We start from the raw sequence: 57,671 nt of genomic DNA, 5'->3' as shown, positions 1-57,671 counted from the left end.
CAATGAGTTTGTTGGGAGCTGTAGAGGCTGAATATAGGGAATGCGAGATGCTTGGGTGCTGGAATGCTACGGTGCTTCGGTGCTCGGTGCTCGGTGTTGGCATGCTGAGATGATGAAAATGTTGCATATTTTGCAATTTTGATTCTCTGGTACAGTGGTGCCAGGGCGGATTGTTGCACAAAATGCAGGAATTTCCCCGTTTGGCCTCAGGAAGGAGGACAGATGTTGATTTTTGTGCAACAATTCCGGTTTAAGGCTGAATTCAGGAGCGGAATGTTGCATTATGGGCAGGATTTATCCCAACCCCAACCCAACCCAACCCCAACCCCAACCATCGGTCGGGAAATCGTATCCTCATCGCAGTGACGCCGGGAATCCAAGCTTGCACAGAATAAGAATATAATCCATCACTTCCCGCATTTCGTCAATTGGAAACTCCCCGGCCAGAGGCTAGAGTAGAAGTATCAAGTTAAGGGGGGCCGTGAAGTCATGAAGCGAGCAGCTAGTGGTTATACACCGGAGCTGGCCGGGAGTAACGTGAACAACAAGTACAACGCAGACAACGCAGACAACGCAGACAACGCAGACTGGGTACAGGTACGGGAGACCAGTGTGATCATACCAACCTATGAGGCGGGCGCCGCTGATCCGAACCCCATGTTTCTGGAGAAAAGAGTCTATCAGGGAAGCTCAGGGCGTGTATACCCGCATCCCGTGATTGAGAGCATCTCGGATGTGAAGCAGGATAGACAGTACAAGCTGATTACTCTGGAGAACGAATATATGCGGATAGAGATCCTGCCGGAGCTTGGAGGACGGATCTACCGGGCGCTCGACAAGACGAATCATTATGATTTTGTCTATTATAACCGCGTCATCAAGCCTGCGCTGGTCGGCCTTGCAGGTCCCTGGATCTCCGGGGGCATTGAGTTCAACTGGCCGCAGCATCACCGCCCGAATACGTTCGGCCCTGTTGAATATAAGCTTGAGGCTGCTGCGGATGGAAGCGCTACCGTATGGGTGAGCGAGATTGACCGGATGTACGGGACGAAGGTTACGGCTGCGTTCAGACTCTATCCCGGGAGAGCCTATCTGGAGGTCCATGCGCAGTGTTATAACCGGACGCCGCAGGCGCAGACCTTCCTCTGGTGGGCCAACCCGGCGGTTGCGGTGAATGATCAGACGCAGTCTGTTTTTCCCCCTGATGTCACAGCCGTCTTCGATCATGGCAAAAGGGATGTATCGCGGTTCCCCATTGCGACCGGTACCTACTACAAACAGGATTATTCGGAAGGCGTGGACATCTCCCGCTATAAGAATATTCCGGTTCCGACCTCCTATATGGCCTATAAGTCGGATTATAATTTCGTCGGCGGATATGATCACGGCGTACAGGCGGGGCTGCTGCATGTGGCTGATCATCATATCTCACCGGGGAAGAAGCAATGGACCTGGGGGAACGGGGAATTCGGGCAGGCCTGGGACCGCCAGCTGACCGATGAAGACGGACCTTATATTGAACTCATGACAGGCGTGTACACCGATAATCAGCCTGACTTCACCTGGCTGCAGCCGTATGAGGAGAAGAGCTTCACCCAGTATTTCATGCCGTATAAGGGCATCGGTCTGGTGAAAAATGCCTCGGTAGACGCTGCGGTCAATCTGGAGGCGGATGCAGTATCGGCTCAAGCGGTGGTGAAGGTATACGTCACCTCACGGCTGGAGCAGGCCGTGATCAGCTTAAGCGGAGCCGCAGGCGAATATCTGCGGGAGACTGCAGATCTGTCTCCCGCAGAGGCTATAGAGCGTACGGTTATGCTGGACCATGGAGAGCAGGAGCATGACCTCAAGCTGACGGTTCATAGCGGGGAGGGCAGGTTGCTGGTCGCCTATCAGCCGAAGCGGCCGGAGATTGAGCGCATCCCTGGAGCGGCGAAGCCGCTGGCAGTGCCGGAAGAGCTGCGCTCAGCAGAGGAGCTGTACCTGGCAGGCCTGCATCTGGAGCAGTACCGGCATGCCACCTTTGAGCCGGAGGCCTATTATCTGGAAGGGCTTAAGCGGGACAGCGGGGATATCCGGCTGAATGTAGCATATGGAACGCTGCTGCTCCGCCGCGGGCAATACGCGCAGAGTGAGCCGTTGTTCCGCCGCGCCATTGAACGTCTAACCTCACGTAATCCTAACCCGTATGACAGCGAAGCCTATTATCAGCTGGCGGTTGCTCTGCGCGGCCAGAACCGCTTGGATGAGGCCTTTGCCGCTTATTACAAAGCGGTATGGTCGGCAGCCTGGCAGGCTGCGGGGTATTTCTCGCTCGCTCAGATAGCCTGCCAGCAAGGCCGTTATGCCGAAGCGCTGGAGCTGGCGGAGCGTTCGCTGACCCGCAATACGCGTAATTATAAGGCAAGGAATCTCCAGTCTGCTCTGCTGCGCAGGCTTGGCCGGCTGCAGCAGGGGAGGAGATTCGCCAGCGGGACTGTGCAGCTTGATCCTGCTGATTTTGGCGCATACAACGAACTGGCCCTGGCCCTTGCAGCACTGGAGGACCCTGCTGCGGCAGAAGAGGCGCTGACAGAATTGGAACGGCTTATGCGTAGTGACGCACACAACTACCTTAATCTTATGGCGGATTATATGGACTGCGGGCTGTATGCGGAAGCTCTTGCTGTAGGGCGGAGGGCAGTCAAATGCGGAACATCCGAATCTGAAATCGACACCGACACCGACTCCGTCTACCCGATGCTGCATTATGCCCTTGGCGAATGTTATGAGCGTACGGGACAAGATGAGCAGGCACGGGAGGCCCGCCGCCAGGGGCAAGCAGCCTCCCCGCTGCACTGCTTTCCGAACACCCTGTCCGAGCTTGAATGGCTGTTAAGTGCCGTCCGGGCGAATCCCCTGGATGATAAGGCCTATTACTATCTCGGCAATCTCTATTATGACAAGAAGCGGCCGGAGGAAGCGGCGGCAAGCTGGGAACGTTCACGTGATCTGAGAGGGGATTTCGCCATCGTTCACCGCAATTTGGCTCTGGCCTATTACAATAAGCAGAACAATCCTGAGGCGGCGCTCGCTTCACTGGAGCAGGCATTTGCCTGTGCGCCGCAGGATGCGCGGATTCTGTATGAGCTGGATCAGCTGCGCAAGAAGCTCGCATGGTCTGCCGGGAAACGGCTGGGTCATCTTGAAGCACAGCACAGTCTGGTGGAGCAACGGGATGATCTGTATATCGAATATGTTACGCTGCTTAACCAGCTTGAGCGCTATGACGAAGCGGTTAGGGCATTAAGCTCGCGTAACTTCCATCCCTGGGAAGGTGGAGAGGGTAAGGTGACCGGACAATATAAATTCGCTCATACCGAGCTTGGCAAGCAGGCACTGCAAAAGGGCAACTATAAGTCAGCAGCTGAGCACTTGAAGCAAGCGCTGGTCTATCCGCTGAATCTGGGCGAAGGCAGGCTGGAAGGCGCCCAGGAGAATAATATCTATTATTATTTGGGCGCAGCCTATGAAGGTCTTCAGCGGGAACAAGAAGCCGTCGCCAGCTACACCATAGCTTCACAAGGACTGGCCGAGCCGGCAAGTGCGATGTTCTACAATGACCAGCCGCCGGAGATGATCTACTACCAGGGGCTGGCCTGGTTGAAGCTCCGTAACGGGAAGGAGGCCAAGCGCCGCTTCAATATATTGATCGATTATGCCGAGCGTCATCTTTTCGATGATATCAAGCTGGACTATTTCGCCGTATCGCTGCCGGATTTCCTGGTGTTTGAGGATGACCTCAACCGGCGCAATGTCATACATTGCCGCTACATGCGGGGGCTCGGGCTTCTCGGGCTGGGCCGGCATGAAGCAGCGGTAGCGGAGCTTGATTCCGCTCTTGCCCTGGACCCCAATCATCAGGGAGCCGGAGTTCACAGACGGATGGCCGATCATGCCTTTGAACCGGGACATCTCTAAGCAGAAGGAGGACAACAGAGTATGCATACAACAGGACGGCATGATATAAGCCTGGACGAAGGCTGGTGTTTTCAGGCAGATACAGCAGGCATAGGAGAGCGAGAGGAATGGCAGATTACAGGCTTACCTGCTCCAAGGGAGGTTGCGGTTCCGCATACCTGGAATGTGGAGGAGGGTCTGGAGGATTACCGGGGGGCCGGGTGGTATGAGTATAGTCTCAGCATTCCTGAGGAGTGGAGCGGCAGCCGGTTCCGTCTGCATTTTGAAGCCGTCTACCGTGATGCGGTGGTCTGGGTCAACGGCCGGAAGGCCGGTTCGCATGTCAACTCCGGGTATACTGCCTTTGAGCTGGAGGTGACTGCGCATATTCTGCATGGCAAGGAGAACCGGATTACGGTAAAAGCGGATAATTCCCCGGCCGCTCAGGCGCTCCCGCAAAGCCGCAGCTTCGACTGGGCGGACGACGGGGGGATCATCCGGCCCGTACAGCTTATAGTAACCGGGCAAACGGCCGTCAAGCATATCCGCGTCTCCCCGGAGGTCCGGTTCGGACCAGCGGGCCAGCAGGCGTCCGGCCGGTTACTGGCAGACGTACAGCTATGCGGACCCTCTGCTTCAGCAACAATAGGGGCCGCTATTTTCAAGAATGGTACACAAATATGGGAGGATCACCGCCCCCTGCCCCCGCAATCCGGGACCTGGCAGCTTGCAGGGATGGAGTGGCTCCCGGTGGACTTATGGCATTTCGATCATCCGCATCTCTATCAGCTTCAGATCACCATCCGGGAGGCCGGACAGCTTCAAGATGAAGTGAGTGTAAATTTCGGTTTCCGTGAGCTTGTGGTCAAGGGGCAGGAGCTATGGCTGAACCGTGAGCCGGTCCGCCTGATGGGTGTCGAATGGATGCCGGGTTCGAATCCGGCGGTTGGCATGGCCGAGAAGCGGGAGGATCTTGGCGCGATGCTGGAACGGCTCAAGGAGGCGAACGCTGTGATCACCCGTTTTCACTGGCAACAGGGGAATGAGCTGCTGGACTGGTGTGACCGCAACGGCATTCTTGTCCAGGAGGAAATTCCGCATTGGCAGCAGCCGGCGAAGCCGGATCAGCACACCTTCGCGGTAGCCTTGTCCCAGGCGAAGGAGATGATCCGCGATCATTCCCATCATCCGTGTATCTTCGCCTGGGGGATGGGGAATGAGCTGAACGGGCAGTCGGAGACCACTCTCCGGTACATGGAACAGCTGAAGCAGGAGATCCATACGCTGGATTCACAGCGACTGATTAACTATGTGAGCAACACGGTCCACCTGAATCCGCGTAGTGATGCTACGGGAACCGGGGACCTGCTGATGTGGAATGATTATATCGGAACCTGGCATGGCGAGCTGGATGAGGATGAGGTCATCCGGCAGATCCTGGCCGATTACCCGGATAAGCCGGTGGTGGTGGCTGAATATGGCCTCTGCGAGCCGGTGTACGAAGGCGGAGATCCCAGAAGAACAGCGATTCTTCTGCACAAAACAGAGCTCTACCGCAAGTATCCCCAGTTTGCTGCGCTGATCTTTTTCAGTCTGAATGATTACCGCACGCAAATGGGAGAAGACGGGCAGGGGAGATGGAAGCAGCGGGTGCACGGTTCGGTGGATGTACATAACCGGGTGAAGCCTTCGTTTGCAGACTTGCGTGAGGTGGCTTCACCGCTCCTGCTTGCAGATGCCCCTGTGCGGCGGAACGGACGGGAGCTTGAGGTCACCCTGAAATGCCGGAAGGATATTCCCGGCTATGCCGTCCGGGGCTATTATGTAAGGGTGTCTATAGATGGCGCAGAGGAAGCAGCGCAGGTACAGGTGATTCCTGATATGCAGCCCGGAGAGGTCCGTACGCTGAGCCTCAAGCTGCCTGCTGCACCTGGATCGGAGCTGACCCTAACGGTCTATCGTCCGAACGGCTTCAGCGTGCTGGAGCTGGAAATGGGCCAGTAGTTGACCCGGTAATTCAACTAATCCTAAGGAGTGAAAAGAATGGATGCAGTGCTGAGCAGATTGCCCCGCAAGCTTACCCTCACCATGTGGGATTTCTCCTGGTACACAATGACCTTGCCGGGCGAGCCTTATCATGATCTGGCGGCAAGATGCAAGGAGGCAGCCGACAGAGGATACAACACCATCCGGATCTGTGCCATGCCGTTCCTGTTATTCACAGCGGAAGGCAAACGCCCCGGACCGCTGCACTTCGGCAGTCTGGGGGAAGTGGGACAGCGTACCCGCTGGTATAACTGCCGCGGCGGTGCCGAGCTGGACGGGCATGCGCATCTGCTGGAGCTGTTCAGACAGGCCAAGGCGCACGGACTCTACATTATGCTGTCTTCCTGGGAATATCAGCAGAGCCCCAGCTTCCTGGCCTACCCCGCGCTGCGTGATGAGCTGGCTGCAATTGCTCCCGCAGAGCGGTTCATGACCCTGGCCCGGTCGATGGACCAGCTCATCCGGTATATCAAGGGGGAAGGCTTCGCTGATCGAATTGTTTATGCCGAGCTGCATAATGAAGTGGAATTCGGGCAGCTTACCGCCGTGGGTACCGTGCAGGGAATCGGCCTAGCGGATACGCCAAGGCTGGTGGCGGCCATGCAGCCTTATATCGAGGAAGCGGTGGGCTATCTCCGGGGGCAGCATCCCGATGTTCTGATCACGGCCAGCTATACGCTGAACGAAGCTTATCCGAAGGCATATGTAGCCCGTAATCTGCAGGTGGCCCACTATCATCTCTATATCAAGGGCGTACTGAATGAGCTTATGGACGCGGCGGGGTTGAATGATGAGGGGATGTCTTTTCCGAATGCTTTTGTCCGGTCTATGCTGAGGGAAGATGCCCCGCCCTTCGGGGAATGGACTCTGCCCGCAGGGCAGGAGTGGCGGATGGAGGGTAATCCGGTCGGGATGAAGCTGCTCTATCTGCATGATTGGGCTGATCCTGATCTATGGGATCTCTACCTGTATGACCGCTATGGAGCCCACAAGCTGGCGATGCTGCAAAAAGCGGACATGCGCCTGGAAGAAGCGCAGGAATGGGCAGTACATTCGGGCCTGCCGATGGTGATCGGCGAAGGCTATGTCGGCTATACCCCGCTGCTTGCGGGCTTCGAGGAGGGCCCGGTCGGGAAATTCATTGCCGAGTATGCGCTGCGTAAGGGGATGGCGCTGGGCTTCTGGGGCATGACGCTGTGCTCCAACTGTGCGCCGCATCACCCGTTCTGGCAGGATGTAGACTGGCAGCAGCGGTGGAACCGGTACATTCTTGACGCGGAGTAGCATAGCTGTGAAGCGGCGTAGTCAGCGCGGCAGACCGGCAGCTTGTCATGCCGCTGGAAGCAGAATAGGCCCCGTGGTATATTGGGTGTATTTAGTGGTGAGCAGGAGGGATGCAGCATGGGAGAGCCATCCGGCGGGAAAGCCGAAGATGCTCCGTACTCTATTGGCCTGAAGCGAATCTATGAACCTGCGGACCCCGGGGACGGATACCGGATTCTGGTGGACCGGCTGTGGGCGCGCGGAGTGACGAAGGAGCAGGCAGCCATTGACGAGTGGATGAAGGAGATCGCGCCCAGCCCGGCGCTGCGCAAGTGGTTCGGACATCTGCCGGAGCGGTTCACGGCATTCAAGGAACGGTATACCCTGGAGCTGGAGGAGAATCCGGAATGCGCGGGGCATGCGGAAGTGATCCGGGAGCGGGCACTTAATCAGAGGGTCACACTGGTCTATGCCGCGAAGGACCCGGTCCATAACCATGCGAAGGTACTCTATGAATGGCTGATTTCACGTTGAAGAAAGCGGGCTTCCTCCGAACCGGTAAGGGTTCGGCAGGCGGCCCCTTTGCTTTTAGATGAACAATCTACGCGTTGCTTAGCTGCAGTGCCGGTCCGAAGAACTCATAATGAATCTGGGTCTCAGTCATTCCCAGCTTCCGCAGTTCGCCAATCATGGCTTCCATAAAAGGAACAGGCCCGCACACGTAAGCATCTCCGGTAACATCTACATAGCTCTTCAGAATTTCGCCTGTAATCACGCCATCCGGTCCGCCGGAGTAGAAGGTTCTGGTCTTGACGTTGCTCAGCGCGGCCGCATGCTTCTCAATATCTGTACCGAAGGCAGCAAGCGATTCGTTCCGTGCAGAGTGCAGGAAGACGACCGGCCGGTCCGGTGTTACATTAGCTACTGTCTCGAGCATGCTCATCATAGGGGTGATGCCGACACCGCCTGAGATGAAGGCTACAGGGGTAGTTAAGGAAGTATCCAGCAGGAACTCACCGGCAGGGGCGCTCGCCTCAACGGTATCGCCCTCATTCACCCCGTTATGAAGATAGACGGACACCACGCCATTCGGGTCATTCGTCTCCTCGCGTTTCACCGAAATGCGGAATTCATCCGGCTTCGGTGCTTGGGACAGGCTGTACTGGCGGATCATGGTGTATTGCTCTCCAGGGATCAGCACACGGACAGAAATATACTGGCCCGGCTTATAGTCTGGTACATTCGAGCCGTCTGCCGGCTTCAGATAGAACGATGTAATGCTGCCGCTCTCCTGAACCTTACGCACCACGGTAAATGGCTTGAAGAAGTTCCAGCCGTGCTCCTGCTCCCGCGCTTCCTTGTACATGCTGTCTTCCACGCCGATGAATGCACCCGCAATCACTCCGTACGCAGCTTCCCAGGCACTCAGGATCTCATCCGTAGCAGCATCGCCCAGCACCTCCTTGATGGCCTTCAGCAGGAATTCTCCGACGATCGGGTAATGCTCCGGCTTGATGCCGAGGCTGACATGCTTGTGGGCGATCTGGACCACCGCGGGGAGTATATTCTCAAGGTTGTCTATGTGGACTGCCGCTGCGTAGACCGCATTGGCCAGTGCCGCCTGCTGGCGGCCTTGCGCCTGGTTGGCGTGGTTGAACACATTCAGCAGTTCCGGGTGGGCCTCGAACAGGTTACGGTAGAATACCGTTGTAATGGTGGTGCCGTGTTCCGCCAATACTGGCGCTGTGGATTTGACAATGTCACGAGTCTCTTGTGTTAAAATATGAATCATCCCCTCTCCATATAGTACAAAATTAATATATACGGTTTTGAAGATAAAAGATATATTTAAAATACCACTTTAACAAATTAGACAAAGAATATGATAAACTTTGTAATAAATATCACTTACGTGAAGCTAAGTTAATATAGAACGGAGCATGACTATGCGGCTGACCTTATATACCGATTATTCCCTGCGAATCCTCATGTATCTGGGAGCCAAGCAGAGGGAGGAGTTGACTACAATCCAGGATATCTCCAGTGCCTACGGCATCTCCAAGAATCATCTGATGAAGGTCTCGCATGAACTCGGCAAGGCGGGCTATCTCGAAACGGTGAGAGGTCGCGGGGGAGGGATCAGGCTTGCGCTTGCGCCGGAGAGGATCAATATCGGGGAGGTTGTGCGCCGGATGGAGGATGATTTCTATCTCGTTGAGTGCTTCAATCCCTCAGGCGGAAGCTGTCCGATCTCACCGGTGTGCAGACTCAAAGGCGTGCTGGGCAAGGCCCTGCACGCCTATCTGAAGGTGCTTGAAGAGTATACACTTGAGGATCTGCTGGTGAATAGAGATGATCTGCGTGCTATTCTGCAGGAGAGCGGCAGCAGTCATGCTACTCCCCGAACAGCAGCCGTTCCTCATCCCGGCTATGAATCGCATTCACAACCAGCAGGGCATGGAACTGGTGCAGCACCTCAGGGGTGAGGCCGTCTTCGGCAAGCATGCTTTTGACATCCTGCACGATGATCCGCAGCAGCTCATGATCCCGCTTCAGCCGGATAACGGGTTCTTCCAGGTTCGGATTCTTCACAATCATCTCCTGATAGAATCCGTCTTCCTCCGCATCGGCATGGCTGAGTATCCGCGTCTCCCAGTACTCAATCAAGTGGTCAGCCGCCTGGCGGGCCACCTCCACTTCCTTAAGCGCCAGCAGTTCTTCCACTTCTTCTGTCTTGGCTACAGCGCCGGAGAGCCCGCCCTGATGTATGGCATGATGGGCATGCAGCTGGCGCAGTGAGGGTCCTGACATTCTTCTTCATCCTCCCGTACTATAACTATCACAGACGTATCTACTGGTCAGTATAGCATACAGAGCTGCCCTGGAATTCCCGCTAAGAGCTTCCCCTGGGCATAAAGAGGGAACTCCCTAATGGGGACCCCTGTCCGGCAGTACACATGCAGAATCAGAGCTTTTCTCCTCAGGGGGAAGGCTTTTTTGCTGCGGGGTGAGATCAAGGGAATTCCCGAGGTTCAATAGGTGTTTCCCTAATGGGAAGCGCAGCCGGGGAGATCCATAATGAGATTAATTGAATAGATTCGTACAAAGGAGTGTTCTGGACAGATGAAGAAGAAATTCGGCCTTAACTTTTTTAAGCCGGTGGAGAGCTATTCCGGGAACTGGTCCATTCTTGAAGAGAAAAATAGAGATTGGGAGAACATGTACCGCCAGCGCTGGTCTCACGATAAAGTAGTCCGCACCACCCACGGCGTGAACTGTACAGGCTCCTGCAGCTGGAAGGTGTTCGTGAAGAACGGGATCATCACCTGGGAGAACCAGCAGATCGATTACCCATCCTGCGGACCGGATATGCCGGAGTTCGAGCCGCGCGGCTGTCCGCGCGGAGCCACCTTCTCCTGGTACGAATACAGCCCGCTGCGCGTGAAGTATCCGTATATCAGAGGGAAGCTGTGGCGGCTGTGGCAGACGGCGCTCCAGGAGCATGACAATTATGTCGATGCCTGGGCCAGCATTGTGGAAGATCCCGAGAAGGCCAGCCAGTATAAGAAGGCACGCGGCAAGGGCGGCCATGTCCGGGTAGCCTGGGATGATGCCCTGCGGCTGATCGCAGCGCAGCTGATCTATACGATCCGCAAATACGGCCCTGACCGGATCGCCGGGTTCACCCCGATTCCGGCCATGTCGATGGTCAGCTACGCTTCAGGAGCGCGGTTCATCTCGCTGCTGGGCGGCCAGATGCTGAGCTTCTATGACTGGTATGCCGATCTTCCTCCGGCTTCGCCGCAGATCTGGGGCGAGCAGACGGATGTCCCGGAATCCTCGGACTGGTACAACGCCGGTTACCTGATGATGTGGGGCTCGAACGTGCCGCTGACCCGGACGCCGGACGCCCACTTCATGACAGAAGTGCGCTACAAAGGCACCAAGGTCGTATCGGTCGCCCCGGATCTCGCCGAGAACGTGAAGTTCGCCGACAATTGGCTGGCTCCGAATCCCGGCTCGGATGCAGCGCTTGCCCAGGCGATGACGCATGTTATCCTGCAGGAATTCTACCAGGAACGCCAGGAGCCGATGTTCCTGAATTATGCCAAGCAATATACCGACATGCCGTTCCTGATTCTGCTCGATCCGCATGAGGACAGCCTGAAGGGCGGACGCTTCCTGCGGGCCAGTGATCTGGGCGATGCTTCTCCGCACTCGGACTGGAAGCCGGTGATCTTCGATGAAGCCACAGGCGAGATGATCGTGCCGAACGGGACGATGGGGCAGCGCTGGGAGGAAGGCAAGAAGTGGAACCTGATTCTGGAGCGGGAGGACGGCAGCAAGGTGGAGCCGGCCCTGACCATGGAAGGCCATGGGGAAGAGTGGACGGAGATCGTATTCCCGTACTTCGATAATGCCGGTAACGGCACCTTCAGCAGAATCATCCCGGCCCGGAAGATGAAGCTTGCGGACGGCACGGAACGTTATGTCGCTACCGTATACGACCTGATGATGAGCCAGTACGGCATTAAGCGCAGAGACAGTCTGCTGAACGCCAAGGGGTATGAGGATGAAATGTCTCATTACACTCCGGCCTGGCAAGAGAAGATTACTACAGTAAAAGCAAGCGTCGTTGTGCAGATTGCCCGCGAGTTCGCCCAGAACTCCATTGAGACCGGCGGACGCTCCATGATTATCATGGGCGCAGGTATCAACCACTGGTTCAACAGTGATACCATCTATCGTTCCATCCTGAATCTGGTGGTGCTGACCGCATCTCAGGGAGTCAACGGCGGCGGCTGGGCGCATTATGTCGGCCAGGAGAAATGCCGTCCGATTGAAGGCTGGTCCACCGTTGCCTTCGCGAAGGATTGGCAGGGTCCAGCGCGGCAGCAGAATGCAACCTCGTTCTTCTATTTTGCCACCGAGCAGTGGCGGTATGAGGAGAGTGGCACCGATTCCCTGAAATCGCCGACCGGCGGGGATGTTGCTTACCAGCACCCGGCAGATTACAACGTGCTGGCTGCGCGGCTAGGCTGGCTGCCGTCCTTCCCGCAATTCAACAAGAACAGCCTGCTGTTCGCCGAAGAAGCGGCGCAGCAAGGCAAGAAGACGAATGCGGAGATTATCGGCCATGCCGTAGAAGAGATTACATCGCGGAAGACGCGCTTTGCTGTAGAAGATCCCGGCGCACCGGAGAACTTCCCGCGCTCCCTGTTCATCTGGCGCTCGAACCTGATCTCAAGCTCCGCCAAGGGACAGGAATACTTCATGAAGCATCTGCTCGGAGCCTCGGATGGTCTGCTGGCCGAGCCGAACGAGGAGCAGAAGCCGGAGGAGATCGTCTGGCGGGAGGATGTGGAAGGCAAGCTGGATCTGATGGTCGCCCTGGATTTCCGGATGACGACGACGCCGCTGTATGCCGATATTGTCCTGCCGGCCGCAACCTGGTATGAGAAAACAGATCTGTCGTCCACCGACATGCATCCGTTCGTCCATCCGTTCAATCCGGCCGTGAATCCGCTATGGGAATCCCGTTCCGACTGGGATATCTACCGCCAGCTCTCGGAGGTATTCTCCGAAATGGCGAAATCGCAGCTGCCCGGCGTCTATAAAGATGTGGTAATGTCTCCGCTGGGCCATGACTCCATCAGCGAAATCTCACAGCCGATGGGTCTGGTCAAGGATTGGGCCAAGGGCGAGGTGCCGGCCATTCCGGGTAAAACCATGCCAAACTTCACCATTGTCGAGCGGGATTACACGCAAATTCATCATAAATACAGCTCGCTCGGACCGAATCTGGCTACCGGCAAAGCAGGCGCACACGGCGTCAGCTTCTCGGTTGCCGAAGAATACGAAGAGCTGAAGAAGATCAGCGGTGTGCATTACGACGAAACGATCCGGCACGGACTGCCGAAGCTGCAGACGGCCCGCCAGGCGGCGGATGCCATTCTGCATCTGTCTTCCGCCACCAACGGCCGCGTCTCCCAGAAGGCTTATGAGTCGGCCGAGAAGGATCACGGGGTCGAGCTGCGGGATATTTCGGCAGACCGGGCCGCCGAGAAAATTACGTTCCAGAGCATTACCGCACAGCCGCGAGAGGTGATTCCGACACCGGTATTCAGCGGCTCGAATAAGCAAGGCCGCCGGTATTCGCCGTTCACTACGAACATCGAACGTCTCGTGCCGTTCCGTACCCTGACCGGGAGACAACATTTCTATATTGACCATGAGATCTTCCAGCAGTTCGGCGAAGCGCTGCCGGTCTACAAGCCGACCCTGCCTCCAATGGTCTTCGGGCCGCGCGACAAGGCCGTGAAGGGCGGAACCGATGCGCTGGTTCTGAGATACCTGACGCCGCACGGCAAATGGAATATCCACTCGACCTACCAGGATAACCAGCACATGCTGACCTTGTTCCGGGGCGGTCCGACGGTGTGGATCAATAACGAGGATGCGGCGGCTCATGACATTGCGGACAACGACTGGCTTGAGGTCTATAACCGTAACGGGGTCGTCACTGCGCGCGCCGTGGTCAGCCACCGGATGCCGAGAGGCACCATGTTCATGTACCACGCCCAGGATAAGCATATTCAGGTGCCGGGCTCCGAGATTACGGATACGCGCGGCGGAAGCCATAATGCGCCAACCCGGATTCACCTGAAGCCTACCCAGATGGTCGGCGGATATGCACAGCTCAGCTACGGCTTCAACTACTACGGTCCGATCGGCAACCAGCGTGATGTCTACGTAGCCGTCCGCAAAATGAAGGAGGTCAACTGGCTTGAAAATTAAAGCGCAAGTGGCAATGGTAATGAATCTGGATAAATGCATCGGCTGCCACACCTGCAGCGTGACCTGTAAGACCACCTGGACGAACCGCAAGGGTGCGGAATATATGTGGTTCAACAACGTGGAGACGAAGCCGGGTATCGGCTATCCGAAGCGCTGGGAAGACCAGGAGCTGTACAAGGGAGGCTGGCAGCTGCGCAAGGGCCGGCTTGAGCTGAAATCCGGCAACAAGCTGTCCAAGATCGCGCTCGGCAAAATCTTCTACAACCCTGATATGCCGGAAATGAAGGATTATTATGAGCCTTGGACCTATAACTATGAGCATCTGACGAGTGCCGGGGAGCAGAAGCATTCCCCGGTCGCCCGGGCCCACTCTGCTGTCACCGGCGAGAAGATGGATCTGGAATGGGGACCGAACTGGGAGGATGATCTGGCGGGCGCGCATGTGACCGGCCCGCTGGACCCGAACATTCAGAAGATTGAGGAAGAGATCAAGTTCAACTTCGAGAAATCCTTCATGATCTATCTGCCCCGTCTGTGCGAGCACTGCCTGAACCCGAGCTGTGTGGCTTCCTGTCCGTCGGGAGCGATGTACAAACGCGATGAGGACGGCATCGTTCTCGTGGACCAGGAAGCCTGCCGCGGCTGGAGATATTGCATGACCGGCTGTCCGTACAAGAAGGTGTACTTCAACTGGCAGACCAACAAGGCGGAGAAATGCACCTTCTGCTTCCCGCGTGTGGAGGCAGGCCTGCCAACGGTATGCTCCGAGACCTGTACGGGCCGTATCCGCTACCTTGGCGTTCTGTTGTATGATGCCGACAAGGTGCTGGATGCCGCATCCACCCCGGATGAGAAGGATCTGTACCAGGCCCAGTGTGATCTGTTCCTGAATCCGCATGATCCGGAAGTCAGAGCGCAGGCGAGAAAAGACGGCATCTCCGAGGACTGGCTGGAGGCTGCGCAGAACTCGCCGGTCTACAAGCTGGCGATTGAGCATAAGCTGGCCTTCCCGCTGCACCCGGAGTACCGGACGCTGCCGATGGTATGGTACGTACCGCCGCTTAGCCCGATCATGAACTACTTTGAGGGCAAGGATTCACTGAAGAACCCGGATATGATTTTCCCTGCGATCGAGGAGATGCGTACACCTATTCAATATCTGGCGAATATGCTGACGGCTGGCGACACGGAGACCGTGAAGGAAGCTCTGCAGCGGATGGCGATGATGCGCTCTTACATGCGCGCCCAGTCTACCGGCCAGGAGTTCGATCTTAGCCGTCTGGAACGTGTCGGCATGACGGCGCAGCAGACGGAGGAAATGTACCGCCTGCTGGCCATTGCCAAATATGAGGACCGCTTCGTGATCCCGACCTCCCACAAGGAGCAGCACATGAACCCTTACCGTGCCCAAGGCTCTGCCGGTTACGGCAGCGGAATGGGCGATATGGGCTCGGGCTCCGGCTGTGACGGCTGCGGACCGGCGAGCCCTTCCGGCGACACCTTGAAGACCGGCAAGGAGATGTATGAAGAGAATTTCTACGGGGGGATCTGGCGTGATTGATCTGAGCAAACTGCATCATTACAAGCAATCCTTCGGTTATTTCGCCCTGCAGCTCATGTACCCGGAGAAGCTGGATTTCCATCCGGCTTTTTTGGAAGAGGCGTTTGACCCCGGCCACCCGGCATATTCCCATGTCCAGACCTACTGGAAGCTCATGCAGAGCTTCAGCCTGGAAGAGATTCAGGAGAATTATGCGGCTACGTTTGATTTTCAGAAGGACTGCGCGCTCTATATGACCTACTTCAAATTCGAGGATGCCAAGGAACGCGGGCAAATGCTCGCCAAGCTGAAGCTGCTGTACGAAATGTTCGGCCTTGAAATGCCGGAGAATGAGCTGCCGGATTACCTGCCGCTGATGTGTGAGTTCATCTATGCCGCGCAGTGGCTGGACGTCCCCGGCGCGCCGGAGAACTTCCGGATGCTGATGGCGATTCTGGAGGATGGCTCGTATTATCTGGTGAAGGCGCTGGAGCAGCGGGAGAGTCCTTATTATCACCTGGTTAAAGGATTGCGAGAAACCTTCAAAGCTTGTGCGGAACAGGAGGCCCTAAGTCAATGAATATGATGGGTCAGTTTTTATGGGTTATTTTCCCGTATATGTGTATGGTCGTATTTATCGGCGGGCATATTGCCCGCTACCGCAAGGATCAATTCAATTGGACCGCCAAATCCAGTGAATTCATTGAGAAAAAACAGCTGAAATTCGGCAGCATTCTGTTCCACCTCGGCATCATGCCGGTCATTCTGGGTCACATCGGCGGTCTCGCCGTGCCCAAGTCCTGGCTGGAGGCTGTCGGCGTCAGCGATCATATGTACCACATTGGCGCCGTATACATCGGAGGGATCTTCGGTGCGGCCACCCTGGCTGGAATGCTGATCCTGACCTCACGGCGCTTCACCCTGAAGAACGTCCGCCGGCTCAGCAGCGCCTCCGATCTGATCGTCAACTCGCTCCTGCTGTTCATTGTGTTCATGGGGATGTACTCCACTATTGTCACGAATGCTGTACAGCCTGAGTTCGATTACCGGGATACAATCTCCGTGTGGTTCCGCGGCTTGTTCATGTTCCGCCCGGACCCGTCGCTGATGAGCGGAGTGCCGTTCTCCTTCAAGCTTCACATCCTGTCAGGGTTCGCGATCTTTGCCTTCTGGCCGTTCACCCGGCTGGTTCACGTATGGAGTGTTCCGTTGAATTATGTAGGCAGAAGTTATATCCTATACAGAAGAAATAAATCAAATTAACGGAAGAGCAGCGTGGACTTCTTTCCCTGTTCAATCCGAGGAGAGAAAGCGATGATGAATAAGGTGGATTACCAGACCCGGCTTGACCAGATCCGTAAGTGCCTGGGATATGACTTCATGTCGCTGGCGTTCGCCGAACCGGCGGAGTATGACTATGCGATCCGCTGGAAATACGCCTCAGGCAATATAAGTGACCGCTACAAACGGATTGTGCTGCAATCCGGCAGAGGGATTGCCGGCATCGTGTTCAAGACCGGCAAGCCGTTCCTGATCCCTTCGGTGAAGCTTATGGTGAAGCCCGACAGCCTGTTCAATTATCCCATCACCAAGATGGAGAATCTGAACAGCATCGGGGCGGTGCCGATGTGGAATGATGCCCGCGTGGCAGGCGTGCTTCTCGGCGGCTTCAGAGGGGACCGGCAGGTGACCGCTGAGATGCTGGGTGACCTGGAAGCGACGGCGCGGGGCGGCATTGGAGACTTGGACGGGAAGGAATTGTTGCTCAGTTGATGAACCCCGCTACGGATTTGCGCAGTGAGCTAATGACGAAGCTGTTCGAGAACAGCTCGGAGGCGATGTTCTTTTTTGACCGGCAAGGGAAAGCTCTGGCGATGAATCCGGCTGCCGAGACGATCGTCGACAAGGATATTCTGAGGCAGCTGTATCAGGGGAATCCTGAAGCGCTCTGCGGAACCTGCCGGGGATATACCAGCGAGACGGAGCTGCGGACCTGCCTGAATTGTTATTTTCACACCCCGGACTCGGAGGAGTTCACCTCTTATCAGGTCTATCTGGAGACCAGAGACAAGGGGATTGTCCCGTATGCGGCAACCTTTCACACTATAGATGAAGAGAACGGAATCCGGGTGTTCATGCTCAGGGATCTATCGAGACAGTTCAAGACGCAGGAGAAGTTCTACCAGAACAAAATGATGAAGCATATTATTGAAGCCCAGGAGAATGAACGCAAGCGGATCTCCCGTGAACTGCACGACAGCGTTGCGCAAGAGCTGATGAGTGCCGTGATTGATCTGCGTGTGCTGAAATATATGACAGCCGATGACGGCCTGCTGAAGAAAGTGAAGCAAACCGAAGTGTCGATGACCCGCCTGCTGAGTGATATCCGCAACCTGTCGGTGGAGCTTAGGCCGGCTGCCCTGGATGATTTCGGTCTGGAGGCGGCTTTCCGCTCCCACTTCAAGCGGGTGGAGCAAACGTATGGCCTCGTGATTGAGTATGAATCCCGGCTGCCCGAGAAGCGGTACGGGAGTGAGATTGAGACGGTCATGTACCGGGTATGCCAGGAAGCGGTGCTGAATGCCCTGAAGTACGCCCAGGTAGACAGCGTCAAGGTCTCGCTTACCGAGAACGGCGGCATGCTGCAGCTTCTGGTTCAGGATGACGGCATCGGCTTCCAGCTGGGAGATGAGCCTGCCGGAACCGGGCTTGGCCTGTTCGGGATGCAGGAGCGGGCGGAGCTGGTGGGTGGAATTTTCAGCGTAGATTCAGAGACCGGCAAGGGGACCCGGATTATGCTGCAGGTTCCTGTATGATGGGCCGAAGGAAAGGAATGAGCTTCTGATGAAGATCGTCATTGCGGACGACCATGCGATCGTGCGCAGCGGATTCTCCATGATTCTTAATTTTCAGGATGATATTGAAGTGATCGGAGCAGCGGCGGACGGCAGGGAAGCCTACACCATGGTCGCCAAGCTCCGGCCGGATATCCTGATCATGGATTTAAGCATGCCTCCGGGAGAAAGCGGGCTGACCGCAACCGGCAAGATCAAAGAGGATTATCCCGACACCCGGATCCTGATTCTGACGATGCATGACGATGATGAATATCTCTTCCATGTCTTGAAGAACGGGGCCTCCGGGTATGTGCTCAAGAGTGCGCCGGACGAGGAGCTGCTGCTGGCGATCCGGACGATTTACGAAGGCGGTACTTATATTCATCCCAAGATGGCTACCTCGCTGGTCCGTGAGTTCATTAAGCAGGACAAGACCGGCGGGACGGAAGATCTGTTCGAGCTGCTGTCCAAGCGGGAGCTGGAGATTCTGCCGCTCATTGCCAAGGGATACGGGAATAAGGAGATTGCAGAGAAGCTCTTTATTTCCGTTAAGACCGTGGAAGCCCACAAGGCCAAAATTATGGAGAAGCTTAACCTTAAAAGCCGGCCCGAGCTGGTCGAATACGCTTTGAGGAAAAAAATGCTGGATTTCTGACCGGCCACTGGAGGGTTAGCTGTATGCCGGAACATACAGACCTTAAGTTTACGCTGCCCGCGATGCGCATCCTTGAGAATGAACACCGCTATCTATCTTTTCTGATGGAGGAATGGCATGCCATTGTCCTCTGGTTTGAGCAGGAGCAGATTACTCTGGAAGAGGCCAAGGCCCAGCTTGAGAAGCTGCGTAAGGCAGTGCTTGCGTTCAGCGTTCCGCTGAAGCGGCACACGGAGAAGGAAGAGACGTATTTCTTTCCGCTGCTGGGCCAGTATATCGGCTTCGACCAGGGTCCGCTGGCCGGCATCCAGGAGGAGCACCGTGAGATTGACGGGTACATCGGGCATTTCCTGCATCACTCGGAGGGAGATATCAGCCAGATGACACTCGCGGGAATCCGCTCAGCCGTACACGATGCGGGAGAGGCCTTTGAAGTGCTGACGGTCCATTTTGTCAAAGAAGAGACCGTGATCTTCCCGATGGGCGAGAACCAGCTGAGTCCGAAGGACAAGGAGCGGCTAGGCGGACAGTTGAATACGCTGATTACGTGACAAAAAAACAGGCCGCTCCATTCTAACTGGGGCGGCTTTTTTGATACTTTTGATAATAGAAGAATTTATACTTTTTCAACAGGGGTTCGGTCAGTGCTTCCCCATCTGTGCTTTCAACCTTAGGATTTGTTGTTCTGTGAGACCTGAAGCTTTAAGAATAACTGAGGTCTCTACTCCAAGCGCAAGAAGTTCAAGTACTATGGCCTCTGCTCTTTTTTGTTCACCCTTAGCAATTCCCTCCGCAATTCCTTCCGCACGTCCTTCCGCACGTCCTTCTGCTTTAGCACCATTCATCCGTGAAGCCTCATCACGCAAATACTTCATCCGGGCATCATACTCCATACGTGTAGCGGCATCCTGGCTCAGAAATTCAAGTGTATCCATTGCTTTTTTTAACATGGGTTCATTCATGGTCAGCACCTCCCAGTTTGGTTGTTCAACACCCTTCAGGAATAATAACCAGTTAATCAGACCACCGGTCAATGGAACGGCCTGCTCTTCGAGCTTCGTTAATTCCATCACATGAATCTCCAGATCATTGTTCAGCGAAATCCCGGTATGATCTTCCCGAAGGCGAAACACATTATGATGGCGGTTATTTGGTAGGCAGGAGTAGTTCAATATATTAATCGTAACACACTTTTTCAATTGGCTGTAATCGTCGCCCTTTTGAATTTGATGATAGTACATCTCACTCCAGTAAAAAAGTGTTCGCTTCTCCATGTTATATGGATTAAACAGTTGCATTTCGATGTTGATTCGCTTGCCCTCTGCCGTTTTCGCCTTGATGTCCAGTATGGACTGCTTTTCAGCCGGAGCATCTTTATCTGTGTAAGGATTCATTAATATGATCTCAGTCAACGGGGGTTCACCGGACTCCATAAAGGTACTGTTAAGAAAGGCTAAAAGCACATCTTTGTTGTTTTCGCTGCCGAATATTTTCTTGAAAATAAAGTCGTTCCTTGCATCGAGCAATTCCACTATTATCACTCCAATCTAATAGGCTTATTATATCATGGCAGAATTACGCGTTGAAGACAAAATCAGCCTTTTTGTTTAGTTTTAGGGTCCCCGCAAAGTACCTGAGTCATCACCTACGCTAAAGCCCCACTTTGTGGGGTTATTTTAGGGTTTACCCTGTCAGGGAAAGGGGACTCCCCTATATCTGAGCCGGGGAACGGCGGATACAATGAGTACAGGAAGTATCAATAACAGGAAATCATCACAAGAAAAAAACGGCGAAAAGGTGAAACGAATGATTAAAAAAATGCAATTGCCGCTGCAAACCTTAAACTTGATTACCGGATTCATGGTGTGGGTGATTATCTCTTCGCTGATGCCCTTTATCTCGGAGGATATCAGCATTCCTTCCGGACGGCTGGCGATGGTCACGGCGATTCCGGTAGTGCTTGGCTCGATTCTGAGAATTCCGCTGGGCTATTATGCGAATATTCTGGGGGCGCGGATTATTTTTATGTCCAGCTTCGTGCTGCTGCTGTTCCCGGTCTACTTCATCAGTGAAGCGTCCACAGTCACACATCTTATTATCGGAGGCCTGTTTTTGGGGGTAGGAGGAGCTGTATTTTCAGTAGGCGTAACCTCATTGCCGAAGTACTATCCGAAGGAGAAGCATGGTCTGGTTAACGGTATCTATGGAATCGGGAATCTCGGTACAGCGGTTACGACCTTCTCGGCGCCTATCCTGGCAGTACAGTTCGGCTGGCAGTCTGCGGTCAAAATGTATCTGATTCTGCTGCTGGTATTCATCGTTCTTAACTTCTTCTTCGGAGACCGTCAGGAGCCCAAGCTCCGCACTCCGATTATTGAACAGATCAAGAGCGTGTCCAGGAACGAGAAGCTTTGGCTGTTCTCCCTGTTCTATTTCATTACCTTTGGCTCCTTCGTAGCCTTTACCATTTATCTGCCGAATTTTCTGGTATCCAGTTTTGGTCTGGAAAAGGTAGATGCCGGGATGCGCACCGCCGGCTTCATCGCGGTAGCGACCTTCTTCCGTCCGATCGGCGGCTGGCTGGCCGACAAGTTCCAGCCTTTATTCTTACTTATCTTCACCTTCAGTGTATATACGGTGGCTGCCATTATTCTGGCCTTCATGCCGGACATGGGCCTGTATACGGCAGGCTGCCTGGCGATTGCGGTAAGTGCCGGAATCGGCAACGGTGTTATTTTCAAGCTGGTACCTCTGTACTTCAATAAGCAGGCGGGGATTGCCAACGGGATTGTGTCGATGATGGGCGGTCTGGGCGGATTCTTCCCTCCGATTATGCTATCTGTGATTCATGCGGCAACCGGACAATATTCCATCGGCTTCATGCTGCTGTCCCAGGTAGCGCTGGCCAGTCTGGTGCTTGTGGTGTGGCTGTACTTCCAGGACCGGCTTGCTCTTACCTCTGAGGTGTTCAATTCGACCGGCCAGGGGATTCTGGTTACGGATGTGTCCGGCCACATCAAGACGGTCAATCCGGCGTTCACGAAGCTTACCGGCTACACCGAAGAAGAGGTGCTGGGCAAACAGCCGAGCCTGCTGAAATCCGGCCGCCAGCCGAAGGACTTTTACCGCGTGATGTGGGGTGAGGTCAAGTCAAAGGGCATGTGGCAGGGCGAGATCTGGAACAAGCGCAAGAACGGGGAAGAATACCTGCAGTGGCTGAATATTAGCGCCGTGAAGGATGAGACCGGTGAAGATGTCCGGTATGTAGGCACCTTCAGCGATATTACGCAGAAATAAACGGATGTACGGATGCTCAGTCCGGTACCCGCTGAGGAGCAGATGAGGGTGGAGATGAACAGAATCCCGGTTACTGTAGCGGAAGCTGTGCTGCGGGTAACCGGAAGAGTATGCCGCACAGGTACAGAGAACGTTCCGCTTCATGCAAGCTATGGACGTATTCTGGCCGGGCCGCTCACCGCAACCCATGATGTACCGCATTTCACCCGGTCCCCGTATGACGGCTATGCCATCGCTTCCAGAGATTCGGCCGGTGCTTCCGGCAGTAACCGGGTAAGCTTCACCGTGGTGGATCATATCGGCGCAGGGGAAGTGTCGCAGGCTGTAATCGGCCCTGGTGAAGCGGTACGGCTGATGACGGGGGCAGCGCTCCCGGCCGGGGCAGATGCGGTAGTTATGTTTGAACAAGCAGTCTCCGCAGGGCGGACATTTACGATCCGCAAGGCGTTTGCACCGCAGGAGAATCTCTCTTTGCAAGGGGAGGATATGCAGGCGGGGGAGACGGTCATTCCATCCGGCAGCTTCATTCATCCCGGGGTTGTGGCGCTGCTCGCTACCTTCGGTTACGGGGAGGTTAAGGCAGGGAAGCGGCCGGTGGTGGGGATTCTGTCTACAGGCACCGAGCTGCTGGCAGTGACAGACCCGCTCGTACCTGGTAAAATCCGTAACAGCAACGGGCCGATGATTGCCGCCCAGCTCGCGCGGATGGGCATTCCTTACCGGATCTATGATACAGCAGCGGACCGGCTGGAGGAATGCCTGCAGACCGTCCGTCAGGCGCTCGCTGAGACCGACTGTCTGATCACAACGGGCGGAGTGTCAGTGGGCGATTATGACTACCTGCCGGAGATCTACAAGCGCCTTGGAGCTGAGGTGTTGTTCAACAAGGTAGCGATGCGTCCCGGCAGTGTGACTACAGTGGCAGTAGCCGGGGATCAATTCCTGTTCGGACTGTCCGGCAATCCGTCGGCTTGCTTCACCGGCTTCGAGCTGTTCGTAAGACCTGCGCTGCTTAAGATGATGGGGGCGGAACAATTATATCTGCCGCGTACCACAGCCGCTCTGGCGGAGGATTTCACCAAGGCGAGCCCGTTCACCCGGTTCATCCGGGCGGTATATGACGGCACTACAGTCCGGCCGGCCGGCTTCAACAAATCGAACGCCGTCTCCTCCATCGCACGCGGCAATTCCCTAATAGTACTGCCGGGCGGAACAAGAGGCTTCGCCGCAGGAGATCAGGTGGATGTCCTGCTGCTCGGGGTGGAAGAGGGCATGAATGATTGGGTACTGTAAGGTTAAGTGTACGGGAAGGGAGATAGACGCACATGAATTATCATCCACTACAAGATCAGCTGCAGCGGCCTATCCACGATTTGCGGATTTCGGTCACGGACCGGTGTAATTTCCGCTGCTCCTACTGCATGCCAAAGGAGATATTCGGTGACGACTATGCTTTTCTTCCATCCGGTGAGCTGCTCACCTTCGAAGAGATTGGCCGGCTGGCGGGGCTGTTCGTCTCGCTTGGCGTTAGCAAGATCCGCCTGACCGGAGGTGAGCCGCTAATGCGCCGCCATCTGCCGGAGCTGGTTGCCTGCCTCTCTGCCATTCCCGGTGTCGGGGATATGGGACTGACGACGAACGGGGCTCTGCTGGGCGGACAGGCTGCGCCGCTGTATGCTGCGGGCCTGCGCAGGCTGAATGTCAGCCTGGATGCGCTGGACCCGGAGCTGTTCGGCAGAATGAACGGGCGCGGCTTCAGGCCGGGAATGATTCTGGACGCTATAGATCAGGCGGCGGCCGCCGGGTTCGAGGTCAAGGTGAATATGGTTGTCCAGCGGGGCGTGAACGAATCAGAGATTCTTCCGATGGCCGCCTACTTCAAGAAGCGGAAGATCACGCTGCGCTTCATCGAGTTCATGGATGTCGGCAACGATAACGGCTGGAGCTATGATAAGGTCGTCACCAAGCAAGAAATCCTGCAGCAGCTGCACAGCGTCTATACGCTGGAAGCTCTTGAGCAGAATTACAGCGGCGAGGTCGCGCAGCGCTACGGCTATCTTGGCAGTCCGGCCCAGATCGGCTTCATCACTTCCGTGTCCGAATCGTTCTGTTCCACCTGCTCGCGTGCCCGGCTGTCTTCTGACGGCAAGCTGTATACCTGCCTGTTTGCCTCCAAGGGCTTTGACCTTAGGGCCATGCTGCGCGGAGGGGCTGGCGATGAAGAGCTGCTGGCAGCGATTAAGCAGGTATGGGAGCAGCGCAGCGACCGTTATTCCGATGAGCGGACGGAAGAGACCCGCAGAAGCAAGGCCAAGATTGGCATGTCCTATATTGGAGGATAATGTCTATCCCATTGTGCCGCCGGGCTCAAGCAATCAGGATATGATCGTAGAATAGGCTGCAGACCTGAAGGAAGCTCCTCACGCGCGGGTTGGCGAAGGAGCTTCCTGGTTTTTGTCCAAATAAGTATTGTGGTTCTCTTAGAAATAGAGCATCAGCACAGACACATACAGCATGACGGAGAAGCCGATCTCGATGATTCCCGTACGTTTGGCCGTAATTCCTGTCCTCGGCAGAATGGCTGCCCGCAGCAGCAGAACCAGCAGCGGGACCAGCAGTGAAGGGGACAGGTACAGCCCGGCTGCTGTGAACAGCAGATGATACAGCACGGAGCCGTAATAGAAGCGGATATTATTCCGCTCACGGATGACGGTTTTGACATAGAAGGCAGTTCCTGTGAAGTACAGCACCGCCAGCACGAACAGCTCATTCACGGCCCTCCAATTCTCCCCCTGCCCTACATAGAAGACCGGATAAATCACCAGACAGAACGCCACAATAGCGGAGATGTCATTAAGCAAGGCACGTTCATTCTTGGTCCTGGCATAATAGAGGTTAACAGCGAATAACGGCAAGAGCAGCAGCACGAATCCCAGCAGTACAGGCTGGACAATTACCAGATAGAGGGCGAACGGAAGCAGCAGCAGCCCATATAAACTTAGCGGCTGGACATAACGTGCGAACTTCCGGGTCTTCACCCCCTGCAAGAGCGGGAAGCTGAACAGATAGATCAGCAGCCAGCAGATAAACAGCGGAATATGTATGAACTGCCCCTTGGAAGCGGCGACGCCCAACAGAAACGGGAGAACGAGCATCGCCCAGGCGCCGTGCTGGTTGGGGATGTATTTTTTCATGCAGCCATAGACCTCCTTCGCGGATATATCATGGCATGTAAGCTGCCAGACTCTTTAACTATACTTGTATCCGGCGGAGAATGATGGTGATTTGAAGCACAGTGGCGCTGGCAGACGATTGGTCGGGGAATGGGAAGCGGGCAGAATGGAATAGTGTATAATCGGAATAGATCTTCAAGCGAAGGAGCAGACACAGTGACTATGGAATCCCAGCATGCGGTGGTACAGCGCCCAGTTCCTGTACTGCAAATCGTCGGATACAAGAACAGCGGCAAGACAACTCTCGCCTGCCGGTTAATCCACGCCCTGTCTGCGCAGGGACTGCGGGTTGGCTCTGCCAAGCATGATGCCCATCAGTTTCAGCTGGATGATCCGGGAACGGATAGCAGCAGGCATCTCCTGCACGGTGCAGTGGAGACGGTATTGACCTCGCCGGAGGCGACCAGGATCATGCGCAGATCTGCGGCTTCACTGCGGGAAATCGCCGAGTCGATGCGCGGCAGAGTAGATCTGGTAATTGCTGAAGGGTTCAAATCTGCAGATTATCCCAAGATCGCCCTAATTCGCCGCACAGAGGACCAGATAACGCTGCAAAAGGAAGCGACGAACATACGCCTGTGGTTAAGCTGGGAAGAGGCTGCGGAATTGCAAAGTGCAGCGTTTGATTCCCGGATTAGCCAGGATACTCCTCCGGTATTGTCTATGCGGGAGCAGGCGCTTGCGGATCAGGCGGTCATCGCGCTGGCGCTGGCGCTGCTTCAGTCCTAAATTCTACTAAAGGAGGTGCCCTTGGTGCTGACAGGAATTATACTGGCGGGCGGACAGAACTCCCGGATGCAGGGCCGCAATAAAGCCCTCCTGACTTACCACGGGGAACCGTTCATTGTCCGGCAGGTGAGGGAGCTGCAGACCCTGTGCTCCAGCGTGATTGTAGTCACGAACGATCCTTCCCCGTATCTGGAACATCTTCCATTGGATATTCAATATATACCGGATGTCTATGCCGGGCATGGGCCGCTGAGCGGATTTCATGCCGCTTTTGCCAGCGCGGAGACGGACTATGCCTGGGTGGTAAGCTGTGACAGCCCTGATATATCAGCTCCGGCCGCCTCATGGATGCTTGCCCGGCTTGAAGCAGGCGGTTATGATGCGGTTCTGCCGGTGATTGGCGGCAAGCATCAGATGCTGCATGGCGTATACCGGGCGCACCGGATCTTGCCGGACATTACAGCAAGACTTGCGAACCGTGAGTACCGGCTGGCTGGTTTATTAGAATCAATGCACTGGCTAGGGGTGGGAAGGGATGAGCTGGCCGGTGCGGGGTTAGAGGAAGATTTCGCGGCAGATATAGATACACCCGAGCAATATGAGCAGCTGCTGCATCTATCGAAGGGAAGTGAGCGAATGGGCCATTCGTTATTTGAAATTACAGAGTCCGCGATTATACCCGCTGAGGTATCCGATAAAGTTCTGCGCAGAGAGGCCGGGGCGATTACCTTATTCATCGGGACGGTGCGTGAGTTCACACAGGGGAAGAAAACCTTGTATCTTGAATATGAAGCATACCCGTCCATGGCTGTAACGCAGCTGAAGCGTATCGGGCAGGAAGTGCTGGAGCGCTGGCCGGATACGAAGGTTGCAGTCACCCACCGGATTGGCAGGCTGGAGATTACCGATATTGCCGTGGTCATCGCAGTCTCCTCGCCCCACCGTAAGGCTGCCTATGAAGCGAATGAATACGTGATTGAGCGGATCAAGCAAATCGTCCCGATCTGGAAAAAAGAAACCGGCGAGGACGGCAAAGCGTGGATTGGCGACCAGCTGAATCAGAACGCCTACCCCGCGGGCCGTCCGCTGCTGCCGGATATTCCGGCGGAGGACGAGAGGTAGCTAAAAGGAGGAACGTTCAATGAATGCAGAACAGGTCATGCAGGAGCTTGAAGCGCTTGGCAAGGAACGGACCAAGAAGATATATACCGCAAACGGCGCACGGGAACCGCTCTTTGGTGTGGCTACCGGTGCCATGAAGCCCATTTTCAAACGAACCGGAATTAATCAGGCGCTGGCTGAGGAGCTGTATGCCACAGGTAATTATGATGCGATGTATTTTGCCGGGATCATTGCCGAACCGAACGGGATGACAGAGGCGGACTATAACCGCTGGATGGACGGGGCTTATTTCTATATGCTGTCCGATTTCGTGGTGGCTGTCACCTTGGCTGAAGCAGATATTGCCCAGCAGGTGGCCGATGAGTGGATCAGGAGCGGAGAGGACCTTAGAATGTCGGCAGGCTGGAGCTGTTACTGCTGGCTGCTGGGAAGCCGCCCGGATCAGGAGTTCCAGCGCGACAAGCTGGCCGGGATGCTGGAGCTTGTGGGTAAGACCATTTATGACTCCCCGGAGCGTACCCGGTACTCTATGAACAATTTTATGTATACCGTAGCTGTGTCCTATTCACCGCTGCATGATCTGGCACGTGAGACGGCGGAGCGGGTGGGTCCGGTCGAGGTGGACAAGGACAAGCCGAAGAGCAAGCTTATCAGCGCTTACGATAATATTATGAAGGCTGTGGACAAGGGACGGACCGGCTTCAAACGCAAACATGTGAGATGTTAGTCCGCAAGGATAGGTGAACATCCGGTAACGCTTCGTCTTTTCTGGTTAATAAATGCTATGCATTTGGACAACCTATTCCCTATCCTGGAAGAAAAGAGGCGGTTAAGATGTCAACTACACACCATAGTCACGAGGAAGCCGTTGAGACGGTCCGCAAGCTGATCAAGGGTATTGATATGGCTATGCTTACCACGATTTCGGAGGAAGGGCTGGTCTCCCGGCCCATGAAGACACAGGAGGTTGAATTCGACGGAGACTTGTGGTTCCTGACCAAGAAGGATACGAGCAAGTTCGGGGAGATTCTGTATGATCCGCGGGTGAACGTGGTCTATGCAGATAAGTCCTATGTCTCCATCCGTGGAACGGCTGAGATTGTAACCGACGTGAACAAGAAGAAAGAGCTCTGGAGTGCAGGGTACGATACGTTCCTGAAGACAAGCTATGATGACCCGGATGTGATTCTGATTAAAGTCCATGCCGAAGCGGCGGAGTACTGGAAGAGCGGCAACCTGGCCGAGAAGGCGGTATACATGTTCAAGCGGATGACCGGCCAGGACACGGACAAGCTGAATCTGAATCAGACGGTCGAGCTGGAATAGAGTAGACAGACAGACGGTTTTGGAAGCTTACAGGTTCATAGGTTCTACAACGGAGAGATCAACAGAGTTCATCTGGGGATCTCTTTTTTTGCTGTGGAGCCGGTAAAAGATAATTGTCACATTACATACTGCTCATGTGTTATATCTATATGTTTCGCAGAAAGGAGACTATCGTGGACGCTATTGGAGACAAGATTAAGAGGATACAGGACGGGGAAGGAGGCCTTTACTCCGATGTGATCAGGCTATACCAGCAGCGGATTTACCTCTATTGCTATCGCTTGCTGAATAACAAGGAAGAGGCGGAAGATGCGGTACAGGACATCCTGATCAAGGCCTACCAGAATATCGGACAGTACAAGCCGCAGGCAGATTTCACATCATGGCTCTACAAAATTGCTTACCATCACTGCCTGAACCTGCTGCGGCGGCAGAAATTCCAGCAGCAGGTGCGGAAGCTGCTCCGGCAGGAGGTTACGGCGAAGAGCGCCGAGCAGACGGCCCATAACCGGCTGTTCAGCGAGCCTGTCGCGGCCGCCCTGGCGAAGCTCGGTGTGGACGACCGGAATTTGTTGATCCTGCGGATTTATGAAGATAAATCGTTTGCGGAAATCAGTGAAATTCTGGGTGTCAGTACGGCTACCGTACGCAAGAGATATGAACGGACGAGGGGAAAACTTAAAAAAGCGATTGAGCGAAAGGAGAAACAATTATGGGCAAGCGTGAATTAACGCCGGAGGAGCAGTTTCTGAAGGAGGGAGACCGATCAGTACATTGGAACACCGTTGATGTTCATGAACCAGTCATGAAGGCGCTCGGGCTTGAGGGGGCCTTGTCTGCTGAAGAAGACGAGAACCTGCTGCAGACCCTTCCGCTAAGCGAAGAGGCACCAAAAGTAATGCGCAGAATGGAAACAAGAACCGGGCGGAGACAGAAGCGGATGCCGGTAAAGCGCTGGGCGGCGGCGGTCCTGGCACTGCTCTTGCTGGGCGGCGGCTACACCCAGTTCTCCGGCAAACTCCAGCAAGGAGATGAAGCCCGGAGTTCGGATGAGGTCCGGCAAGGGGCCGGAGCCCGGTATAAGGTGCTGCCGTATCAGCCGCTTCCGGCGACGGCTTCCGGCAGAACGCTGATTGAGAAGGCGAAAGAACCCTTGAAGCCTTATATTCCAGAAGCACAGCCGGGTATAGAGGATGAAGCCAACCAGAAGCTAAGTATTCTCTATAACCAGAAATATTCAAAAGGGGCAGAGCTCATGAAAGAGCTGCTGCTTCCTGGAGAGTATGCCACCTATGTAATTACGCGTGATGACGAGGAGGGAGAGGGGAGTATGAACATGTACCGTCCGCCCCTCACGTTCAAGGACTATACCGCCTATAAGACCAGTGTAGAGAAGTACAACGCTCTGGTCCTGGAGCAGCCGGCGTATCTGCCGGAAGGGTATGCCCTGGACGAGGCAATCATCAAGCCTTTTTTCTTAAAAGTTCCGGATGTGCAGGAGCTGGAAGGCGGAAACGAGAGAGACCTGGGAGACAGCTTCCGGTTAACCTGGAGAGTGGAGAAGGCGGAGAACATTGCCTACCCGTATTCCTCACTGGTATACAAGAAGGGGGAGGTCCAGGTAAGAATCAGTGTCTCGCGTGTGGATGACAACCAAAACCCGGCAGATCCGCTGTCGTGGAGTGAACATACAAAGATGGAAAATATTGAAATCGAAGGCAGACAGGCCGTTTTTTCGGATGACTCCGGCAACAAGGAACTTGACTTGGGGTATAAGTATAAGCTGGTTTGGTCTGACCCCGGTGCAAAGGTTATCTATTCTGTGATCTCCGGCCAGGAGAATGCGGAGCTAACGAAGGATGAGCTTATCGGCATTGCTGCCAGTATGATGAAGTAAGTAACGCAGAGTTGACACTCAGGGCTGTTTCGCTATCTTAGCATAGCGGAGCAGTCCTTGAATGTTTATGGCCTGTCTGCAGGACGGCATATTCGTAAGATTTTATAAGAATTCGTGCATCGCTCTCCTATGAACTTCCAACCTGTCTTGTTACTATAGCAATGTAGCAAGAGAATACAGATGTATACAGGAGGGTTAAAGATGTTAAAATGGAAGCGTTCTCTTTCGGTCCTGGCGATGACAGCGATATTAGGTACACTGGCTGCCTGCGGCGGCGGAGGGAATAAAGTAAACAATGCAGGAGGGGCTACAGAAGCACCTGCCGGCACCAATGCTGCTGCGACGGCTGCTGCAACGGAAGCGCCAAGCACCAATGAGCCGGTCAAGCTGCGGATTATGTGGTGGGGCTCCCAGCCGCGTCACGAAGCTACCCTCGCCGCCCTGGAATTGTACACGAAGAATAATCCGAACGTAACCTTTGAGCCGGAGTATTCCGGTATGGACGGTTATCTGGACAAATTATCCACGCAGGCTGCGGCCAACAATGCACCCGATGTGGTTCAGCTTGACCCGGGCTGGATGCCGGACTGGATGGCCCGCCAGCAATTGGCCGACCTGGCTCCTGAGGTGGATGTCAGCAAATTCGATACGAAGCTGCTGTCCGGCGGACAGCTTGACGGCAAGCAGTACGCTGTTCCGCTCGGTTCCGTAGCCTTCGGTATGGTATATGATAAAGCGGCTATGGATAAGCTGGGGATTGCGAATCCGGCCAACGGCTGGACCTGGGATGAGTTCTTCGCCTTAGCGAAGGAATCCAAGTCCAAGCTGCCGAAGGGTCAATATTTCACCCTCGACTATGCAGGTAACTATTTCATGTACTCGGCGTATCAGTATGCCAGAGGCAAAGGGCAGGTCATCACGGATGACGGTCACTTTAACGTGGATGAAGCCACCTATCTGGATTGGACCCGCAAGTTCGAAGAGCTCCGCAAGGAAGGGCTTGTTCCTCCGGCGGATGTGAATGCCTCCGATAAGGAGAATGATCCGCAAATGGATCTGCTCGCAGCAGGCAAGGTGCTGTTCCGTTACAGCTTCTCCAACAATCTGGGAACCTGGGACAGCATTAAGCCAGGAGCCTACGCACTTGTAACCATGCCGCGTGCCGAAGAGGCCGGAGGCTGGCTGAAGCCGTCGATGTATATGGCGGTCTCCAAGAACTCCAAGCATGCTGAAGAAGCCAAGAAATTCATCAACTGGTTCGTGAATGATGCTGAGGCTGCCCAAATCACCAAGACCTTCCGTGGCCTCCCGGCCAACAAGGATAATGCCGCTCTGCTGGAAGCGAATATGAGCGATCTGGATAAGGTAGGCTTGGCTCTGCTCCGTGCTACGGAGCCGGATGGCCAGACCTGGTCGGCCGGAGCCGGCGGCTGGACGAACTTCGTGGATAAAGACTGGGTACTGGTCCGTGACCAGCTCAGCTTCGGTAAATCCACACCGGAAGAGGCGTTCAAGCAGCTGAAGGAAGCCTCGCTATCCTACGAGAAATAAGGTATGAACTGAAAGCCCGGGACAGCAATGTTCCGGGCTTTATCTTTTTATAACGCGGCTATACTCGTGTTTTCGAATTAATCGTTATATTTTGAAAGAATTCGAGCATTGCCCTCCTTTAGCCGGAGTGTGGGCCAATACTATACTTAAGCTATACAAATTGACCACAAGAGGTGACCACAGATGAACCGCTCCACAACCACTTTAGCCCAAGCCTCGCCAGCGCCGAAAAAAAGCTCCTATTTCAAAAGCCGGTGGAACGCTCCGCTTGCAGGCTATTTGTTTATTTCGCCCTGGCTGATCGGGTTCCTGGTACTGACGGCGTATCCGTTGTTCTTATCCCTGTACTATTCGTTTACCGACTACACCCTGATGCAGCCGATGAAATGGATCGGGTCCCGCAATTACGAACGGATTTTCACCGCAGACCCCAAATTCATTCAATCCGCCAAAGTCACAGTCATGTATGTGCTGGCCTCCGTGCCCCTTAAGCTGATTGCGGCCCTGCTCGTGGCCATGGTACTCAGCAGAGCGGTCAGAGGGATCAGCGTCTACCGCACAGCGATCTATTTCCCTTCTCTAATCGGAGGCAGTATCGGGGTATCGCTGCTCTGGCGCAACATCTTCGGGGTAGACGGGATTTTCAACAAGCTGATTGCTGTCTTCGGCATCGAGGGCAAAAGCTGGATTACCAATCCCGACACCGCACTTAGCACACTGATTCTGCTGACCGTCTGGCAATTCGGCTCCACCATGGTTATTTTCCTGGCAGGGTTGAAGCAGATTCCCAATGACTTGTATGAAGCTTCCTCGGTAGACGGGGCGAACAGGTTCATTCAATTCTTCCGCATTACACTGCCTATGCTGTCGCCGATTCTATACTTCAACCTGATCATGGCCGTGATCAACGCCTTCCAGATGTTCACCTCGGCCTTCGTGATTACGAATGGCGGTCCGATGAACGCTACATATGTATATGCCATGTATTTGTATGAACGGGCCTTCAGCCGGTACGAGCTGGGCTACGCTTCTGCACTGGCCTGGATTATGCTGGTCGCGATCGTCGCTGCAACGCTGCTGATCTCCTACACCTCGAAGTACTGGGTATTCTATGAGACTGACACTGGAGGGAAAAAACGCAAATGACAACTCTGAATTGGAAGCCTGCATTCCGGCATGTGTTCATGATTCTCTTCAGCTTCATCATGGTCTATCCGATTGTCTGGTGGATCGGAGCTTCGCTGAAGGACAGCACCGAGCTGAGTTCACCGGGAATCTTCCCGTCCGTTCCGCAGTGGGAGAACTTCACCAAAGGCTGGAACTCGGTGCCCGGACATACGTTCACTGATTTCTACCTCAACACCTTCTGGCTGGAAATTATGGTGCTGATAGCAACGCTGCTATCCTGCACGCTGGTTGCCTTCGGGTTCGCCAGACTGGATTTTCCGCTGAAGAAATTCTGGTTCTCGATTCTGATGCTGACACTGATGATGCCGGGCCAGGTGCTGATCATTCCCCAGTACGCCTTGTTCCATCAGCTGGGCTGGGTGAACACGTATTTGCCGTTTGTCGTTCCCCATCTGCTGGCGGGCGGGGCCGGCGGAAGCTTCTTCGTCTTCCTGCTGATCCAGTTCATCCGCGGTGTGCCCAAGGAGCTGGACGAATCGGCCAAAATCGACGGCTGCTCCTGGTTCGGAATTTTCTGGAGAGTGGTCATGCCGCTGGCCTTCCCGGCGGTCGTTACGGTGACGATCTTCTGCTTCCTGTGGAACTGGGATGACTTCCTGGGACACCTCCTGTACATCAACACGGTAGACAAATACACGGTGGGCCTTGCGCTGCGTATGATTAATGACTCCCAGTCTGCAGCCGAGTGGGGCCAGCTTCTGGCCATGTCGCTTGTCTCTATTGTTCCGGCAACGCTTGTGTTCACCTTCCTGCAAAAGTATTTCGTGGACGGGATTGCGACAACAGGCATAAAGGGATAAGATGCAAGTGGAAACGACTTTGCCGTCCTTTTAAAGGGCGGTACCGTTTCAGCGAGAAATAGAAGGATAAGTTATCGTGTGCAACATATAAATTCTTATATTTTTAAAAAACATCCGTCCGATAACGGTAAAGCGCCTGAGCCTTATTCGACGCTTTACCGTTTATTTCTTGTGAGCCGGAGGCGAAGGAAGGGGATCACTTGACCAATCCTTTTAAAAAGTACAGGATCGACCGTCTGTTTTTTCACAGCTTTGCCATTATAATTATTCTGGTGATAGCGGTTACGGCTTGGACCAGCTACAGCAATTCCTCCAAAGCCCTTGTGCAGACCACCTCCCACTATCAGCAGCGGCTGCTGGATGAGTTGAACAATGAGATTACCACCCGGCTGGATATGATCGAGCAGATCTCACTGTCCACCTCACGGGACAACGAGCTGACGACCTTTCTCTTGAACAGGCAGGATGATTTCGAACGGTATCGCAAGCGTATAAGCGTTGAGAGTGCGCTCGGCAATTTAACCTATGCCATTCCGTTAATTCAGGGGATTGACCTCTATATGGATCAGCCGATGCCGAGCAGCGGGCAGAGCTATATTCAATTCCGCAATATTCTCGATCTGGATAAGCAGTCCTGGGCCAGGAATCTGGTGAAAAGCGATTTCGCCTGGTCGGGGGAACATTCCATTCCCAGTGTGCAGGGAGACATTCCGGTGCTTAGCTTCGCCCGGAAAATCATGAACGAGAACGACTATCTCGGTGTGCTTGTCGTTCATATCAAAGCCAGGGAAATCCGTGCGCTGCTGACCGGCAACTCCTCCGGGTCGAACCGGATCATGGCGGACAGCGCCGGCAAGCAGATTCTGAGCATCGGGGAGACGCTGGAGCAGAGCGAGTGGTCGAAATGGATCGACCTCAAGAGCAACAAATCCGGCTATGTCCACATTCCCGGCGATAAGGATACCGGTAATACGCTGCTGGTCTACTCCAGAATGGATAATTCCATCTGGACGCTGATCGAGTTCACCTCCTGGAAGCAGATTACGGCAAGCAGTCTGGAACTGGCGGAATGGATCGGGCTGATCGGGATCGGAGCGATTCTGCTGGTCCTGCTATTGACGCATTATCTGAGCAGGCAATTCTCCAAGCCGATTAAGCAGCTTGTAAGCGCTATGAGAATATATTCAGTCGGCGGGCACAAGGAGGAGCTGCCAAGCGACTACGAGAATGAATTCGGTTATTTATTCTCCGGCTACCGCAAGCAGACCGAGCGTATCGAGGAGCTGTACCTGTCGCTGGAGCGGCGGTATGAGCAGCAGCGCAAAGCGGAGATTGAGGCCTTGCAGGCCAATATCAATCCCCATTTTCTCTACAATATGCTGGACCAGCTTAACTGGATGGCCATTGAGGCTGGACAGGATGAGCTGAGCCGGATTCTGGAGCTGATGGGCCAGATGTTCAGGATCGGCTTATCCAACGGGGCGAGCTTCATCATGGTATCGGAGGAATTGCAGCACATCCAGTGTTATCTCGAAATCCAGCAGCTCCGCTGGGGCGACGGTCTGGAGTACACCATCGAGGTGGAACCGGGGCTTCAGGAGGCTTATCTTCCCAAGCTCACCCTGCAGCCGTTCGTGGAGAATTCCATTGTACACGGCTTCAATAAGCAGCGCAGCGGCCATGTGTCGATCTCCTTAACTAAGGTAGAGGAGACGCTGCAGATTATAATTGATGATAACGGGGCAGGCCTGAAGCAGCCGGAGGCGCGGCCGCACAGGCGGCATACCGGCGGCTATGGCATACGGAATGTGAGAGAGCGGATTGCCGGATATTTCGGAAAAGACTACGGGGTTACGCTGCAGGAACGTGAAGAGGGAGGGACCCGGGTAGAGATTGTTCTGCCGCTGCTCACAGAGGCTCCGGCACAGATACTGACTGCTTCTCTCGCTGCGAAGGAAGGCTGATAAGGCTGCTGCGGGCCAGAGAAGCTTAAGGAGGCAGACATGATGTGGAAGATCGCTATTATTGACGATGAGCGCCAGGTACTTCAAGGGATGAAACGGGCGATTCCATGGGAGGAGCTGGGGGCGGAATGGGCCGGTGAGGCGCTGAACGGGGAAGACGGTCTGGCGATGATCCGGGCAACCAGCCCGGACATTGTAATCACGGATATCTATATGCCGGTAATGAGCGGCCTGGAGATGATGGAGCAATTAAGGAACGAGGGCTTCAAGGGCAAAATCATTATTCTGAGCGGTTATTCAGACTTCGAGCATGCCAGACAAGCCCTTCGGCTTCAGGTCAGTGACTATGTCTCCAAGCCGATTAGTCTTCCTACACTTAGAACGATCCTTCACAAGGTTATTGCAGAGCTGCTCAGAGAGCAGGAGAAGGTGATCAGACAAGGCGAGCTGGAGCTGAAAATGATGCTGTATGAGCCTTTTGTCGAGAAGGAATGGGTCCGGTCCGCCGCGGTCGGCACCCTGGAGCCTTCATACCGGAACAATTCCCATCTCCCGCCCTCGTATCATTACTGGCTGGAAGGCAGGCATGCAAGCATCGGGATCGAGCTGATCCGTGATGACCGGGCCAGCTCCTTCTCGGTCTCGGACTGGAATCTGCTGCGCTTCGCAGTCAGTAACATTGCCTGTGAGGTTACGCGCAAGCATTACGCTAATATGGAATACACCGAGCTGAACAGCTACCGGGCCTTGCTGATTATTCATCCTGAGGCAGAATGCACGCAGCAGCTGGAGGAGCTGGGGACCCGGCTGGTCGACAGCATCCACTCGTATCTCAGGCTGGTAGTCCGCATAGGGATTGGAGGACTTAAGGATACCTGGACGAAGATTCCAGAATCGACGGAGGAGGCGTTCCGCGCTATGGATCACGGAGCCTTACGGATCAGTCCGGCCTATGAGGTGTACTGCTACCGGGAGAGCCACAGCAGCGGGCAGGACCGCGGGGTGCTCTTCCCGGTGAAGTTCTCCTACAAGCTGGCCGCCGCGATGAAGGCTTCACAGGAGGCGGAGGCGCAGCAGCTTGTATACGGATACATTACCGAGCTGCAAGCGCAGCAAGGGGTCTCCGCCAGCTACGTGCAGATGCTCGGCAGCGAGCTATGGGGCATTATCACCTACTCCCTGTATGAGTCCGGATTCGTGCTTGATGATCTGTTCACCAATGACCAGATTGCCCAGGAGATCGGCAACCTGGCTATACCTGACCAGCTGGCAGGCTGGTTGTCCGCCAAAATCACAGCCATCTGTGCCAGCCGCCAATGGAAAGGCAGCAGCAAGCACCGGCAGGTCGTTGATTTCATGACGAACTACATTCATGAGCATTATGCCGAGGAGCTTACGCTGGCTGATCTGTCGGATAAAGTGTTCATCTCCCGGAATCATTTGTCGATTATTTTCAAGAATATTACCGGGGAGACCTTCAACAACTATCTGACCCGGGTACGGATTGAGAAGGCCAGGGAGCTGCTCATGGAACGCAATATGCTGGTCTATGAAGTGGCGGAGCGGGTTGGCTACAAGAACATTCCTTATTTCAGCACGCTATTCAAGAAGATCACCGGGATGAATCCCACGGAGCTGATCAAATGATGACACATATAATCCGCCAGAGACAAGTATGATGATAGAAGCCGCGATGACGGAGCAGGGACTTGCGGCTGAGCTGCATCAACATCAATGAGTCATCAAGGAGGACAGGGGTATGCCCGTTAACTTCAGCATTATCGGCGGAGGGGGTTTCCGCGCACAGTATTATTTACGAATTGCCCGGGCCTTGCCGGACCTGTTCCGGATCGGCGGCCTTGTAGTCAGGGACCGGGCCCAGGGACAGGAGATAGAAGCGGCGTGGGGTGTTCAGACATACCGCTCCCTTGACGAGCTGCTGCGCAGTGAGGACCCGGATTTCGCAGTAGTCTCCGTCAGCGGCGGGGCGGCAATGAACTATTTGTACCGGCTGGCCGAGATTGGCCTTCCGGCGCTGACAGAGACGCCGCCTGCCTCCAGTCTGGAAGAGCTGGAGCAGCTGCACAAGGAGCTAACCGTGCACGGGGCTTGGATACAGGTCGCAGAGCAATACCCGTACCATCCGGTTCAAGAAGCACGGCTGTCATTGATCCGCTCCGGCAGGCTGGGCAGAATCACCGAGACGACGGTCTCGGTATCCCATCTGTATCATGGGGCAGCCCTGATGCGCAGGATGCTTGGCATTGGGTTCGAGGAGGCGGTCATCCGGGGGATGCGGTTCGACTCCAGCTGGGTCGGCGGCCCAACCCGCAGCGGCCCTCCGGCTGAAGACAAGCTGATTCCGCTGCACAGGGAACTGGCCTGGCTGGATTTCGGAGACTGCTTAGGCATTTACGATTTCACCAAGGACCAGCACCGCTCCTGGACGCGCTCGAATCATCTTAGCGTGCGCGGAGAACGCGGGGAGATCTTCGACAACCGGGTGCTGCTCCAGCAGGAGAATCTGGTGCCTCTGCAAATGGAGCTGAAGCGCATCAACCGTGGAGAACAGGAGAATGCCGAAGGCTATTACCTCCACGGAATTATTTGCGGAGAGCAATGGCTGTATAACAACCCCTTCGCCCCGGCTCGGCTGTACGATGACGAGCTCGCCATTGCGTCCTGTCTGGACAAGATGGCCCTCTATGCGGCTGGCGGCCCCGGCTTCTACGGACTGGAGGAAGCTTCGCAGGATGTATACCTCGGCAAGATGATCGAGAAGGCCATAGAGTCCGGCGAAGCCGTAAGAACAGAGCGGATGTGCTGGTCGGAGGGGAAGTAGTAGGGTGGTGGCAGGAGTGTAGCTGCTGGTTATGCTGCTATGCTCGCATTACGTCCACATGTATGCCAACTTACACTACCACCGGTGAAGGATGTTATTGACGGTTGCAGTGTGGCGATACTATAATTTGTAAAACGGATGAAGCACATCCCGCACCTTGATTGATTGGGTGCGGGATTTTTTGTGCGCGAATATGCCTGATTTTATAGAGGAGGAAGAGAGAAATGGGATTTGCTGAAGAGCATCAGAGATGGCTGGAGTATCATAAGAAGCGCAGGACAGGGGAACGTCTGGATCGGCTGGACCGGGGCCACCGGCATGGGGAGCAAATGTTTGTGGAGCGGGTATGGTGGCCGATTTTCGGGAAGTTGGATGATCTTCATCCGGAGTACGAGGTTGCCGATTGGCGGGGCAGGCCGTATTTTGTGGATTTTGTGTGGAAGCCGGGACAGGTTAAGTTCGCTATTGAGATCAAAGGATATGGGCCGCATGTTCAGAATACGGACCGGACCCGCTACCGCCAGGAGCTGAACCGGGAGACGTATCTGCAGATTGCCGGATACCGCGTCGTCGCCATCCCTTACGATGATCTGGAGTCTGCACCGGAGCAGACCATCTCCTTGCTGAAAGCTTTGCTAACCCCATGTTTGTTGAAAACCAGTTCGGAGGGAAGCGGCCAGTTTATCGAGGATAGAGCGCGACATGCTGCGGATGGCGAGCCGGATGAATGGCATGATACGGCCGGTGGATGTGGTGAAGGGGCTTGGTATTGATCCGCGAACGGTGAAGAAAAACTTGAATAGTTTGTGTGACAAAGGCAAGCTTAAGCCTGTCTTGTTACAAGGAAGTAATAGAATCTGCCGGTATGAGCTTGTTCCATCTATTATGGATAATGAGATATGGTAGATAGTAACGTCTGATCCCGCCAAAAGTGGGCGCGGGAAGGAAATGGGAGGGATAAATCCCTCTGATCCCGCCAAAAGTGGGCGTGGGGAGGAAATGGGAGGGATAAATCCCTCTGATCCCGCCAAAAGTGGGCGTGGGGAGGAAATCAGAGGGATAAATCCCTCTGATCCCGCCAAAAGTGGGCGTGGGGAGGAAATGGGAGGGATAAATCCCTCTGATCCCGCCAAAAGTGGGCGTGGGGAGGAAATAAGAGGGATAAATCCCTCTGATCGCGCCAAAAGTGGGCGTGGGGAGGAAATCAGAGGGATAAATCCCTCTGATCGCGCCAAAAGTGGGCGTGGGGAGGAAATCAGAGGGATAAATCCCTCTGATTTCGCCGAAAGTGGGCGTGGGGAGGAAATAAGAGGGATAAATCCCTCTGATCCCCCGCAAGCGGCCAAAAAAAGGCGCACGCCCAACCTCTCAAGCCCCGCCCCCCGGCAGCCTTCCCCTCAAGCCCCGCCTCCCGGCAGCTTGATCGTGAACGCCGAGCCTTGGCCCGGCTCGCTGCGCACCTCAATGGTGCCTTTGCTCAGGCTGATGATGCGCGCAGCGAGCGGCAGGCCGAGGCCGTTGCCCCCGGCGGCGCGGGCGGGGTCGCCCTGGTAGAACTTCTCGAAGATGTGCTTGCGCACCTTCGGGGTCATTCCGATGCCGGTGTCCGCGATGACCACCGAGATCCAGGCCCCGTCCGGGTGGAGCGCGACCGAGATCGTTCCGCCCTCCGGCGTGAACTTGATCGCATTGCCGAGCACATTAAGCCACACCTGCATCATCAGCTCCTCGTTGCCATAATACCGCTGCTCATCCAGCTCAATATCCAGATTCAGCTGCTTGGCGGACCAGAGGGATTCCAGTAGCAGCAGAGCTTGGCGGAGCTGCTCGTCCAGCGGATATTCGGCCAGCTCGGAGAGCATCTCCTGGTTCTCCAGCTTGGATATCTTGAGGATGTTACCGGACAGGTTGGAGAGCTGCCGTGAGCTTTCAATGATCATTCCGGTGTATTCGTTATGCTCCTCCTTGCTCAGATTCTCTTCCTGCAGCAGCATGGCGTACCCTTCGATTGCTGCAATGGGCGTCTTGAATTCGTGAGACACATTCACGACGAAGTCATTGCGGAGGGTCTCGATGCTGCGAAGCTCCTGAACCATAAGGTTGAAATGATGTGCCACCTCACTGATCTCATTGATCCGGTGGGACTCATTCAGATAGATATTGAAGTTGCCGTCTGCAATCTCTTTGGCTGCCTTGCTGAAGTCTGTAATCGGGGCCAGGATCTTCTTGCCTACCAGGATAGTGATCGTGGTCCCGACGACCAGGCTGAACAGCATCATCGTGAGAACAGGCGGAAACGGATTGCCGTGCTCCCTGGTATGATTGCCCAGCCGGTAATACAAGAAGGCTGTGATTCCCAGGATGAAGACAAAGAATAGAATGATCACGAACACCATTGAGACGAAATACCACCATAGCCCCCTGTCTCTTCTCCGAATCATCCCTGCTTCACCGCCTTATAGCCAAGCCCTCTGACCGTGACGATTTCAAAATCCGGATTGTCCCTGAAACGCTCACGCAGCCGGTTAATGTGAACCACCACCGTATGCTCATCCGACTCGGAGTCCATCCCCCAGATTTCATCCATGAGCTGCTGCTTGGTGAAAATTTTATTCGGATAAGAGATCATTTTATAGAGGAGATAGAATTCCTTCTGCGGCAGCACGATGCGCTCTGGCCCCTGAATCACGGTTAACGTATCATAGTCCAGCACCGTTTCTGCCCATTCGATTTTGCGTTCACTGATGATTTTGGCCCGGCGCAGCAGCGCCCCGACACGCAGGAGCATCTCATTCACATTGACCGGCTTGACCATATAATCATCAATGCCAACGAGGAAGCCCTGCTGCTTATCGGCAAAATTCTCCCGCGCCGTCACCATCAGGACCGGAAGCTGACTGTTGTTGTCCCGGATCATCCGTGTCAGCTCGAAGCCGTCCATCACGGGCATCATAATATCGCAGATCATCAGATCGATATATTCCTTATCCAGCATCGCCAGCGCATCCTCGCCATTCACAGCCGGAACCGTGCGGTAGCCGTGTCTGGTCAGTACAGTACAGAAGAGCTGCCGCAGCTTGGCGTCATCCTCCACTACAAGAATAGTAAACATAGGTTCTCCTCCTGGAACGGTTCCATGTTATAGAACGTATAGCCTGTATAGATGTTCTGTGGTTTTTTTAAGTATACCTCATCAAGATCAACTTAATCTCAACCGGGAGTTTAGGTTTAGTTTATATTGGACGATTATACTGGGGAACAGCAGGACAGGAAGTGCGTCGCACCTACAGAGAATAAGAGTATAGGAATGGAAAGGGAGACTGGACAATGCTTCAATTAAAAAACATTACCAAGAGCTATAAGACCGGCGAATTCACTCAAGTTGCACTGGATAAAGTAAATCTCAATTTCAGAGAAAGTGAGTTCGTTGCGATTCTGGGCCAGAGCGGCTCAGGCAAGACCACGCTGCTTAATATCGTCGGCGGACTGGATCAGTATGACAGCGGAGAGCTGATCATTAACGGCCAATCGACGGAGCGCTTCAAGGACAGCGAGTGGGATGCGTACCGCAATAACAGTGTCGGCTTTATTTTTCAGAGCTATAATCTGATCTCGCACTTAAGCATCACGGACAACGTGGAGATGGGGATGACACTCAGCGGGGTATCTTCAGCCGAGAAGCACCGCAAGGCGCTGGAGGTACTGGAGAAGGTCGGACTTAAGGATCATGTGCACAAAAAGCCGAACCAGCTCTCAGGCGGACAGATGCAGCGTGTGGCGATTGCCCGTGCGCTCGCGAACAATCCGGATATTATCCTGGCCGATGAGCCTACCGGAGCTCTGGATTCAGAGACCAGTGAGCAGATCATGGAGCTGATCAAGTCGATTGCCGAGGATAAGCTCGTCATCATGGTTACCCATAACCCTGAGCTGGCAGAGAACTATGCAGACCGCGTGATCCGCTTCTCGGATGGTCATGCGATCTCGGACAGCAATCCGCTGCCTACACAGAAGACCTCAAGTGCGTATAAGCTGAAGCAGACAAGCATGAGCTTTTTCACAGCCCTCAAATTATCCGGCAAAAACATTGCCACCAAGAAATGGCGCACGGGGTTGACCGCTTTTGCCTCCAGTATCGGAATTATCGGTATTGCCCTGATCCTGTCCCTGTCCAATGGCTTCGACAAACAGATCAGCTCCTATGAAACCGGGGCCTTATCCAACTTCCCGATCTCCATCAACCAGACGGCAATGAATTTGCAGAATGCAGGTCCTCCAGGGCAGGAAACAACGGAGCTCCCCTCCTATCCGGCTGAGAAAAAGCTGTATCCATACGACCCTACGGTGAATTCAGCCATCCACACGAACGTGCTGACCAAGGAGTATATCGAGTACCTTGACGGAATCGATCCCAAGCTGATTGACGGCGTCTCTTACACCCGTACCGTGAATATGAACTGGCTGGTGAAGAATGGGGACAAGGCGTCGGTTCTGGATAAAAGCAAGATCACAGTAGCACCGTATCCAAGCAAACAGGGCAGTGCCTCGGGCAGCTATCTGGAGCAATACTATGATCTGCTGGAGGGGAAATTCCCGACAGAGAAGACGGATCTTGTGCTGATCGTGGATCAGTACAACCGTCTGACCGATGGAGCAGTGAATGCGCTTGGACTGGATTATGAAGCAAAGAGCATCAATCTGAGTGATCTGGTCGGAACTCCGCTCAAGCTGGTCATGAACAATGATTATTATAAGCAAAATGGTGAACAGTTTGTAGTCAATGCAACCGGAGGAAATCTGAATGACCTCTACAACAGTCCCAAGGCAGTAACACTTAATATTGTCGGTGTGCTGCGCGCACAGGAGGGGTCGACAATCTCGACGCTGTCGCCCGGCCTGGTCTACTCCGATGAGCTGGCGGCTTCCTTCATTGCAGATGCACAGAAGTCGGAAATTGTACTCGCACAAGAGAAATCCGATATCAATGTATTGACAGGGCAAGCCCTGTCGGAGGGGATCGCAGGCGGGGGCTCCAGTACCGGAATGGGCGAGATGCCGCTCGTGAACGCCGGTATGGCAGCGGCAGCCAACATGTCGTCCATGACGAAGGAGAATGCCCTTGCAGCGCTGGGGGCCACGGATATTCCAAGCGCAGTCTCGCTGTATCCGATTGATTTCAGCGCCAAGGAATCTGTAACGGCTTATCTCGATAAGTGGAATGAAGGCAAAGCGGCGGAGGATCAGGTGCAGTACACCGATCTTGCGGCGATTGTGACGAATATTTCCGGCGGAATTATGGACGGGATTACGATGGTGCTGGTTGCTTTTGCGGCGATTTCCCTGGTGGTCTCCCTGATCATGATTGCGATCATTACTTATATCTCCGTAATGGAACGTACGAAGGAGATCGGCGTACTGCGTGCACTGGGTGCCCGTAAGAAGGATATCACGCGGGTGTTCAATGCCGAGACCTTCATTATCGGGGCATGCTCGGGGATTCTGGGCATCGGCATCACTTATCTGCTGACCATCCCGGTCAATGCAGTCCTCTACAACCTGACGGAGCTGAAAAATGTGGCCCAGCTGAATCCGCTCCACGCGCTCGTTCTTGGTGTCATTAGCGTCCTGCTGACTATGCTGGGAGGAGCTATTCCGGCCAAGATGGCGGCGAAGAAGGACCCGGTGACTGCCCTGCGCAGTGAATAACCAGCCGTAGTCCAGATCAGCCAGATTGAAATAATGAAATGACGAAATAACAAAATAACAAAGAACCAAGGGAATCCGTTCCTTTGGTTCTTTCTGCATTTAATTTCCGCATGATAAATTGCCATAGATCACAGACATACAGGGATATTGTGGGATAAAATAACAGGAAATAGAGATTTAATCATGTATCCAGGAGGGATTAAATGAAGACCAGAGGCAAGTTGCAGGTCATTGCAGGTTTTCTTATGCTGGCGGCTATCATTACCTTGCACGATGTGCTGGAGAATCAGACGCTGAGAATCGTATTATCGATCACTGTAGCGGTAGCCGCTGCTTATTTTCTTTCCAAAATCAGTCTACCGAAGCAGGTATCCGGCAGAACGATGACGGTAGCGTTAGTATCACTGCTGATATTCACTTGCGCATACCATATCCTTTTGTCCGTAGTTCTGGAGCAGAGTATATTCGCTAATGGCTTTTGGATGTTCTTATGCGTAATTTATTTGTTAATCTGGATGCGTGCCCGGCTAAGCCCCTCAAGATAGCGGCAGCCGCTTGCATTGGAAGCAGCCGGAACAGCAGTCTGGGATTACTCCGCAGAAGGCAGCTGGGCGCGTAGCGTTTTCTTTTTGTTAATCTCCTTGGACAGCTCTAGCTGCTGCTGGGAGATTTTTTTGAGTTCGGCCTGCAGCTTGGTAATGCGGCTCATTTTACTGCTGAGGGAGCTTGGGGATGAGCTTAGCTTGCAGTCTTTTTCCAGCTGGTTGATCTTGAGCTTGGTCTTGCGGGTCTTCTTCTGCAGCTCTGTAATACCGGCTTCCATCTCTGCGATCTCCTGGTTTAAACGTTCCAGCACCGGTCTTGTGAAATTAATAGCCATTCGGGCACCTCTTACTCTTCTTAATAATATGCAGTCAGGATATCATTGTACTATAAGCGCTACGTATATGCGAGGGTGTAGAAGAAGACCCGTGGAGTGCGCTCCGCGGGTCTTCTTCTGTCTGCAGCCTCTGAAATAGCGCAGCATCAGGTGCTCTCCTTAGACTTCCTCAGCGACAACAATCTTCTGCTTCACACCCGGTTCTTTGGCCTGCCCCACCTGCTTAATGAAGAAGGAGAGGATCAGCCCGATTATTCCGATGCCCACAATAACCAGATAGGAATCATTGATGCCCTGGATGGAAGCCTCCATGACCATATGCTGCTGAGTCTCGCCGGCAGCTCCGCCGCTGGCTGCGAGTTCCTGGAAGTGAGTGGCGGTACGGCTGGTCATCACGGTGACCAGCAGAGAAGTGCCTACTGCGCCGGCAACCTGCCTTACGGTATTGGAGATCGCTGTACCATGTGAATTCAGCCTGGAGGGCAGCTGATTCAGCCCGAGGGTCTGAATAGGCATCAGCAGCAAGGCCATTCCGATCCGGCGGCCGGTGGACATCAGCATCAGATAACTGTAGCTTGTCGAGTCTGTAAGATTCACGAAGCTGAGTGTAGTCAGAATCGTGATCGTCAGACCGATAATGGCGAGCCATTTCGCTCCGAAGCGGTCGAACAGCTTGCCGGTAACCGGCATCAGCGCCCCCATAATCACCGCGCCGGGCAGCAGCAGCAGGCCGGATTCCATAGCGGTGAAACCGCGGGCATTCTGCAGATAGAGCGGCAGCAGCATCATATCCGCATACATTACAATCGTAACCGCCACACTGATGACGGTGGTCAAGGAGAACATATTGTATTGGAAGGCCCGCAGATCCAGCAGCGGGCTCACGGAGGTGAGCTGCTTCCATATGAATAATCCTAGCGACACGGCGCCGGCGGCCAGCGACAATAGCACCTCTGCGCTGGACCAGCCCGCACTGGCTGCCCGGCTGAAGCCGTAGAGCAGGGTGCCGAATCCGATGGTGGACAGGATTACGCTGGTGATATCGATTTTGGGAAAAGAACGCTCGGCCACATTTCTCAGATAAATAAAACCGCATACGATGACCATAACGGTGAGCGGAAGCATGCCGTAGAACATCATCTCCCAAGAATAACGCTCCATAATATATCCGGCCAGCGTAGGGCCGATAGCCGGGGCGAAGATAATGGCCAGCCCGACCATCCCCATGGCGGCGCCTCTTTTCTCACGCGGGAAGAGCGTCAAAATAACCTGGGTGAGCAGCGGCATGATAATGCCGGCACCGGCAGCCTGAATCATCCGTCCGGTAAGCAGCACCGGGAAGCTTCCCGCGAGCGCCGATACAAGGGTACCCGCAAAGAAAATAAACATCGAGGCCTTGAACAGCTCCCGTGTAGTGAAGCGCTGCATCAGATAGGCCGTAATGGGAATCAGCACACCGTTAACCAGCATATAGCCGGTAGTGAGCCACTGGGCCGTGGCCGCCGTAATATTGAAGTCATGCATCAGCTCGGGTGTAGCCACGCTCATGATGGTCTGATTTAGTGTAGCCAGAAAGGCACCCAGAATCATTACGAAAAGAATAGGTCCCTTGGAAATGGATGGGGCTTCTTTGCTTGCTGTCTTGTTACTCACTATTCTTCATCCTTTCAAACCGCCAACTCATGGACTAAATTTACAATGTGTTGTATAGTTTACAATGTATAAAGTAGATTATAAATGAAAATATCATGTAATCAAGCAACGATTTTCGGGGAAATGTAAATTAGTTTACACTTTGAGGATATGTGTAGTGTATATAGTTGAAAAACGACACTTTTGACTGAAAATGTAGCCTGCTCTTGGGCAGCACAGATTGGAGAGAACAGAAATGACGAATCCCGCCGAGCGGACAGATCCGCGTGTCCTTCGTACACGCCAATTTCTTAAAGAGGCTCTAATAGAACTGATGGAAGAGATGAGTATTGAGAAAATTACCGTCAACCGCCTTGCGCAGCGGGCCCAAATTAACCGTGTGACCTTCTATCTGCATTACCGGGATATCCCGGATATGCTGGAGAAAATGGCGGATGATATGGCTGAGGAGGTTCTGGAAGTGGTGAGAGAGGATACGGATTTTATGGAAGCCGCACAACAAGAGAAGTGGCCGATGCTGGAGCACCTGCTTGTGCATATTGCCGAGAACGCCAAATTCTACAAAATCGTACTTACGTCGCGGAAGAGCACGATCTTCACTGACCGGCTGTTTAAACTGATGGCAGACATTATTTCTGCACGGGTGGAGAGCAGGGTTACCGCGCATGACGCTTCTGAAGTGACGGTACAGAAGGACATTGCAGTGTGGTATGGCTCGGCGGCCCTCATTGGTACCATCATCGCCTGGCTCCGGGAGGATATGCCGTATACGCCGCAGTATCTGGCCAAGCAGATCACTTCGCTACGGGCGAATTGATTGCCGGAGGCAGATCAGGATGGCTCCACAGGTCCAAGAGCAGCCAATTCCTCCCGCATATAAATAGTAGAGACTACTATGTATTCTGAAGCTATTTTTGATGAGGTGGGGTGGTGCGAGATGAAGAGACGGGCAAGACCGGCGTGGAAGCGGGTGCTTCGCGCCAAGCGGCAGGCTGTACCCGGAGTGAAGCGCAGAATCAAGGTGCAGACAGTTGAATTTGCGGTGTTTGGTGACAGTCACGTGGGATATGGGAACAGCTTGAGTATCTTTAAGAGTCTTTTGCCTAAGGCAGTGGGCAGCGGGAACAAACGGTTTATCATCTTCGGGGGAGATAACACCCAGGCGGGGGCGGATCACGGGAATAACGCCGGGACGTACTATAAGGAATTCAAGGACACCGTTACCAGTACGCTGGGAAGCATCCCTTACAAGGCGTCGATCGGGAATTGGGAGGCGAGCACACGGTCGTTGTTCACCCAGTATTTAGGGGCGGTGGCCGGACAGATGAATTTCCCGGGAACGCAGGGGAAGGTGAGATATGTATGGCTGGATTGCGCACTGGGGCAATTCACGCCGGCCAGCCTCAATCTGCTGCGTAATCTGGATGACAGGTATTTCTATATTATTGATTTCCATTGGCCGCTGCGGGTGCAGGGCATTACGGTGGATTCCAGCCATGTGCTCAGCGCGGCCGAGACCTCCAAGTTCTTCACGGCCATTCCGGCAAAAGCCAGAGAGAAGGTGCTGGCAATCTTCACTCATCACGGGCACAAATTCTACCGGAAGCTGAACAACATCTATCCGGGGTACACCAAGACCAAATTCTTCGTCACCGGCTGCTCCGGGGACTACAAATGCAAGCCCGGCGGGAATATGGGCTACTATAACGCCACATTAACCAGCAGCGGGCCAGGCTATAAAGTTGAGGCTTATATCGCGCACTGAGGGGCTAAGGGAATGAGACATAGCAGCGGGAGAGTGTCGTGAAGACATTCTCTTTATTTTTGGGCGGGCGTCCTGGCGGTAAACTTGACAGCCCTTTCATGGGTTGGGTATGGTTTAACAATACCGAATAATAAAAGTCATCAATACAAATAGAATTACGACAGGAGGAACAATACAATGAATATTCTAATTACAGGGGCGGGACGCGGACTGGGCCTTGAACTGGCGGCAGCTGCGCTGGAGCGTGGACATGCTGTTATTGCCGGGGTGCGGGATCTGACGCGCGGGCAGGCAGCATTAGCTGATCTGGCGGCAGTATACGGGGATAAGCTGACTCTTGTGACGCTTGATGTGACAGACGAGGCCGGAATAGCAGCGCTTGCTGCCAGCCTGACAGAGCAGGCCCGGACACTCGGCGTCATCATCAATAATGCCGCAGTGCTGAATGCCACGGACACCGCACTTGAAGCGCTGGATATGGAAGAGATGCAGCGTGCCATGGATATCAATCTGTACGGGCCGATGCGGGTGGTTAAGCACCTCCTGCCGATGCTGACCGGTCCGGATGCTTCAATCATCAATATTTCATCAGAGGCAGGCAGTATCACCAATGCTTACCCGGGCAGCTATCCGTATACGATCTCCAAGACCGCGCTCAATATGTTCACGCAGAAGCTCCATGTCACGCTGAAGGACCGCGGCATCCATGTGCTCAGCGTCCATCCCGGCTGGATGCCTACCGATATGGGCGGAGCTAAGGCACCGCTTCACCCGCGCATCAGTGCCGAAGGCATTCTGGACCTGATCGGGCAGGGAGCCGAGCCGTCCGGCCATTTCAGATTCGTGGATTACACGGGTGAGGATATGGATATCTAGCTGGGCATCTCCAGCACTTCACCTGTTAAGAGGCAAGTGGTGTGGTGATTTTCTCGTCCGGAGAGCGGCGGGGCCAGAGCAGCAATCCCAGTGAGCAGACTACCAGAACTACGCAGAGCAGGTAGGAATGGCGGTATCCTAACCACTGGGCTGCGGCTCCTCCCGCCAGGCTTCCGGCCAGTCTGCCGATGGTTGTAGCATTGGTATACAGCGTGGAGGCATAGCCGGGAAGGTCCGGCAGCAGATCCTGAATATAGCTGATGCCAATTGCAGAGATCACAGCGACAAAAAAAGCCAGCAGCACCTGTCCGGCGATGAGCTGCCACAGCTCACCTACTCCGATCACCAGCGCATAATAGATTCCTCCCATTACCATGCCCCAGCCCAGCAGAACTTTGCTGTCGTATTTGGCTGACAGCAGCCCCAGCACCAGCATGAACGGAATTTCCATTAACGCACAGATACTGGCCACCGAAGCTACATTCTGTGTAGTACCTCCCAGCGTATTGACAATGAACAAGGAGATATTCAGACTATTGGCCCAGTGTCCGGTATAGAGCAGGGTCAGGATGAGAAAAGGAACCAGTACCCTGGCGCTGCGTTGCAGCCCGGACGGCTGCCGGAGGCGCTGCTGAAGCTGCTGCTTAGCGGCTGAAGGCCGTACGAAGCTGAACACCAGAAGGGCATTGAGCAGGAAGATCAGAGTGGTCGATGAGAAGATCCCCTGAAATCCGAAGCGGCTCAGGACTGCGGCTCCTACCAGCGGACCGCTGATGAAGCCAAGGGAGAACATCGAGCGCAGAGCCGAGTTAGCCAAGGCATGATCAGGAGAGCTGCTGGCGCTCACAGCTTCTCTGGCACTGGCGAATAATTGCGGCATCGCCGGGGCGCCTAATGCAGTGAATATGGTCATATAAGCCAGCAGCGGGTAGAAGTCATGGATGAATATGTATCCGGCAAAAGCAACGGCGTTGAACATCATACAGATCACCATCAGCCTGCGGCGGTTCAGCCCGGCGTCGGAGCGTTTGGCAATGAACATGCTTAAGGCTACTCCGCTAAGCAGCGTCACCGCTGTAAATATTCCGAAGGTTCCGGCACTGACACCGAGTTCTTCTGTGAAGTAGACCGCCAGGAATGGAGCGCTGATAGAGATGGCCATTCCCTGGAACAGCATGCAGAGCAGGAATATAGGGTAGGTTGGAATGAGGAGCAGAGCATAGGTTCTTTTGAGCATAGAGTGTGAGGACTTCCTTTCAGCATCGCTTGTAGTCTTATCTTTGATTTAATTATAGTATAACGTCAATAGCATATGATGTGTCTGATTAGTATCTTTACCATACGGAATCCCTAATAATGAACTGATTTTTGGGCCAATTGTTCAGGTGTTATTGTCCGGGAGAATCTTCTAAGATGGAGGAGGATAGGACAGCCGGGCTGTGCGGACGTTCGGTTTGGCTGGAGATGAAACCGTTATCATGAAGAATGAAGGAGAGATTATATATGGACGCTGCTATGTATCCTTTTAGACAAATGGAATTGCCATTAGATGAACGTGTTCAGGATCTGCTCTCCCGGCTGACGCTGGCGGAGAAGGTCAGTCTGATGCCGCAATATCAGGCTGCCATTGAACGGCTGGGTGTAGGCGGTTACAAGCATGGAACGGAGGGAGCTCACGGGATTTCCTGGCTCGGCAAAGCCACCTCATACCCGCAGCCAAGCGGCCTTGCCTGCACCTGGAACCCAGCGCTGCTGCAAAGAATCGGCTCGGCGATCGGCGATGAGGCCAGAGCCTTTTACCGCAAGAATCCCACCATTAACGGCTTGACCCTGTGGGCACCGACTGTGGATATGGAGCGGGACCCGCGCTGGGGGAGAACAGAGGAAGCCTACGGGGAAGACCCTGAGCTGACAGGCCGATTGAGTACAGCGCTTGTTCAAGGAATTCAAGGCGATCACCCGGTGTATCTGAAAGCGGTCGCAACCCTGAAGCATTTCCTCGGGAACAACAATGAGATCGACCGGGGCGTGGCTTCGTCCAGCATTGACCCGCGCAATATGCGCGAATATTATCTGGAAGCGTTCAAGCCTGCCTTCAAGGAAGGCGGCGCACAATCCATGATGACCGCCTACAATTCGGTGAACGGCGTGCCGGTGATCCTCCATCCGGCGGTGATGGAGATTGTGAAGGGCGAATGGGAGATGGACGGCTTCATTGTGAGCGATGCCGGAGACCTGTTCGGGATTGTGAAGGATCATAAGTATTATGATTCCTTCGCCCAGTCTATGGCAGAGTCGATCAAGAACGGCATAGACAGTGTAACTGAAGAGACAGAGGAGACCATTAAGGTCATTCACGAGGCGCTCCGTGAAGGGCTGCTGACGGAGGAGGATCTGGACCGCGCGCTGGCGAACACCTTCCGCGTCCGCTTCCGGCTCGGAGAGTTCGACCCGGAGGAAGGCAATCCGTATACGAAGATAGACGACTCGGCAATTCTCAGCAAAGCGCATGGCGAGCTGTCGCTCGAAGCCGCGAAGGAATCCATCGTGCTGCTGAAGAACGATAACGCAGCCCTTCCGCTGAATGCAGCCGCGCTCTCCAAGGTGGCTGTGATCGGCACGCTGGGGGACGAAGCATTCAGAGACTGGTATTCCGGTACGCTGCCGTATGCGGTGACCCCTTTGCAGGGAATCACCAAGAAGCTGTCAGGCAAGCAGGTCACCTTCGAGAGCGGGGATGACCGGATCATTCTGACCTCCGCTGCCAGCGGACAAGCGGTGGGGTTTACAGGTGAGGACGGACGGCTCGCAGTGCTGCATGATCAGCCGGAGCGGGGAGAGATGTTCCGCCATACGGCGTGGGGCTGGACCGCTCATACCCTTGAATCCGCCAGCAGGGGACAATATGTTACCCTGACAGATGCCGGCACACTGACCGCTTCCGCGGATGAAATCTATGGCTGGTATGTGAAGGAATCGCTGAACATGGTTCAGGAAGGCGAAGGAACTGTCAGCCTGCGCACCTGGAATGATCAGCCGCTTGTTATCAGTGCTGAGGACGGAACCATTCGCGTTGCTGAAGAAGAAACGTCTGCCGAAGCAGCCCAATTCCATAAGAAAGTTGTCGTGAACGGAGTAGAAGCAGCAGTGGAAGCGGCCCGGGCCGCTGAGGTTGCCATTGTATTCGTCGGTAACCATCCGCTCTTGAACGGCAAGGAGGAGATTGACCGGCCGGATATTGTACTGCCCGCAGAGCAGGAGAATCTGGTCAAGGCTGTCTATGCCGCCAACCCGAACACCGTCGTGGTGATCGTCGGCAGCTATCCGATTTCCTCCACCTGGATCGACGAGCATATTCCGGCCGTGCTGTACACCTCGCACAGCGGACAGGAGCTGGGCCATGCCGTCGCAGATGTCCTATTCGGCGATTACAGCCCGTCAGGCAAGCTGAATATGACCTGGTACCGCAGCGTCAGCCAGCTGCCTGAATTCATGGACTACGATATTATCCGGGGCAAGAGAACCTACATGTACTTCGACGGTGAACCGCTCTATCCGTTCGGTCACGGTCTGAGCTATGCGCAGGTGAACTATAACAGGCTGTCTCTGGCGTCGGAGGAAGTATCACAGGAGGGTACGATCAGTCTGAACGTAGAGCTTGAGAACAGCGGGAGTGTAGACGGTGACGAGGTAGTCCAACTCTATGTCCAGTGCTTGTCTACCCGGATCAGGCGTCCGCTTAAGCAATTGAAGAGGTTTGACAAAATCCGGCTGGCTGCGGGACAGAAGCAGACGGTCACATTCACCTTACCGGCCGCTGAACTCTCCTTCTGGGACGTCAGCCGCGAACAGTACTGTGTGGAGGATGGGGAATACATGCTAATGGCAGGCCGTTCCTCGGGAGATATCCGGCTGTCCGCCACAATCAGGGTGCATGGCGAGACCGTTCCGCCGCGTGATCTGTATACGCCAGTTAAGGCTGAGAATTACGATGATTACGATAGCGTCTTCCTTGATGAATGCAAGGCAGGCGGCGCTGCGGTGCATCCGGTGAAGGAAGGGGCATGGATCGCCTTCCATAATGTCCGTTTTGCAGAGGGTGCAGCAGGCGTCGAGATGCTTATATCCTCCGTCCAGGGAGGTATGGTTGAAGTCCGGACCGGCAGCCCATCCGGCAAGCTGGCGGCTACCCTTACAGTTCCGTCCGGCGGCGTTCAGCAGTGGCACAGCCAGTCCGCTGTAGCGAGTGTGGATGCAGGGACCACAGATGTATATCTTGTCTTGCGGGGTGAGGTTCTGCTCAGCCGCGTGCAGTTTACGGTGTAAAAGTCAGCCCTGTTACTGTTCAAATGTAAATTTCTCGCTGAAACGGTACCGTTTCCACTTGTCCAACATACAAGAAGCTAACAGAGCAGCGTTTCTCCTGTAACGGGAGAAGCGCTGCTCTGTTGTGTATCCGGTCCCCGGATAAGTCTAGCTTAATTCATCCGTCACATCTGACCAGGTGGAATAAGCAGGCAGCTTCTGCAAGCCCCAATAATCCAGCAGTATACGGATCACGCTGTCCCTGTCAGTCATCTCCCGGGAGAAATGCCTGAAGGACCCGTCTGGATAGCCGAGGCGCAATTCAACGACGATGCTGCGGGGAGTATGGCGGATAGGGGCGGCTTGCATATACAGACTTCCCTCTACCGGCGTACTGGGATCAATGACGATGAAATCATCCGGATCTTCGGCGAAGCCGTTAACGATATGGGTGATAAGCGAGGCTTCAATCGCGTAGTCTGGATAGGTTTCATATTGGGTGCTGATTGTATACGTGACACTGCTGCTGTTATCTTTGCTGGAGTTTAGCGTTTCCATGTTCCATTTTCCTCCTCGATATTTAATTCAATACGAACTCAAAGACGAAGCCCCGCCAGACGCCCCCTGCGCTTTGCGGAATGCGGAGGGGGACATGCCGCTCTGCTTATTGAAGATGCGGTTGAATTGGGAGAAGCTGTTGAAGCCGCATTGCCCGGCGATGTCGGAGATTTTGTACCGGGTATGGAGCAGGAGCTGCTGGGCTTTGCGGACGCGTGTCATCTGGATGTATTCGGTCAAGGTGAAGCCGGTGACGGTTCTGAACTGGTGTGATAAATAATAAGGGCTGATATAGAATTCCCTGGAGATGGAATCCAGGGATAACTCACTGCCGTAATGGCTGTGAATGTGGGCGGTGATTGAATAGATTTTTTGCATCATGGCATTGCCGATCTCTTCCAGCACGTACGCATTCTTGTCATTCTGCTGGTATAGACTGCATAAGAACTGCTGGAACAGACTGTGAATCAGCACCGGATTCAGCGGTGAAGTGTTGCGGGAACAGTTGAAAATAGCATTGAGCGGCTCGAACACGGCACTGCGCGGGCCTCCGGTGAACCGGTAGATCGGAACCTCCTCGGAGAACGGCTGCAGCATTGCATTGTAAGCGGTCTCAAGTCCAGGTATATTCCTGGGCAAGTTGAAGTTGATAATCAGCCGCTTATGCGGCGGGCCTGCGGGATACTGGGTCATATGCAGCCGGTACGGAGCAAGCAGAACAATGTCATATTGCTGCAGGGCATGTACGTTACCTTCAATAATATGAGTAGCGCTGGAATCCAGCAGAATATGAATCTCATAAAAGTCATGATCATGCTGAAACTCCATATTAATGTCGTGAGAGCGCTGATCGTAGTCGAAATAGTAAAAGAGCGGATCAGCCGGGGTATTGATACGTATGCTATATCCTTGGTCATATAACAGGTCGCTGTCAAGCATAGCCTCTCTCCTCACCGTTGCCGTTTACTATAGAAGTCCAAGCCGTTTCCACCTGTATATTATAGGCCCAAAAAAGCAAAATATGCAATGAATAGGGCCGAATACAGCAAGAGTAGGGTAGTTTTTGGAGTGGAAGGTTTGCTATAGTGACCATATGAAAGCGGATACAGGGAGTGATAGAGATGTTATTCACAGAAGAAAAGCTGATCAAACGCCAGGCTGAAGTGGAAAAGTATAGATATCTTAAGGTTCAGGAGCTTACAGAGTTCGCGTTCGCTGAGGATGAGGAAGGGGCTAACGGTGTATACCCGGAGTCGGTGTCCTTTGATGGCGTCATCAGGCTTCAGGAGCATTGGCGCGGGCGGGACCGTTACATCTGGCTGCGTACAGAGATCGTGCTGCCGCCTAGTCAGGCAGGCTTCAAAATTGCCGGCCGGTTTGATTTTGGCAAAACAGGGGACTTCAATAACTCCGGCTTCGAATCGTTGCTGTTCGTGAACGGATCGCCTTACCAGGGCGTAGATAACAACCATAGAGAAGTAATCTTCGGCGATGAATGGGGCGGACAGACGGTAGAGCTGGCCTTCCGGCTGTGGTCGGGGCTTGAGGGCGGCGGGCTGCCCAGAATTCAGGAGCACCGGCTCAGCGAAGCCTTCATCGGCTATCTGGACGAGAGCATTGATGACCTGTTCTATATGTCGAAGGCGGCGCTCGACACCTTCCGTTACCTTGGCAGAGACCAGCCGGAGAAGCAGTGGCTGTTAAGAGCGCTGAACGAAGCCTTCCGTCTGATTGACTGGTCGGAGCCGGGCTTGCCAGAGCATACTGCTTCGCTGTATAAGGCAGGCGCCAGTCTGAATCAGGCGATAGAGGCGATGCCGCAGACTTTTGACGTAACGCTTACGGCTGTGGGCCATACCCATATTGATGTTGCCTGGCTGTGGCGGCTGAAGCATACCCGTGAAAAGACCGCCCGTTCCTTCTCCACCGTACTGCGGCTGATGGAGGAGTTCCCGGAGTACCAGTTCCTGCAGACACAGCCTCAGCTGTACGCTTATCTGGAGCAGGATTATCCGGAGCTGTTCGGGCGGATCACCGAGAAGGTGAAGGAAGGGCGCTGGGAAGCGGAAGGGGCGATGTGGCTGGAGTCGGATTGTAATATCCCGTCCGGTGAGTCGCTGGTCCGCCAGATTATGCTGGGCAAACGCTATCTCCGTGAACAATTCGGGGTAGAGAGCAAGTACCTGTGGCTGCCGGATGTCTTCGGGTACAGCTGGGCGCTGCCGCAGATTCTCCGTAAATCGGGCATCGACACGTTCATGACGACCAAAATCAGCTGGAACCAGTTCAACCGGATGCCGCATGACACCTTCTGGTGGCGGGGGATGGACGGCTCGGAGGTGCTGACGCATTTCATCACGACCTCCGAGAAGGATGGGGCGGAGTACACGTATAACGGGCGGATGACGGCAGGGCTGCTGCGCGGAATCTGGAATTCCTATCAGGATAAGGAGATCAACGATCACCTGATGTTTGCATACGGCTGGGGTGACGGAGGCGGCGGGCCGACGCGGGAGATGCTGGAGCTTCGGCGGCGCTTCGACAAGCTTCCGGGCATTCCGAAGATTGAGATGGGCAGTGCCGGGGAATATTTCACCGGGCTGCATGAACGGATCGGGAAGGCGGAGTCGTTCGTACACACCTGGAACGGGGAGCTGTATTTCGAATGCCACCGGGGTACGTATACCTCACAAGCCCGCAACAAGAAATATAACCGCCGCCTGGAGCTGCTGCTGCGCGATGCCGAGTGGCTGCATACGCTGACGGGGGTAAGACAGGGGAATCTTGAAACCGCTTATCCTGCGGCTGAACTGACCGGGATCTGGGAGATTCTGCTGCGCAACCAGTTCCATGACATCATCCCCGGTTCGTCGATCGCTGAGGTCTATGAGGACAGTGATG

General features: G+C 54.4%; 46 protein-coding genes and 2 pseudogenes (1 of these 48 only partly in view). 37 read left to right on the top strand and 11 right to left on the bottom strand.

Annotated elements, in window-relative coordinates; all coding sequences use genetic code 11:
- The first annotated feature begins 489 nt into the window (after positions 1-489).
- From NSS64_RS21095 to NSS64_RS21080, 4 genes are all read left to right on the top strand, one after another.
- The gene (locus NSS64_RS21095) at positions 490-3,960 is read left to right on the top strand and encodes a DUF5107 domain-containing protein (protein ID WP_341141402.1); all 3,471 of its coding nucleotides are present in this window, start codon (positions 490-492) and stop codon (positions 3,958-3,960) included.
- 21 nt (positions 3,961-3,981) lie between these two features.
- Positions 3,982-5,943: a glycoside hydrolase family 2 protein gene (locus NSS64_RS21090; RefSeq protein WP_341141401.1), complete on the top strand. Its 1,962-nt coding sequence runs from the start codon at positions 3,982-3,984 to the stop codon at positions 5,941-5,943.
- 39 nt (positions 5,944-5,982) lie between these two features.
- A complete protein-coding gene (locus NSS64_RS21085) occupies positions 5,983-7,269 on the top strand; it encodes a cellulase-like family protein (protein ID WP_341141400.1) in 1,287 nt (428 codons plus the stop codon).
- A 117-nt stretch (positions 7,270-7,386) separates the two neighbouring features.
- Positions 7,387-7,782, top strand: coding sequence for a DUF488 domain-containing protein (locus NSS64_RS21080; RefSeq protein ID WP_340991620.1), 396 nt, complete (start codon positions 7,387-7,389; stop codon positions 7,780-7,782).
- A 67-nt stretch (positions 7,783-7,849) separates the two neighbouring features.
- Here NSS64_RS21080 and hmpA read toward each other — a convergent pair whose 3' ends face one another.
- On the bottom strand, positions 7,850-9,031 hold the full coding sequence (gene hmpA, locus NSS64_RS21075) for an NO-inducible flavohemoprotein (RefSeq protein ID WP_340995521.1): 1,182 nt from the start codon (positions 9,029-9,031) through the stop codon (positions 7,850-7,852).
- 163 nt (positions 9,032-9,194) lie between these two features.
- Between hmpA and NSS64_RS21070 the strand changes: the two are divergent.
- Positions 9,195-9,620: pseudogene (locus NSS64_RS21070) on the top strand (RrF2 family transcriptional regulator); the annotation flags it as partial.
- Positions 9,621-9,642: 22 nt separating this feature from the next.
- Here NSS64_RS21070 and NSS64_RS21065 read toward each other — a convergent pair.
- The gene (locus NSS64_RS21065) at positions 9,643-10,059 is read right to left on the bottom strand and encodes a hemerythrin domain-containing protein (RefSeq protein ID WP_341141399.1); all 417 of its coding nucleotides are present in this window, start codon (positions 10,057-10,059) and stop codon (positions 9,643-9,645) included.
- 312 nt (positions 10,060-10,371) lie between these two features.
- Here NSS64_RS21065 and NSS64_RS21060 point away from each other — a divergent pair, with 312 nt between their 5' ends.
- The 8 genes from NSS64_RS21060 to NSS64_RS21025 are packed head-to-tail and all read left to right on the top strand — an operon-like array spanning position 10,372 to position 19,629.
- Complete coding sequence (locus NSS64_RS21060; protein ID WP_341141398.1) at positions 10,372-14,046, top strand: nitrate reductase subunit alpha; 3,675 nt, start codon at positions 10,372-10,374, stop codon at positions 14,044-14,046.
- A complete protein-coding gene (narH, locus tag NSS64_RS21055) occupies positions 14,036-15,607 on the top strand; it encodes a nitrate reductase subunit beta (protein ID WP_340942988.1) in 1,572 nt (523 codons plus the stop codon). Before NSS64_RS21060 ends, narH begins: the two co-directional genes overlap by 11 nt.
- Positions 15,600-16,166: a nitrate reductase molybdenum cofactor assembly chaperone gene (gene narJ / locus NSS64_RS21050; protein WP_341141397.1), complete on the top strand. Its 567-nt coding sequence runs from the start codon at positions 15,600-15,602 to the stop codon at positions 16,164-16,166. Before narH ends, narJ begins: the two co-directional genes overlap by 8 nt.
- Positions 16,163-16,849 carry a respiratory nitrate reductase subunit gamma gene (gene narI, locus NSS64_RS21045; RefSeq protein WP_209875083.1) on the top strand — a complete coding sequence of 229 codons (687 nt, stop codon included), beginning with the start codon at positions 16,163-16,165 and terminating at the stop codon, positions 16,847-16,849. Before narJ ends, narI begins: the two co-directional genes overlap by 4 nt.
- A 51-nt stretch (positions 16,850-16,900) precedes the next feature.
- On the top strand, positions 16,901-17,359 hold the full coding sequence (locus NSS64_RS21040; RefSeq protein WP_340942981.1) for a GAF domain-containing protein: 459 nt from the start codon (positions 16,901-16,903) through the stop codon (positions 17,357-17,359).
- Positions 17,359-18,402: a sensor histidine kinase gene (locus NSS64_RS21035; protein ID WP_341142866.1), complete on the top strand. Its 1,044-nt coding sequence runs from the start codon at positions 17,359-17,361 to the stop codon at positions 18,400-18,402. The genes NSS64_RS21040 and NSS64_RS21035 overlap by 1 nt, the downstream gene beginning before the upstream one ends.
- 28 nt (positions 18,403-18,430) lie before the next feature.
- Complete coding sequence (locus tag NSS64_RS21030; RefSeq protein ID WP_036691001.1) at positions 18,431-19,078, top strand: response regulator transcription factor; 648 nt, start codon at positions 18,431-18,433, stop codon at positions 19,076-19,078.
- A gap of 23 nt (positions 19,079-19,101) precedes the next feature.
- On the top strand, positions 19,102-19,629 hold the full coding sequence (locus tag NSS64_RS21025) for a hemerythrin domain-containing protein (RefSeq protein ID WP_341141396.1): 528 nt from the start codon (positions 19,102-19,104) through the stop codon (positions 19,627-19,629).
- Between the two features lie 90 nt (positions 19,630-19,719).
- Here the strand turns inward: NSS64_RS21025 and NSS64_RS21020 are convergent, their stop codons facing one another.
- Positions 19,720-20,613, bottom strand: coding sequence for an Rpn family recombination-promoting nuclease/putative transposase (locus NSS64_RS21020; RefSeq protein ID WP_341142865.1), 894 nt, complete (start codon positions 20,611-20,613; stop codon positions 19,720-19,722).
- Between the two features lie 271 nt (positions 20,614-20,884).
- On the opposite strand from NSS64_RS21020, the gene NSS64_RS21015 reads away from it, so the two are divergent.
- The 3 genes from NSS64_RS21015 to moaA are packed head-to-tail and all read left to right on the top strand — an operon-like array spanning position 20,885 to position 24,717.
- Positions 20,885-22,375 (top strand): MFS transporter, encoded by a 1,491-nt coding sequence (locus tag NSS64_RS21015; RefSeq protein ID WP_341141395.1) that lies wholly within the window; start codon positions 20,885-20,887, stop codon positions 22,373-22,375.
- 48 nt (positions 22,376-22,423) lie between these two features.
- Positions 22,424-23,668 carry a molybdopterin molybdotransferase MoeA gene (locus NSS64_RS21010; protein WP_341141394.1) on the top strand — a complete coding sequence of 415 codons (1,245 nt, stop codon included), beginning with the start codon at positions 22,424-22,426 and terminating at the stop codon, positions 23,666-23,668.
- A gap of 32 nt (positions 23,669-23,700) precedes the next feature.
- A complete protein-coding gene (gene moaA / locus NSS64_RS21005; protein ID WP_341141393.1) occupies positions 23,701-24,717 on the top strand; it encodes a GTP 3',8-cyclase MoaA in 1,017 nt (338 codons plus the stop codon).
- 138 nt (positions 24,718-24,855) lie between these two features.
- On the opposite strand, the gene NSS64_RS21000 is transcribed toward moaA, so the two are convergent.
- Entirely contained in the window at positions 24,856-25,569 is a 714-nt protein-coding gene (locus NSS64_RS21000; protein ID WP_341141392.1) for a YwiC-like family protein, read from the bottom strand.
- Positions 25,570-25,770: 201 nt separating this feature from the next.
- Between NSS64_RS21000 and mobB the strand changes: the two genes are divergently transcribed.
- The 14 genes and pseudogenes from mobB (at position 25,771) to NSS64_RS20930 (ending at position 39,800) form a co-directional block, all read left to right on the top strand.
- Positions 25,771-26,337: a molybdopterin-guanine dinucleotide biosynthesis protein B gene (gene mobB, locus NSS64_RS20995; RefSeq protein WP_341142864.1), complete on the top strand. Its 567-nt coding sequence runs from the start codon at positions 25,771-25,773 to the stop codon at positions 26,335-26,337.
- Between the two features lie 15 nt (positions 26,338-26,352).
- Positions 26,353-26,802: pseudogene (mobA, locus tag NSS64_RS20990) on the top strand (molybdenum cofactor guanylyltransferase); the annotation flags it as partial.
- A gap of 171 nt (positions 26,803-26,973) precedes the next feature.
- Entirely contained in the window at positions 26,974-27,459 is a 486-nt protein-coding gene (locus NSS64_RS20985) for a molybdenum cofactor biosynthesis protein MoaE (protein ID WP_076076524.1), read from the top strand.
- Between the two features lie 19 nt (positions 27,460-27,478).
- Positions 27,479-28,186, top strand: coding sequence for a DNA alkylation repair protein (locus NSS64_RS20980; protein ID WP_341141391.1), 708 nt, complete (start codon positions 27,479-27,481; stop codon positions 28,184-28,186).
- A gap of 107 nt (positions 28,187-28,293) precedes the next feature.
- Positions 28,294-28,785: a pyridoxamine 5'-phosphate oxidase family protein gene (locus NSS64_RS20975; protein ID WP_340942965.1), complete on the top strand. Its 492-nt coding sequence runs from the start codon at positions 28,294-28,296 to the stop codon at positions 28,783-28,785.
- A gap of 173 nt (positions 28,786-28,958) precedes the next feature.
- Positions 28,959-29,516 carry an RNA polymerase sigma factor gene (locus tag NSS64_RS20970; RefSeq protein ID WP_341141390.1) on the top strand — a complete coding sequence of 186 codons (558 nt, stop codon included), beginning with the start codon at positions 28,959-28,961 and terminating at the stop codon, positions 29,514-29,516.
- Positions 29,498-30,682, top strand: coding sequence for a hypothetical protein (locus NSS64_RS20965; RefSeq protein WP_341141389.1), 1,185 nt, complete (start codon positions 29,498-29,500; stop codon positions 30,680-30,682). The genes NSS64_RS20970 and NSS64_RS20965 overlap by 19 nt, the downstream gene beginning before the upstream one ends.
- A 201-nt stretch (positions 30,683-30,883) precedes the next feature.
- Positions 30,884-32,233, top strand: a complete 1,350-nt coding sequence (locus tag NSS64_RS20960) for an ABC transporter substrate-binding protein (RefSeq protein WP_340942960.1) — start codon at positions 30,884-30,886, stop codon at positions 32,231-32,233.
- A 183-nt stretch (positions 32,234-32,416) separates the two neighbouring features.
- Positions 32,417-33,379: a carbohydrate ABC transporter permease gene (locus tag NSS64_RS20955; RefSeq protein ID WP_036725828.1), complete on the top strand. Its 963-nt coding sequence runs from the start codon at positions 32,417-32,419 to the stop codon at positions 33,377-33,379.
- Entirely contained in the window at positions 33,376-34,221 is an 846-nt protein-coding gene (locus NSS64_RS20950; protein ID WP_340942957.1) for a carbohydrate ABC transporter permease, read from the top strand. The genes NSS64_RS20955 and NSS64_RS20950 overlap by 4 nt, the downstream gene beginning before the upstream one ends.
- A gap of 200 nt (positions 34,222-34,421) precedes the next feature.
- Positions 34,422-36,185, top strand: coding sequence for a sensor histidine kinase (locus NSS64_RS20945; RefSeq protein WP_340991634.1), 1,764 nt, complete (start codon positions 34,422-34,424; stop codon positions 36,183-36,185).
- Between the two features lie 42 nt (positions 36,186-36,227).
- On the top strand, positions 36,228-37,832 hold the full coding sequence (locus NSS64_RS20940; RefSeq protein ID WP_340995529.1) for a response regulator transcription factor: 1,605 nt from the start codon (positions 36,228-36,230) through the stop codon (positions 37,830-37,832).
- 112 nt (positions 37,833-37,944) lie between these two features.
- A complete protein-coding gene (locus tag NSS64_RS20935) occupies positions 37,945-39,027 on the top strand; it encodes a Gfo/Idh/MocA family protein (protein ID WP_341141388.1) in 1,083 nt (360 codons plus the stop codon).
- A 224-nt stretch (positions 39,028-39,251) separates the two neighbouring features.
- Entirely contained in the window at positions 39,252-39,800 is a 549-nt protein-coding gene (locus NSS64_RS20930) for an RAP domain-containing protein (RefSeq protein ID WP_341141387.1), read from the top strand.
- A gap of 624 nt (positions 39,801-40,424) precedes the next feature.
- On the opposite strand, the gene NSS64_RS20925 is transcribed toward NSS64_RS20930, so the two are convergent.
- Both NSS64_RS20925 and NSS64_RS20920 read right to left on the bottom strand, forming a co-directional pair.
- Positions 40,425-41,468: a HAMP domain-containing sensor histidine kinase gene (locus NSS64_RS20925; RefSeq protein ID WP_341141386.1), complete on the bottom strand. Its 1,044-nt coding sequence runs from the start codon at positions 41,466-41,468 to the stop codon at positions 40,425-40,427.
- The gene (locus NSS64_RS20920) at positions 41,465-42,139 is read right to left on the bottom strand and encodes a response regulator transcription factor (RefSeq protein WP_076076479.1); all 675 of its coding nucleotides are present in this window, start codon (positions 42,137-42,139) and stop codon (positions 41,465-41,467) included. The genes NSS64_RS20925 and NSS64_RS20920 overlap by 4 nt, the downstream gene beginning before the upstream one ends.
- 215 nt (positions 42,140-42,354) lie before the next feature.
- Here NSS64_RS20920 and NSS64_RS20915 point away from each other — a divergent pair, with 215 nt between their 5' ends.
- Together NSS64_RS20915 and NSS64_RS20910 are read left to right on the top strand one after the other, a co-directional pair.
- Positions 42,355-44,733: an ABC transporter ATP-binding protein/permease gene (locus tag NSS64_RS20915; protein WP_340942946.1), complete on the top strand. Its 2,379-nt coding sequence runs from the start codon at positions 42,355-42,357 to the stop codon at positions 44,731-44,733.
- A gap of 203 nt (positions 44,734-44,936) precedes the next feature.
- On the top strand, positions 44,937-45,278 hold the full coding sequence (locus tag NSS64_RS20910) for a hypothetical protein (RefSeq protein WP_341141385.1): 342 nt from the start codon (positions 44,937-44,939) through the stop codon (positions 45,276-45,278).
- A 44-nt stretch (positions 45,279-45,322) separates the two neighbouring features.
- Here NSS64_RS20910 and NSS64_RS20905 read toward each other — a convergent pair whose 3' ends face one another.
- Positions 45,323-45,613, bottom strand: a complete 291-nt coding sequence (locus NSS64_RS20905) for a hypothetical protein (RefSeq protein ID WP_341141384.1) — start codon at positions 45,611-45,613, stop codon at positions 45,323-45,325.
- Between the two features lie 159 nt (positions 45,614-45,772).
- Positions 45,773-47,203, bottom strand: coding sequence for a DHA2 family efflux MFS transporter permease subunit (locus NSS64_RS20900; protein WP_341142863.1), 1,431 nt, complete (start codon positions 47,201-47,203; stop codon positions 45,773-45,775).
- Between the two features lie 298 nt (positions 47,204-47,501).
- Here NSS64_RS20900 and NSS64_RS20895 point away from each other — a divergent pair, with 298 nt between their 5' ends.
- From NSS64_RS20895 to NSS64_RS20885, 3 genes are all read left to right on the top strand, one after another.
- The gene (locus tag NSS64_RS20895; RefSeq protein WP_036725805.1) at positions 47,502-48,083 is read left to right on the top strand and encodes a TetR/AcrR family transcriptional regulator; all 582 of its coding nucleotides are present in this window, start codon (positions 47,502-47,504) and stop codon (positions 48,081-48,083) included.
- 120 nt (positions 48,084-48,203) lie between these two features.
- Positions 48,204-49,031, top strand: coding sequence for a metallophosphoesterase family protein (locus NSS64_RS20890; RefSeq protein ID WP_341141383.1), 828 nt, complete (start codon positions 48,204-48,206; stop codon positions 49,029-49,031).
- A 177-nt stretch (positions 49,032-49,208) separates the two neighbouring features.
- Positions 49,209-49,907, top strand: a complete 699-nt coding sequence (locus NSS64_RS20885; RefSeq protein ID WP_341141382.1) for an SDR family NAD(P)-dependent oxidoreductase — start codon at positions 49,209-49,211, stop codon at positions 49,905-49,907.
- A gap of 25 nt (positions 49,908-49,932) precedes the next feature.
- Here the strand turns inward: NSS64_RS20885 and NSS64_RS20880 are convergent, their stop codons facing one another.
- Positions 49,933-51,144: a sugar efflux transporter gene (locus NSS64_RS20880; RefSeq protein WP_341141381.1), complete on the bottom strand. Its 1,212-nt coding sequence runs from the start codon at positions 51,142-51,144 to the stop codon at positions 49,933-49,935.
- 266 nt (positions 51,145-51,410) lie between these two features.
- On the opposite strand from NSS64_RS20880, the gene NSS64_RS20875 reads away from it, so the two are divergent.
- Positions 51,411-54,233 (top strand): glycoside hydrolase family 3 C-terminal domain-containing protein, encoded by a 2,823-nt coding sequence (locus NSS64_RS20875; RefSeq protein ID WP_341141380.1) that lies wholly within the window; start codon positions 51,411-51,413, stop codon positions 54,231-54,233.
- Between the two features lie 147 nt (positions 54,234-54,380).
- On the opposite strand, the gene NSS64_RS20870 is transcribed toward NSS64_RS20875, so the two are convergent.
- A complete protein-coding gene (locus NSS64_RS20870; protein ID WP_341141379.1) occupies positions 54,381-54,770 on the bottom strand; it encodes a hypothetical protein in 390 nt (129 codons plus the stop codon).
- 27 nt (positions 54,771-54,797) lie between these two features.
- Positions 54,798-55,709, bottom strand: a complete 912-nt coding sequence (locus tag NSS64_RS20865; protein WP_341141378.1) for a helix-turn-helix transcriptional regulator — start codon at positions 55,707-55,709, stop codon at positions 54,798-54,800.
- Positions 55,710-55,891: 182 nt separating this feature from the next.
- Here NSS64_RS20865 and NSS64_RS20860 point away from each other — a divergent pair, with 182 nt between their 5' ends.
- A protein-coding gene (locus NSS64_RS20860) for an alpha-mannosidase (RefSeq protein WP_341141377.1) crosses the window boundary here: on the top strand, positions 55,892-57,671 show its 5' portion. The gene runs 1,355 nt beyond the window's last position; 1,780 of the gene's 3,135 nt are visible here — the first part of the coding sequence; its start codon is at positions 55,892-55,894; its stop codon lies off the right edge, out of view.

Source organism: Paenibacillus sp. FSL H8-0122, from assembly GCF_038005345.1.
Taxonomy (GTDB): domain Bacteria; phylum Bacillota; class Bacilli; order Paenibacillales; family Paenibacillaceae; genus Paenibacillus_AQ.
This window is presented reverse-complemented; position numbering and strand designations above follow the sequence as displayed.

What these genes read in the sequence shown, in the direction of transcription:
- NSS64_RS20885 (WP_341141382.1), top strand. Translation starts at nt 49,209, where the DNA reads ATGAATATTCTAATTACAGGGGCGGGACGCGGACTGGGCCTTGAACTG.
- NSS64_RS20910 (WP_341141385.1), top strand. Translation starts at nt 44,937, where the DNA reads ATGAAGACCAGAGGCAAGTTGCAGGTCATTGCAGGTTTTCTTATGCTG.
- NSS64_RS21060 (WP_341141398.1), top strand. Translation starts at nt 10,372, where the DNA reads ATGAAGAAGAAATTCGGCCTTAACTTTTTTAAGCCGGTGGAGAGCTAT.
- NSS64_RS20980 (WP_341141391.1), top strand. Translation starts at nt 27,479, where the DNA reads ATGAATGCAGAACAGGTCATGCAGGAGCTTGAAGCGCTTGGCAAGGAA.
- NSS64_RS20960 (WP_340942960.1), top strand. Translation starts at nt 30,884, where the DNA reads ATGTTAAAATGGAAGCGTTCTCTTTCGGTCCTGGCGATGACAGCGATA.
- NSS64_RS20925 (WP_341141386.1), bottom strand. Translation starts at nt 41,468, where the DNA reads ATGATTCGGAGAAGAGACAGGGGGCTATGGTGGTATTTCGTCTCAATG.
- NSS64_RS21090 (WP_341141401.1), top strand. Translation starts at nt 3,982, where the DNA reads ATGCATACAACAGGACGGCATGATATAAGCCTGGACGAAGGCTGGTGT.
- NSS64_RS20880 (WP_341141381.1), bottom strand. Translation starts at nt 51,144, where the DNA reads ATGCTCAAAAGAACCTATGCTCTGCTCCTCATTCCAACCTACCCTATA.
- NSS64_RS20920 (WP_076076479.1), bottom strand. Translation starts at nt 42,139, where the DNA reads ATGTTTACTATTCTTGTAGTGGAGGATGACGCCAAGCTGCGGCAGCTC.
- NSS64_RS20950 (WP_340942957.1), top strand. Translation starts at nt 33,376, where the DNA reads ATGACAACTCTGAATTGGAAGCCTGCATTCCGGCATGTGTTCATGATT.
- NSS64_RS20955 (WP_036725828.1), top strand. Translation starts at nt 32,417, where the DNA reads ATGAACCGCTCCACAACCACTTTAGCCCAAGCCTCGCCAGCGCCGAAA.
- NSS64_RS20965 (WP_341141389.1), top strand. Translation starts at nt 29,498, where the DNA reads ATGGGCAAGCGTGAATTAACGCCGGAGGAGCAGTTTCTGAAGGAGGGA.
- NSS64_RS21065 (WP_341141399.1), bottom strand. Translation starts at nt 10,059, where the DNA reads ATGTCAGGACCCTCACTGCGCCAGCTGCATGCCCATCATGCCATACAT.
- NSS64_RS21000 (WP_341141392.1), bottom strand. Translation starts at nt 25,569, where the DNA reads ATGAAAAAATACATCCCCAACCAGCACGGCGCCTGGGCGATGCTCGTT.
- NSS64_RS21080 (WP_340991620.1), top strand. Translation starts at nt 7,387, where the DNA reads ATGGGAGAGCCATCCGGCGGGAAAGCCGAAGATGCTCCGTACTCTATT.
- NSS64_RS20870 (WP_341141379.1), bottom strand. Translation starts at nt 54,770, where the DNA reads ATGGAAACGCTAAACTCCAGCAAAGATAACAGCAGCAGTGTCACGTAT.
- NSS64_RS21030 (WP_036691001.1), top strand. Translation starts at nt 18,431, where the DNA reads ATGAAGATCGTCATTGCGGACGACCATGCGATCGTGCGCAGCGGATTC.
- NSS64_RS21095 (WP_341141402.1), top strand. Translation starts at nt 490, where the DNA reads ATGAAGCGAGCAGCTAGTGGTTATACACCGGAGCTGGCCGGGAGTAAC.
- mobB (WP_341142864.1), top strand. Translation starts at nt 25,771, where the DNA reads ATGGAATCCCAGCATGCGGTGGTACAGCGCCCAGTTCCTGTACTGCAA.
- narI (WP_209875083.1), top strand. Translation starts at nt 16,163, where the DNA reads ATGAATATGATGGGTCAGTTTTTATGGGTTATTTTCCCGTATATGTGT.
- NSS64_RS20900 (WP_341142863.1), bottom strand. Translation starts at nt 47,203, where the DNA reads ATGATTCTGGGTGCCTTTCTGGCTACACTAAATCAGACCATCATGAGC.
- NSS64_RS20975 (WP_340942965.1), top strand. Translation starts at nt 28,294, where the DNA reads ATGTCAACTACACACCATAGTCACGAGGAAGCCGTTGAGACGGTCCGC.
- NSS64_RS20935 (WP_341141388.1), top strand. Translation starts at nt 37,945, where the DNA reads ATGCCCGTTAACTTCAGCATTATCGGCGGAGGGGGTTTCCGCGCACAG.
- NSS64_RS20890 (WP_341141383.1), top strand. Translation starts at nt 48,204, where the DNA reads ATGAAGAGACGGGCAAGACCGGCGTGGAAGCGGGTGCTTCGCGCCAAG.
- NSS64_RS20865 (WP_341141378.1), bottom strand. Translation starts at nt 55,709, where the DNA reads ATGCTTGACAGCGACCTGTTATATGACCAAGGATATAGCATACGTATC.
- NSS64_RS20985 (WP_076076524.1), top strand. Translation starts at nt 26,974, where the DNA reads ATGGGCCATTCGTTATTTGAAATTACAGAGTCCGCGATTATACCCGCT.
- NSS64_RS20940 (WP_340995529.1), top strand. Translation starts at nt 36,228, where the DNA reads ATGTGGAAGATCGCTATTATTGACGATGAGCGCCAGGTACTTCAAGGG.
- NSS64_RS21040 (WP_340942981.1), top strand. Translation starts at nt 16,901, where the DNA reads ATGATGAATAAGGTGGATTACCAGACCCGGCTTGACCAGATCCGTAAG.
- NSS64_RS21015 (WP_341141395.1), top strand. Translation starts at nt 20,885, where the DNA reads ATGATTAAAAAAATGCAATTGCCGCTGCAAACCTTAAACTTGATTACC.
- moaA (WP_341141393.1), top strand. Translation starts at nt 23,701, where the DNA reads ATGAATTATCATCCACTACAAGATCAGCTGCAGCGGCCTATCCACGAT.
- NSS64_RS21085 (WP_341141400.1), top strand. Translation starts at nt 5,983, where the DNA reads ATGGATGCAGTGCTGAGCAGATTGCCCCGCAAGCTTACCCTCACCATG.
- NSS64_RS21035 (WP_341142866.1), top strand. Translation starts at nt 17,359, where the DNA reads ATGAACCCCGCTACGGATTTGCGCAGTGAGCTAATGACGAAGCTGTTC.
- NSS64_RS20895 (WP_036725805.1), top strand. Translation starts at nt 47,502, where the DNA reads ATGACGAATCCCGCCGAGCGGACAGATCCGCGTGTCCTTCGTACACGC.
- NSS64_RS20930 (WP_341141387.1), top strand. Translation starts at nt 39,252, where the DNA reads ATGGGATTTGCTGAAGAGCATCAGAGATGGCTGGAGTATCATAAGAAG.
- NSS64_RS20875 (WP_341141380.1), top strand. Translation starts at nt 51,411, where the DNA reads ATGGACGCTGCTATGTATCCTTTTAGACAAATGGAATTGCCATTAGAT.
- NSS64_RS20915 (WP_340942946.1), top strand. Translation starts at nt 42,355, where the DNA reads ATGCTTCAATTAAAAAACATTACCAAGAGCTATAAGACCGGCGAATTC.
- NSS64_RS21025 (WP_341141396.1), top strand. Translation starts at nt 19,102, where the DNA reads ATGCCGGAACATACAGACCTTAAGTTTACGCTGCCCGCGATGCGCATC.
- NSS64_RS20905 (WP_341141384.1), bottom strand. Translation starts at nt 45,613, where the DNA reads ATGGCTATTAATTTCACAAGACCGGTGCTGGAACGTTTAAACCAGGAG.